This window comes from Nocardia miyunensis NBRC 108239, assembly GCF_001613065.1.
Taxonomy (GTDB): domain Bacteria; phylum Actinomycetota; class Actinomycetes; order Mycobacteriales; family Mycobacteriaceae; genus Nocardia; species Nocardia miyunensis.
The window spans coordinates 1-57,276 of record NZ_BDBQ01000097.1; the positions used below are offsets into that span (position 1 = coordinate 1).

Below are 57,276 nucleotides of genomic sequence, written 5' to 3' on the forward strand. Positions count from 1 at the left end.
CTAGCCCGCACCACGCCCCGCGGCCCCTCATCGACAACATCATCGATCACCATCCCCCACAAACCCGAGAGCACGAGCCCAACAGCAACATTCGCCGCGCACACCAAGGCATCGTGCCGTGACCGAGCATCAGCTACCACCGGAAGTGAGCCAGAGCGGTCTTCACGTGCCGTCGACAAACGCTCCGGTTCCGGCGATGGCGAGTTCGACAGCTGCCCGCGAACTGGTGACCGACGCTGACAATTCGCTGCCGCGGCCACATCTGATCAGGTGGAGAGGATGTCGAGAACCGCTGCGGTGACTTCAGCAGTGCTTGCTGTACCGCCGATGTCAGCGGTTCGGGAGCTACTGACAGCGGTGGCGGCCATCAGTGCTTCGGTGATGGCTTGTGCGGCCTCGGGTTGTCCGAGATGGTCCAGCATCATGCCGGCCGACCAGATAGCCCCGATCGGGTTGGCGATACCTTGGCCGACGATATCCGGCGCTGAACCATGGACCGGCTCGAACATCGACGGGAACGTGCCATCGGGGTTGAGGTTCGCCGACGGCGCGATACCGATGCTCCCGGCAAGGGCGGCGCCCAGGTCGCTGAGGATGTCACCGAAAAGGTTGGAGGCGACCACGACGTCTTGTGACCCTGGATCGAGGACGAACTTGGCAGCCAGCGCGTCGATATGCATTACGCGCCACGCCACGTCCGGATAGTTCTCCGCCACGTCAGACGCTATCTCGTCCCAAAATGGCATTGTATGTGTTATTCCATTCGACTTGGTGGCAACCGTGAGTGTTTTTCGCCGCTTGCGGGCCAGGTCGAACGCGTATCGGATGATGCGTTCGCAGCCGGCGCGCGTGAAGACGGACTCCTGTATGGCCAGGTCGTCGCGTATCCCTGAGCCGAAACGGCCACCGACCTGTGAGTATTCGCCCTCTGTGTTTTCTCGCACGATCACGAAGTCGAGACCGGAAGGTGGCACCTGCCGAAGCGGGCTGGAGATGCCAGGAAACAGCCGGATGGGTCGTAGGTTCACGTATTGGGAGAAGGCGCGCCTTATCGGGATGAGAAGTCCCCACAATGAAACATGATCGGCAACACCTGGATGCCCGACGGCGCCCAGAAAAATCGCATCTGCGGTAGAGAGCTGGGTCAGGCCGTCCTCGGGCATCATCGCTCCGCTGCTCTGGAAGAATTCACATCCCCATGGTTTATGGTCGAACATACATGAAAAATCATATTTGTCTGCGACGTGGTTGATAACCTGAAGAGCCGAAGCGGTCACCTCGGTTCCTATGCCGTCCCCGGGGATGACGGCGATCCGGTAGCATTTCTGTCCATTTTTTGGCTGGACCTGCTGATCGGTTGCATATGTCATGCGGTTGTTCTCCTCGTCTCACGACAGATAGGTGTTCGGTGCCGCAGTGGATGCGGGATCGATGTGGGAGCGTGCTGGTTCAGCTCTCTTGACTTTCGAGGTTCTTCAGCAACGCGGCGCGGGCGTGTTCGAGGTGCGTGGTGACGATTTCAGCAGCGCGCTCGGAGTTCCCCGCTACGATTTCGCCCGCGATCATGACGTGTTCGTCGTAGATGCTTCTCGGTGTTAGCAACCGCTTCGACTGCACCTGGGCCATGCACAGCCTCACCTCACCCATGAGGGAGGTGTAGAGCGATGTGAGCCGGGCGCTGCCGAGCCCGTCCGTGAGCGCCCGATGGAAGTTGATGTCCGCAGCGACGACGTCCAGTAACGGAGATTGACTATTGGCGGCGAGCAGATCGACGAGGGCCGCGTGCGCCTGAGGCGGGACCGTCCGCCGATCCGCCAGTGCCCGCGCCACCTCACGGTCGATGCATCCGCGGGCGAAGTAGAGGTCGTTGATATCGGCAGCAGTCAGCCGCGGCACGCGTGCGCTCGCGTGGGCGCTCCGCCGGAAAAGTCCCTCTTGAACCAGGCGGTCGATGGCCGCGCGCGCGGTCGGGCGCGCGATCCCGAACCTGCTCGCGACGAGGCTTTCGGTGACCTGGACGCCTGGCGGAATCGCTTCGGTGAGCACCTGCTCGCGCAGTCCGTCGGCGACAGCGTCGACGGCAGTGGGCGGCGTCGAGGGTCGAGCAGCGATCACGATTCCTTCTTTCCCGAACGGCCGAACCCGATGATGACAGGGCATGTCCAGTGCCGGCGTCCGCGGTCTGTCCTCGGGTTGCTGCACCCTTGACACCCTACAAGATTGTCATGCAATATACATGCACATGATTGATTGTCATACATCCTAGCTAGGCTCGGTGCCTGGTTCGATGGGATGAACGGTGGTCTGGCATGTAGGAAACACAAACAACTCTCGGGTCGCGGCCATGGTCGGAGCGGGATAGGTACCTCGTGGACACCATGTCTTCGTTGAAGAGACGTCCGGACAGGTCGAGTGCGGCCAGGTCTCCGGTGTCAGGTGCTGCCCAGTCGACGAACCACCAGCAGAGGTCTCGCTGCTTATCTCGCTCGACACGCTGACGCGCCCACATCAACCCGGCTTCGAAAAGGGCCGTAGAGGAAGAAAAGGGCGCAATGGGAGATCCCGTCGAAATCATCGGTGATTCGCAGAGCCGGACGCCTACCGCGCGGGCCACTGCCCGGCCGACGCGTGTACGGTGGAAGATTTTCGTGCTGCTACTGGGGGTCGTCGCGCTGAACTACGTCGACCGTGGGTCGATCTCGGTCGCCATGCCGTTGATCACGAAAGAGCTGCACATTTCCAAACAGGCCACCGGTATTGCGCTGTCCGCCTTCTTCTGGAGCTACGCGCTGATGCAGCTGCCCGGTGGCTGGCTGGTGGACAGGTTCAAGCCCCGGCTGATGGCCGCCGCGTCGTGCATCGGCTGGGGCTTTGCGCAGGCGCTCACGGCCGCCGCGTCCGGTCTTGGCGGCTTGGTGTTCTTCCGGCTGCTGCTCGGCGCAGTCGAGGCGCCGATCTACCCGGCAGGCGGCAAACTCAACGCCACTTGGATGACGCCGGCCGAGCGTGGGCGAGGCGCGACGTTTCTCGACGGTGGCGCACCCCTTGGCACCGCGATCGGTGGTGTGGGCATTTCGTGGCTGATCGCGTTCACTGGTGGCTGGAGGCAGGCGTTCATCGTCGCCGGCGTGGCCACCGTGCTGGTCGGCCTGTTCGCGGCCTGGTACATCCGCAACTCCCCGCGGGAGCACCCGGCGACCAACGCCGCGGAGGTCGCGTACGTCGAGGCCTCGCACATACTGGAGGATGCCGATGATCCTCAGCCGGCCGGCCGGGTCAGCCTGTTGCGATACGCCCGTTACCGCTCCTTCTGGGCCATGTGCCTGGGCTGGTGCGGGTTCAACGGTGTGTTCTACGGTCTGCTCACCTGGGGACCGCTGTATCTGTCGGAGACCAAGCATTTCGCGATTGGGGCCATCGGATACTCCACTCTGGTGATCTTCGGCGCCGGCTTCGTCGGTGAGCTCTTCGGTGGCTGGCTGGCCGACTGGTGGCGCGCCCGGGGCACGTCCCCCAACGTCGTGCTGCGTACCCTGCTGGGCGCTGCCGGGGTCTTCGTGGTGCTCGCTTTGCTCGGGGTCACCTTCGTGCCCAATGCGGCGGTCGCTGTCGCGTTCCTGTCCGCGGTGTTGTTCTTTCTCCGGTGGGCCGGGGTTTACTGGAGCGTTCCGTCGATCCTGGCCGGCCGGAACAACGCGGGGATCGTGGGCGGCGCCATGAACCTCGGCGGGAACGTCGCCGGCATCCTCAGCCCGATCATCGTCGGGTTCATCGTCGGTGCGACCGGCAGCTACACCGGTGCCCTGCTGTTCTTTGTCGGCTGCGGGGTGCTGTTCACCGTATGCAACGTGACCTTGAACTACGCCCGCCGGCTTCCGGTGTAAACCTACTGACCACTACTGCTGGAGCACAACGATGGAAAAGAACGGATCCGGACAACTCCGGATCGGCATGCTGACACCCTCGTCCAACACCTGCCTGGAACCGATGACGGCGGCGATACTGCTCGAAGCCGAGGGGCCCGCCGCCATGTACGCCAGCCGGGTACCGGTCACCAGGATCGCCCTGGATAGCCAGGCCACTGCGCAGTTCCAGGTCGAACCCATGCTGGCGGCGGCACGGTTGCTCGCCGACGCGCAGGTCGATGTGATCGTCTGGAACGGCACTGCCGGTTCTTGGCTCGGCGTGGACCACGATCTCGCGCTGGTCGCGGCCATCGAAAAGGAGACCGGCATCCGAGCGACCACCTCCACGCTCGCCCTGCTGGACGCGTGCCGCGCTTTCGGGGTGACCCGGCTCGGCCTCGCGGTGCCCTACACCACCGATGTGACGGACCGAATCGTGGCCCGCTACGCCGAGCACGGAGTGGACTGTGCACGCACAGCGTCGCTGGGGCTGACCGAGAACACCGACTTCGCCACCACGCCCGCCCAACGGGTTCGACAGCTCATCGAGCAGGCCGGGGCCGGTGATGTGCACGCGGTCGCGGTGGTCTGCACCAATGTGTACGGCGCGCCGCACGTCGTCGACATGGAAAACGAGTTGGGTGTGCCCGTATTCGACAGCGTGGCGGCGACCCTGTGGCAGGCTCTGCGCATAGGGGGTAGGTCAGACGCCATCACGGGCTGGGGTCAGCTGCTGGCCACCGGCACGCTGCGCATGCGGTTCCAGGATCTGCTGGAGGATCTGCTGTCCGGGACCGGCGCGGACCGTACCACGTTGCGCATCGATCTGTCCAAACTCGGCTTGCACGTCGACCTGACGGCTGGTGAGGCGGTCGCACCCGGTGTTCGGTCGATTCGGCGTGATAGTTCCCTGGACCAGCGGCAGCTCAACACCGTGCAGTGGCTGGAGCGGCATCGCCGTCCCCTCGTACAGCCGCACTTTCGCGCAGACCCGACGCCGCCGGACGCGTTGATCACGGTGTACGGCGTCAACGCGCAGATGCTCGCTCCCATCGAACGTGGCGGCGAGTTGGTCGCTTGGTTGTCCGTGCACAGCCTCAGCGAACGCGAGTGGGGCGAGGCCGACGAGAACGTGCTGGCCGAGGCGATGCGACGGGTGCACGAGGCACTCGACGGCATCTGACCGCGGGACCCGCCACCCGCCGGCCACATGTCCATCGCTGACGTATTCATCTTTATGTAAGGAGAACTCCTGATATGACCAAGGAGATCCAGATCTGTCTCGGTGTCGATGTCGACGCGGTAGCCGGTTGGCTCGGCTCCTATGGTGGCGAGGATTCGCCCAACGACATCCAGCGAGGCATGTTCGCCGGCGAGGTGGGCGTGCCACGCCTGCTGCGCCTGTTCGAGAAGTACGAGCTGCGCAGCAGCTGGTTCATCCCCGGCCATTCCATCGAGACCTTTCCCGACCAGATGCGCGCGGTCGCGGACGCGGGGCACGAGATCGGCGCGCACGGCTACTCACATGAGAACCCGATCGCGATGAGCCCGCAGCAGGAACGGGATGTGCTCGCCAAGAGCATCGAGCTGATCGAAACGCTCACCGGGCAGCGGCCACGGGGCTATGTCGCGCCGTGGTGGGAGCTGAGCGAGCAGACCGCATCGCTGCTGCTGGAGAATGGATTCAGCTACGACCATTCGCAGAACTACGACGACTTCACGCCTTTCTACGCCAGGGTTGGCGATTCGTGGACGAACATCGACTACAGCCAGGACGCGGCGGAGTGGATGCGGCCGCTGGTCCGTGGCCATGAGGTCGATTTGGTGGAGTTTTGCGGCAACTGGTATCTCGACGACCTACCGCCGATGATGTTCGTCAAGCAATCCCCGAACAGCCACGGATTCGTCAACCCGCGCGACATCGAAACGCTGTGGCGCGACCAGTTCGACTGGGTCTACCGCGAGATGGACTACGGGGTCCTCCCGATCACCCTGCATCCCGACGTGTCCGGCCGTCCCCAGGTGCTGCTCATGCTGGAGCGCCTGATCGAGTACTGGCGGGGCCACGAGGGCGTTCGGTTCCTCACCCTGGAGGAGGCCGCCCAGGATTTCCGGCGCCGGTTCCCGTTCGACAGGCGCTGAGCGTGCCGGATCATTCCGTTCGCCACATTGCCGGTGGGCCGGGTACGGCTATGGAGGGAATTCCCGTGTCAGCTTCTTCTGGTGTTGTGTCCCAGTCCAACCGGCGCCTCGCGGTGTTCGGCCTTGGCGGCACGATCTCGATGACGGCCAATGACAGCGGAGGCGTAGTTCCGGCGCTGTCGGCGGGACAGCTCGTCGCCGCCGTGCCCGGCCTGGCAGAAACCGGGATCTGCCTCGAGGTCGAGGACTTTCGTCGTGTTCCCGGGTCCTGTCTGGGCTTCGACGACCTCGCCGCGCTGTCGGACGCGATAGACCAGCGGCTCGACCAGGGTGTGGACGGGATCGTCATCACTCAGGGGACCGACACTATCGAGGAGACCGCCTACCTCCTTGATCTGGTCCATGACCGGCCCCAACCGGTGGTGGTCACCGGGGCGATGCGCAACCCCACCCTGGCGGGCGCCGATGGGCCGGCCAACCTGCTGGCCGCGGTGCGTACTGCCGCCAGTGCGCAGGCCCGTGACCTGGGTGTCGTCGTAGTGTTCGCTGACGAGATCCACGCCGCCAGCCGTGTCCGAAAGGCCCACTCCACCAGCGGATTCACCTTCCAATCAGCCAACGGTGGTCCGCTCGGATACGTTGTGGAAGGACGGCCGCGGCTGCTCAACCACCCTGTCGACCGAACCACTGTCCCGATAATCGGCACGCAGCGTCGTACCGTGGAGATTGGCCTGATGACGACGGTGTTCGGGGACACCGGATGGTGGCTGGACGGTGCCGCCGATCGGCTTGACGGGCTGGTCGTGGCCGGTTTCGGCGCCGGGCACGTACCCGACCGGGTGGCGGACGCTCTCGCCGCAGTGGCCTCCCGCATCCCCGTGGTGCTGTCCTCCCGCACCGGCGCTGGTTCGGTGCTGTCAAGCACCTACGCCTATGTCGGCTCCGAATCCGACCTACTGAGCCGTGGTCTGATTTCCGCCGGGTTCCTCGACCCGTTCAAGGCACGCATCCTGTTGCGTCACTTGCTTGCCGGTGGTCACGATCGCGCGGTTGTCGAAGCGGCATTCATGCGCGCGGGGGGCCATGTCGATCAATAAACCGGGTTCGACTGGTCGGGTTGTTTCCATCGCCGAGTCACCGGACCATCGCATCGAGCAGTTGACGCAGCCGGCTGTTACAACATGCCGATCATTATCCCGGGGCAGGAGCTGAGTACGACCGATCAGCAGGCCATCGAGAGCGCGCTGGCGCTCTCACGTCACGGGGGGCGGCTCGCACCACCGAGCCGCCCCCCGTGAGTATCGCTAGCGGGCAAGGTGATCCCCGAGTTTCGCAGTTCGTGGGCATCGACCTGCGGTAACTGCGGTTGCCGCACGATCCACACCTCGTCCGAGGACTGACCCGCGGTGAACACCGCCGTTGCCGTCGGCGCGGAATGCACCTCGAGCAGATCGGCCAGCGCGGCCAAATCCTCCGGGCGCAGCGGCGCCCTCTCGCCCCGCCCACGCACCGCGCGATCCAGGCAGTCTGCCGCACAATTGGGACGACCCCGTCGCCCGTCGAACGATTCGAGAAGGCGGGGGGACGGTTCGTGCATGGCTGGGGCCGCCTCAGCGCGCCGGGCGAGGCCACCGTGGAGACCGCCGACGGTTCGCGAATCATCCACGCCGCCGGCTCCGGGCCCGCACTGTCGTCGGGGATTCACACGGTGCGGTTTTCCCGAGCTGAGCATCCACGCCTGCTCCTCGAGCGCGTCGATGCCCGTAGGCGGCGGCGGTGTCGATCCAGTTGATGCCCGCTTCCAGCGCGTGCTGTTCGAGCGCATCATCAATGCCGTAGTCGAGGCGGCCCCGGGAATTCGATTCTGCTTCACCCGAGACCACCCTGGACGCGCTCCGGCGAGTATCCGCGTCCACCTGAACTCGCGATACGCACCGACGCTGAACCGATTGTCCGGCGGTCGCCAGGGCCGAGCCCTGGACACGCAGCCGATGCACCGCGCTTCACCGAATACACTGTAAGTAGCCGCATATCGAGCGGGTTGCGTTCGTTGCGGCGGCAGCAGGACATCGCAGGTGTCCAGCCGCCGACCAATTGGCACATGACGCGCTTCGATCGTCAACGATTCACCGAACCCGCAGGTCATGCCTTTGATATCACCTGCCGCGCGCCTACCGGCTTGATGCGCAGCCGGGGCCCTTCGGCGGTGGGATGGTTCGGATTGATCAGCGTCAGGCCCACAGATTGGCAAAGCCGCAGGTCAAACGCTTGCGGTTTTGTTGCGTTTGGGTAGTAATCCGAACCATTCCGTGCTGCAGCGCGCACAGCGGCGGCGTGTCGTGTATAAGCGTCCGGATGGCTCGTGGCTGTCGTTGCTCGCGGTCGATGACGGGAGTCGGCGTCGGCACAACCGGCGCAGAGGGATGCTGGCGCAACTGCGTCGTCGGGGGTCGGCGAGGTCGTACACGCTCACCCTCGCGCGCTGGCCATAACCGGAACGAGTGAGCTTTAAGTAGCCGATGAGCGGATACTGTCCCGCCGCGCGAGCAGCCAGGTCGGCAGCAGTGAGCGGTTGGTCCACATGTGCTCGAGCCCAGGCGAGCACAGGGGCCAGCGAGGCGTCTTTCGAGGTCGCGATCGGTCGTTCCACGAACTGGCGCCGTCGCGGTGGGCGGCGAAGACCAGGCGGCGGCTGACCGCGTTGCCGCTGCCCATTCCGCGATCGCGGTGAACGAGCGTGCGCCGGTCATGATCAATGGCTGTGCCGTGCCCGCCCAGCAACACCGAAACATCGGTGTTGCGCGACATATCTCAGCAGTTCACGGCACCGGAGAGCGACTTTGCCTCAGCCCTGCTTGACCCTCCCGTGGGGGGAGAGTGCAGGGTCGTAGTTGACAGCGGTTCAACGCCAACAACGATCCAGGAGGATGTAATGACCGCACAACTATCGCTGGATCCCGTGATCGCCTCGCATATCGCCGCGATCAACAGCTTCGACGTCGATGCCATCATGGACACCTTCGCCGATGATGCCCTCGTCAACGACTTTTCCCGGGAATTCTGGGGACCCGAGCACATCCGCGCTTTTGTGACCAAGGAGTTGGCGGGCGACCACGTCACGATGGCACCCGTCGAGGCGGTCGACAATGCTGGTATGTGGTGCGTGCGGTGCCGCTACGAGGGCGACTACGACAAAACGGGGCTACCTGACCCGCTGATCATGACCAACTACATCCGAGTCCGCGACGGCAAAATCGTCACCTTGTTCATCATCAAAAACACTGCACCCCAGTACTGACCCGTCATGACTACAACCGTCAGCGTTGGACGCTTCGCCATCATGACCCACCTGAGTGTCAAAACGCTGCGACACTACCACCAGGTCGGACTGTTGGAACCGGCCGAGGTCGACCCGCACACCGGCTATCGGTATTACGCACTGGAACAGCTCCCGACCGCGCAGCTGATTCGGCGGCTGCGCGATCTGCGCATGCCGGTCGCCGGTGTCCGCGCTGTCCTCGTCGCAGGCAGCCCGGCCGCGCGCGACACCTTGATCGCCGCCCACATCGATCACCTCGAGGCTGAACTAGCCAGCACGCAAGCCGCCGTGAACTCGCTGCGTGCCCTGCTCGAATGCGCGCCCGGACAACAGCATCCGGTGTATCGGCGAGCCGAATCAAGTTTCCCGGTGCTGGCCATCACCGAGGACATCCGCAACCCCGCGGATATCGAAAGCTGGTGGCGCGACGCATTACACGAACTGCGTACCGCGGCTGACGATCACGCCATGCAGGTCACCGGGCCCGCGGGTGGCCTTTACGACGAATGCCTCTTTCAGCACGAGCCTGGCGAAGCCATCGTCTACATACCTGCCACCACGCCACTCGAACTGGGCAGGATCAAACCGCTGGTTATACCCGCCGCCGAGGTCGCGGTAACCATGCACCGTGGATCGCACGCCGACATCGACCTGGCCTATGCGCAATTGGGTTCCTACATCACCGAGTACGAACTAGCCGTGGGCTGGCAACTACGCGAGTACTACCACCGAGACCACAGCCACACCACCGACTACACCCAATGGCGGACCGAAATCGCCTGGCCGATCATCGACACACCCTGACTTGAACACTCGGCACGCTGAGCATACGAGAATCCGGCAAGCATCGACCCCGGCTTGCCCCCTCGTCGAGGGGGAAGAACTCACAGATGGAGGACATCATGTCTGTTGCCACCACCATGCTGCAGATTGACCTCACGGGCAAACGAGCCCTAGTCACTGGGGGCACTCGAGGTATCGGCAAAGGCATCACCGATCGACTGCGTGCTGCTGGCGCGACCGTTGTCGTCGCCGCACGCAGCGTCCCCCGCACGCCATCGCCAGAGGTGATCACCGCCGACATCGCCACCGCCGACGGGTCGGCAACCATCGCCGAACACACCCTGGCCATACTCGGCGGCGTGGACATCGTCGTGCACAACGTCGGCGGTTCCCAGGTAAGCCGCGGAAGCGTCACAAACCTGACCGACGACGACTGGGATCAAGCCTTCCAGATCAACCTATTCGGAGCCGTACGACTCGATCGAGCGCTCATCCCCTCGATGATCACCGGCCAAAGCGGCGTCATCATCCACATCACCTCGGTGCAACGCCGCCTGCCGATGCCGGGTACCGCACCCTACGCCGCCGCCAAGGCCGCCCTGGCCAATTACAGCAAAGCGCTGTCAGATGAATTGGCGCCCAACGGTATCCGTGTCAACAGTGTCTCCCCCGGATTCATCGAGACCGAAGCTGCCGCAGCATTCGTAAGCCAGCACGCCGAGAAACTACAGATCAGCATGGATGCCGCACGCGCACAGGTCATCAAATCCATCGGTGGCATCCCCCTTGGCAGAGCCGGAGATCCCACGGATGTCGGAGACCTCGTCGCTTTCCTGGCATCCGACCACGCCCGCTACCTGACTGGAGCCGAATTCCTCATAGACGGCGGCAGCACCCGCACCGTCTAAACCATAACAACCGGCTGACCGGCACAAGGCCAGCACGTGTGGATGACGCCTGTCTCACCCGTCATACCTCCGCGCGCAAACGACGCAATCACCCGAAGGAGACACCACCGTGTACAAGCAGCTCGGAACCTACGGTGCATGGCTGAATCCCGCCCTCGGCAATGCCCCGCGGGTCGAATACGCGCCTGAACTAGAAGAACTCGGCTACGACACCATCTGGGTCGGCATCGGCGCCGACCCCGTCGGCGACATGAACCTACTGGAGCAGATGATTGAAGCCACCCGCACCGCGATCATCGCCAGCGCCATCATCAACATGTGGCAAGACGACGCTCACAGCATCGCCCACCACTACCACCGCATCGTCGACCACCACGGGCCACGCCTGCTGCTCGGCATCGGCCTGGGCCACCCCGAAAGCCGCGACAGCTACCAAAAGCCCTACGAGCGCATGGTCCACTACGTCGACACACTGCTCGAAGACCGCGTACCTGCCGAGGCCATCGTGATTGGGGCACTCGGGACCAAGACGCTGAAGCTCGCCGGCGAGCGAACCCGGGGAGCACACCCATACCTCACTGTGCCAGAACACACTCGGTACGCCCGTGAGCTCATGGCCCCAACGCATTTCTGGCACCCGAACACAAGGTGGTGCTCACCGAAGACGTCGAAGAGGCCCGCAGGATCGGCCGCCCTGCGGTGCAATAACCCCTACCTCGGCCTGCGCAACTACACCAGCAACCTGATCCGCCATGGATTCACCGAAGCCGACGTCGCCGGTTCCGGCAGCGATGCACTCATCGACGCTCTGGTCGCCCACGGATCCCCGGAAGCGATCTACCAACGCGTCAACGAACACTTGGCCGCCGGTGCCAACCACGTAGGAATCCAGACCTTCAGCAGCGAGCCCGGAGCGTCACCGATGGACGCTTTCCGCACCCTCGCCCAACACCGACCCGCCTAGCCGAAACGTCCGCTTCTGCGCCATAGCGAGTGTTTTCCGATGGTCACAACCGGGATATCTGTCGAGTGGGTGTTTCAGCGCCGCCGATCATGAAGGTGCGCGAGGAGCACCGATAACCCGCGAACCGCCAAAACCAAAGGTCACGCCTTCGATGTTGCCATCCGCGTGGCGACCGGCTTGATCCGGAGCGTCGGCCCTTCGGCCGTCGGGTGGTTCGGATTGATTAGCGTTAGGACCACCAGAACGGCAGGTCAGGACTGGTATTGTATCGGTCCTGACCTGTTGTATTTGGCCCAGCCCCACGGAATCCCCACGTTTTGGGTTCATGTTTCGTTTCGGCCGGGGAATCGACATCGACCGACGCAGCCTGTGGTGGCGGTGTCTTCCCGAACGGCCCCTGGCAGGCGCTGCTGGCGTTGCAGATCGTGGTGTTCGCCTATGTCGGCGGGGAATTGGTCGGTGTGACCGCGGGCGAGGCGCGCGAACCCCGCAAGACGCTGCGCAAGGCGATCAACACGCTGCCGCTGCGGATCGGTCTGTTCTACGTCGGCGCGCTGTGGCGCGCTGGTGATCATCATGTCGGTGCTGAGCTGGACCAACTTCCGTTCCGGCGCAAGCCCGTTCGTCGAGGTCTTCGAGAAGGTCGGCATCCCGGGCGCCGCCGACCTGATCAATTTCGTGTTGCTGACCGCGGCGCTGTCCTCGTGCAACTCGGGTATCTACTCCACCGGCCGCATGCTGCGCAGCCTCGCGCAACACGGTGAGGCGCCGCGCGGGCTGGGCGCACTGAGCAGCCGGCAGGTGCCGTACACGGGCATCATCGCCTCCGCGGCGGCGATGGTGATCGGCGTGATCGTCAACGTGATCTCGCCGAAGCAGGCGTTCGCCTACATCACCTCGGTCAGCACCATCGGCATCATCGTGGTGTGGGGCGTGATCCTGTTGTGCCACATGGTGTATCGCGCGCGCGTCCGGCGCGGGGAACTCCCGGCCTCGGACTACCGTCTGCCCGGTGCGCCGGTCAGCACCGTCCTGGCCCTGGCCTTCCTGGGCCTGGTCGTGGTGCTGCTGTTCTTCACCGACAGCGGTCGCACGGCGATCATCGTCGGCGTGGTGTGGACCGTGCTGGTCTGCGCCGGATATCCGGTGGTGAACACCCTGGTCCGGCGGCGGGAATCGCTGCACGCCTGAGTATTTCGGATCGGGGCCCGCGGCAACCGTTAAGCGCGCGACGGAAGGGGGCCGCAGGGTCGGGAAGTTTCCGCCGTCTATCCGAACCTTCGGTGAAACTACGCCGCCACTCGCGCCACACCGCCCCAGGCACATACGGCGGTTGGGGGCGTAGCAGCCAGGCCAGGCCCGGCTTCGGCTCCCCTGGCCTGCTTCGCCAAGCCAGAACGCCTGGCCCGCGCTGATCCCGTACATCCGCATGGCCTTGAGTTGGCGAGCGCAGCTGCAGCCCGGCGAAACCGTCCTCGTGCTCGGAGCCGGTGGCGCGGTGGGATCGGTCGCGGTGCAAGCGGCCAAGGTACAAGGCGCCGGCCGCGTCATCGCCGCCGACCGCGACCCCGACCGCCTGCAACGCCTGCGCGAGCGAGGCGCCGATGCCACAGTCGTCCTCGACGACAGCACCGATCTGCCCACAGCATTCCAGCACGCAGCCGGCGAGTCCGGGGTGAACGTGATCATCGACCCACTCTGGGGCGAACCCGCCCTCGCGGCCATGCGCGCCGCCGCACCCGATGCTCGGCACATCGAGATCGGGAACTCCGCAGCCGCCACCATCACCCTGCCGGCACCGCCGTAGACCGGTACTCGGCCTGCTCGCGGTGGGACAGCGAGGACTCTGCGCGGCCCCCGAAACACCTTGCGGGCTTGCGATCGGATTCCGCTCCGTTCCGCGCGGAGTTCCTCGCCCGCAAGCTACGGCCATAGATGTGTTTGTTCACCCGCCGATCGGCTGACGCGTGCAGAAAAGGGGCAACAGGTGGAGGCGGCAGTACTCGACGGGTCCGATGGGGCTGCGTGGCGGTTGCTGGAGCAGATCCTGGCCCGCTACGGATCACTGGAGGCGTTCTGTACCCGGCTGCGCCGTGACGCCGTGACCTCGACGACCCACGATCGAACTACCACCCCTGCCCGAGGTACGCCCGAATCCCCGACGATGGGCATGACCCGGTTACCGGAGATACGGCTCCGATCACCTGCGTCGCCGAAAAACCCGGCAGGCTGCACGTGTCGTGCTTTGCGCGTACCACAGCCCGCGAGACAGCAGCCCTCACCCAGGGCTACGACACCTGTCGTGACCGAACCGGAAATAACACCGATCGGCCCGTTCCGGGCGATCCGGGCGTTGCGCGAGTGGCTCCGGGCGTGTTTCATCACGATTTCCATATGATTGCCACAAGGTTGCTGATGTTCGGTGATTGTGGTGCGAGTATCAGTCGGTCACGCGAGTTCGTCCCAGTCGGAATCCAACGAATCCACTCTTTCGGAAGGGAGCTCAAAATGGCAGTGCAGCAGGATACGAGCACGGAGAGCCGGTCCAACTCGTCGCAGGGCCAGCGTGGGGATGTGGCCGATGTGCGCGGGGAGATCGAGATGCTGCGGATGCGCATGGACGAAGCCCGGCAGGAGGCCCAGAGCACACGCCAGTACGCGATGCAAGCCTCCGGGCTTGCCCGCCAGGCCCAGGCCCAGGCCAGGCAGGTACAGAATCAGGCCCAGACCGCGCAGCAGAACGCCAGCCAGGCCAATCAGCAGGCGCAGCAGGCTCGCCAGGCCGCGGTGCAGGCGTCGAATCAGGCCCAGCAGGCCCAAGCCGAAGCCGACCGTGCCGTGGCCCAGGCCCAGCAGGCCCAGAGCGAAGCCACCCAGTGCCAGCAACGCGCGTCCTCGGCGGCCGATCAGGCTGATCAGGCCACCCAGCTCGCCCAGCAGGCCGAGGACCAAGGCACCCGCGCCCAGGACCGGGCCGGGCAGTGGGAGATGGCCCTGCACCAGATCCGCCAGCAGGCCCGCCACCTGCAGGGAAACTGACCGCAGGGCCTGCGGGCACACACTGTCTGTATCTGTAAGGGAAGGTGCCGGCGCGGCGGGCGTACAGGGAAACCGGTACGGCCGCCGCCCCGCACGGCCTGTGCGGGACAACAGGGAAACGGAGGGTGCACGGTCGTGAGCGATGACCCGACCCCGCCCGGTCCGCACGACGGTGATATCGATGTCGAGGTGATCGTGCCGGACACCCTGAGTGCGGGGGTGTACGCCAACGGGTTCACCTGCTGGTACAACCGCACCGACTTCACCGTGGATTTCCTGGTCTACCTGCCCGCCGAACCCGCCGGAGCCGGACAACACGGACCGGTGATGCGGCAACCCGTGCTCCTCACCGCACGAGTGAAGTTCCCACCCTCGTTGATATTCCGGTTGATGCGCACTCTCGATCAAGCCATGAACAGCTACGAGCACCAGTTCGGGCACATCACCTCCCTGGGCGATTGAACCCACCCAGGCTACGGACCCACGAGGAGAAATCGTGATGACCACCGCTACCGGGCCGATCACCCTGATCACAAGCCCCCGCGACCTCACCATCGTGCCCGACCCGAAGGTGCACCGCCAACCGACGATCATCGGCGGCCGCCACTACCGGCCCACCCCCATCACCCGACACCCGCGACCCACCACCTGAAAAGCGGTCACGACACGCGGGTGTACCCCAAACCGACACCGGCCGAGGGGGGCTGCTGCACGATCGGGTGACTCTCGCATACGACGTCGACCAGGGTGCCGCGGATTTACTATGTAGCCGGTCCCTCACCGAAACCCGATCATGCGGAAGGCGAACAGCCCGCCGACGACGTCTGGATGATTTATGGCGAATAGATGGCAAATGGCCGCCGATCACCCGGCACGGTCCGAACTATGACCTGCGGCGCTTTTGCGTACTAGCGCGCTTCCGCATCTGTTACGGGTGCTTCGCGGCGGTGTCGCGGGCCGCCGTGGCCCAGTGCCCGCTGCAGTTCCTCGGCGGTTGGTAACTTGACTGCGTCGGCTGGAACCCATTGGCGTACAGTGACTTCCCTGTGCCCGTTCCGGGCGCGCAGCGTCAGTTCGATCACTGGTGGACGGTCGTTATTCGGGTGTTGCAGTATTCATTCCGATGTCGCCGGAGGCGAGGCTGGCGACGCGCGATCGGCACTGCCATGATTCGCGTGTGCAAGTACGAAGCAGACGACCGGATCGGATTACCGATCGATTAGTAGCGCCGGGCGGTTGCCGGAAGCGGGAACCGAGCGTTGCGGAGCGGTCGGCGTGACCGAACGGCGCTGCACCCACTGCGGCGGTACTGATCTCGCGCGGGGACTGTTCATGACCGGGGGCGGTATTGGTATCGACTGGGTCCCGACCCCGAACGCGGGCTCATTCGTCGCCAAGCTCAAAGCCGCGTTGGGGCCTCATTTCCGGGTTGATTCGTACCGCTGCCGAACCTGCTCGCACCTGGACCTGTTTGTTCCCGACGCCTGATAGCGCCCCTCCAGCGCGTATCCAGAACTGCTGCGCGCAATCGACCGCGTGAACCCGCCTAGGCCGCGGCAGCGGCACGCCAAAGTTGAAATACATTGCGTAAGAGGTGATTCTGCCTATTTCACTGGTGGACAATCGTTAGTCGGGTGCTGCAGTATTCGAGCGTGGGCGCAAACACCGCTGGGTGGTTGGGCTTGGGCCGCGCGGGTGGGCCTGGATACGCCGCAAAGGCGAGACGTGGGGCTTCTGGCGGAACGGGCAACCGGGGTATGAAGCTGCTCGACCCGCGGGTATGTCCGGTTGACACGCTTGCTACGGCGACGCTGCCCAGCCCGTCGTCCGCGTTACGCTTGCCGGTCGACAGTGCTGTATGGACCCGTGGTCGCGATATCCGCTCATAGAACAGGATCACGCTATGCGACGTCCGCTCTCCATCACTGCGGCCGGTACTGCGGCGACGTGTATGTCCGTTGACATATCGGCGGTGTCGTGAATTGCGATCAACCGAATGACCGCGCCCAGGGTGAACACGACCGCTGATGACACGGTGGCTTGCCCGGGATTGGACAACTCGTCAGGGTCGATGCCGAGGTCCGCGAAGTTCCTGCTAGCGGGAATGCGCGCAGGCGGCGCGCTCAGAGAAACTGAAGTCATGGTGCTGCAACTCGAGCTGTTGCGCTGCTTCATCGTTGATGACAGCGCCGCCTTTCGCGACGCTGCGCGCGACCTGCTCGAACGTGAGGGCATCACCGTTGTCGGCGTAGCCTCGACCAGCGCTGAGGCGCTCCAGGGTGTCGAGGATCTGCGGCCGGACGTGACGTTGGTCGACGTTGATCTCGGTGAGGAGAACGGGTTCGAACTCGCCGAGCACCTGCACCGGGATGGGTGGCCTGCGCCGTCACCGGTGATAATGACCTCTGCCCACGCCGCGCAAGACTTCGCCGACATGATTGCCGCGAGCCCGGCAGTGGGCTTCGTGTCCAAGTTCGCGCTGTCGTCGGGCGCGATCCGTGACCTCGCTGCCTCGGTGTGTGGGCCATCTCGACGCCCTGGTCCGCCGAGATTGATGTGAGCCTGCGTGGTGGCGCAAAGACAGTTACAGCTGCCCGACGCTTCTGGTGCGGAAGTAGGCTTGCGATCACTTCGCGCACGCTTGGTGTCGCTATTGCTGGGCCCCACGGCTCCGCCCCTCGCACCGGGAATCGCGGTCGCCGCCGGTTTCATCGTGGCCGAGACCCTGGTGGTGTACTTGCTCAACACAAGGGTCGCTCCCCACGTCCAGTTCGGACAGGTCTACCTGCTCGGCGTCGTGGTCGTGGCGGCCGGCTGGGGGCTTGGGTTAACGGTGATCACGTCGGTGGCCAGCTCCCTCGCCTTCATCTGTTTCCAGAACTGGCCCGCAGTGAGCTCCCTACCGATCCGGGTGTACGACTGGGTGGTGATCGCGATCTCTCTTGTGGTTGCGCTGTCGGCCCACACCCTCGCGGGGCTGGCCAGGACACGCGCCGCTGATGCAGATCGACGCCGTCGGGAGGCGGAGGAAAGCCGTGACCAGCTCAGGGTGCTCGCCGAGCAACAGGCCGCGTTGCGACGGGTTGCGACGCTGGTCGCGCGCGCGGCCACCTCCGGCGAGGTGTTCCCGGCGGTGGCCGAGGAATTGGCCCGTTGCCTGCGTGTGCACTACGCCGCCTTGTGGCGCTACCAGCCCGACGGCACAGCCATCGTCGTCGCGGCCCGCGACGAGCCCGGAGTGACGAAGATGCCGGTCGGCACCCGGTTCTCCCTCGAGGGTGAGAGCGTTCCGGCGATGGTGCTACGTACCGGACGCCCCGCCCGGGTCGACAGCTACGAGAACGCTGCCGGTTCGACTGCCGTGCGCATCCGTGAGCTCGGTCTCCGTGGGGCAGTCGGAGCGCCGATCGTGGTAAACGGCCGCGTGTGGGGTACGACCATCGTCGGCTCGTCACGACCCGAGCCCCTGCCAGCCGACACCGAGGCACGCGTCGCGGACTTCACCGATCTCGTCGCGACCGCGATCGCGAACGCCGAGGCCCACGCCGAACTCACCGCGTCCCGCGCCCGGATCGTCGCGGCCGCCGATGACGCCCGGCGCCGCATCGAACGCGATCTGCACGACGGAGCCCAACAGCGGCTGGTCTCACTCGGGCTGGAACTCCGCTCGGCGGAGGCTTCGGTGCCAACCGAACTCGACGCGCTCAGGGGGCAGATTTCTCACATCGTTTCGGGACTGACCGGAGTCTCCGAGGATCTACAAGAGATCTCCCGGGGCATCCATCCGGCGATCCTGTCGAAGGGCCTTGGGCCTGCGCTCAAGACGCTCGCCCGCCGCTCCACCGTCCCAGTCGAACTCGATCTTCATGTCGACCGGCGGTTGCCGGAGTCTGCCGAAGTAACCGCGTATTACGTTGCGGCAGAGGCACTCACGAATTCGGCCAAGCACGCACAAGCCTCACAGGTGAACGCACGCGTCGAAGCCGACCGTGCGACGCTTCGTCTCTCGATTCGAGACGATGGCATCGGAGGCGCCGACATCTGCAGAGGGTCGGGGATCATCGGCCTGATCGACCGCGTCGAGGCACTCGGCGGCCGGATGGAGATCGCGAGTCCTGCCGGCGACGGGACGTCATTGCTCGCGACGATCCCACTCGAGAAGCCCGAGGGCGTGGACTGAACCACAGCCAGTCCGTTGGCAGAGGCCGGCCGGTTCGTGCCCGGGCTACGGGAGACCATGCCGGGTACAGCTCACGTCGTGCCCAGCACTGTTCGGATATTCCAAAAGCCAGCCACAGGGACATTGGAGGCGCAACGCGTCGCCGACGTGCCGACGCGCCGCGGCGACGTTCCATCAGACGCGGTGCGCGCCGTAGGCGCTCTTGGGTCTATATATTGACCAGGAACTGAATGTTTGTGGGTGTGGTGGTGTTCGTGTAGGTATGCCGGGTGGGTGATGATCTCAGGGTGGATATGCGCAGGCTTTCGCCCGGTCAGCAGGAGGCGTTGCGGATGCGTGTGGTCGCGGCGTTGCGGGAGGGGATGGCCGACGCGGAGGCTGTGCGGGTGTTCGGGGTGTCGGCGAACTCGATCCGGAATTGGAAGGCCCGCTTCGCCTTTGGTGGTGTCGAGGGTTTGGAGTCGCGGCGGCCGGGCCGCAAGGCTGGTGAGCTGCGGAAACTGACGCGGTCGCAGGAGCGGGCGTTGATCGAGTTCGAGCCCGAGCAGTTGGATCTGGACGGGAAGTTGTGGACGCGCCGCAAGGCGACCGAGCTGGTTCGGCGACTGTTCGGGGTGTCCTACACCGAGCGTGGTATGGGGAAACTGTTGCGGCGCATGGGATTGTCGTTCCAGCGCCCTGATCGGCGGGCGATCGAGGCGAACCCCGAAGCAATGGCGGAGTGGGTGAATGTCACTTATCCGGCGCTGGTGAAACGCGCCGAATCCGAGGACGCGGTGATCCTGTTCGCCGACCAGGTCGGGGTGCGTCCGGATCATCTGTCGGGTTCGACGTGGGGCCGGGTCGGGCGGACTCCGACGGTGACCAGGACGGGAAAGCGGTTCTCACTCAACGCGATGTCGGCGATCTCCCCGCGTGGGGACATGCGGTTCACCGTGTTCACCGGACGATTCGACACCACCGAGTTCCTCGCCTTCTGCCAGCGTCTGATCAGCGGATACGACACCAAGATCCACCTCGTCCTCGATGGGCATCCCGTCCACCGCTCGAAGGCCACCAAGAAGTGGATGGCCGAGCACGCCGAACAGATCGAACTGCACTATCTGCCGGCCTACGCGCCGCACCTCAACCCCGACGAACTGGTCAACGCCGACCTGAAACGCACCCTGGCCGACAAGACCATCATCGGCCGCGACCGGATGGAGCTGGCAGTGCGGTCGTTTTCCGTCGCGTCCAGAAGCTGCCCGACCACGTCCGCGGCTACTTCCATGGCCCACACACCATTTACGCTTCAACCATTTAGTTCCTGGTCAATAGCTCAATTACTGTAACCTGCGCCATTCATGGCAATTGAGCCTTCGTCCGCCAGAAATGGCGAAAGGCGCCCTGACCTACGATACCGGGCTCACACTGCACATATTCGAACACACTGAAATGATCTCAGCGAGTTTCATGTGATTATTCCGTGTTCGAAATGGGTGAGGACGAGTGCGGCTTTGACGATGTCGCCGATCTTTTCGGGGCTGGTGGTGAAGTGGCGCAGGGCCCGCCAGCGTCCGGTGAGCACGGCGAAGCCGCGTTCGCCCAGGCAACGCAGCCCGCGCAGCAGCCGGTTGCGGGTGCGGGTGTCGGGATCGAGGTCGCGGCCGTCGGAGGGCTGCTTGACCGGCGTGTGCACGCCGGCACCGACGCCGTCGTAGCCGCCGTCGGCCAGGGTGGGCAGATCCAGCTGGGAGGCGGCCCAGTACAGGGCGCCGAGCACGTGGGCGCGGGCGGCAGTGATGTCGTGGACCGAGCCGGGTTCGGCGTCAGATACCCACAGCGGCAACCCATTCGGCGCCGACAGTGCCTGTAGGTTGGCACCGTGAGTGTGTTTCTTGCCCGAATACCAGCTCATGTTCGACGAGGTTGCGACAGATTCGTATCTCCGCGAGCGGGGCACCGTTATCGAAATCGACGGGGTGATGCAGGCTGCACCGGCACCACGGTTTTCCCGCACCCCCGCGAGAACCCCGCGGAGGCCTGAAGTCGTTGATCGGAAGAGTCTCCTTCGCGAGTGGTCGGACGACCGTCACCGCCACGCCGCCCACGACGGACACTACGACGACTGATCAACCGCGCCGCTCCCGGTGCGATCGGCTGGATCCACTGATCCTGAGCGACCACGGCACCGCCGACAACGAACTCGCGCTCGAATTGGCCGCCCTCCGCGCCGCCGAGCTCGGCCTCGATCAGGCACTGTCAGGTTGGTGAGCCGGGAAGGTGAGGTGGGGCAGGATCGACGATCGTGACCGCTGCAGGCTCGTCGTATAAGGGGTTCCGGTTTCCACCCGAGGTCATCAGCCATTGCGTCTGGCTGTACCACCGGTTCCCGTTGAGCTTGCGCGACGTGCAGGAGCTGATGCTCGAACGTGGTGTCGACGTGTCCAGATCAACGGCGCACAGCGGTACCTGTGGCGCGCGGTCGACCAGCACGGCAACGTGCTCGACATTCTGGTCCAGTCGCGCCGAAACGCGGTGGCCGCAAAGAAGTTCTTCCGCCGACTGCTCGAGGGCCTGCGGTACGTGCCCAGGGTGATCGTCACCGACAAGCTCGCCAGCTACCGGGTGGCGCACCGCGAGCTCATGCCCTCGGTGCAGCATCGCCGGTCGAAGTACCTGAACAACCGCGCCGCGAACTCTCACCAGCCGACCCGGCAACGCGAGCGGGCGATGAAACGCTTCAAGTCGATCCGGCACGCGCAACGGTTCCTGTCCGCGTTCAGCGGCATCTCGCCGCACTTTCGGCCCCGTCGGCACCTGCTGTCGGCGGCCGACTATCGACAGGTGATGGCCGACCACTTCGCGGTCTGGAACGAGATCACCGGGGCGATGCCCACGGCCGCCGCCTGATCGGCGACTGGGACAGGACATTTCGTCCAAGCCACGGCTCATCACCCCGAATCGTCCTTCCGGCCAATTAGGTTGACTCAAGCTGACAGTGCCCTGAATACGGTGGTCCGACTGGTGGATCGACGAGGTGCTCCACATTCCCGGCTATCCTGCCCAGGAGGATGCAGCATGGAATCCGTCAACCGGCCTGCTCTCGACCACATTCATGGGGGTCTGCCGCGGGAATATTCATTGCGGCTGTACCTACGGGTGTGCCGATCATCCTTTCTTCCTCCGAGTTGTTGTCGGATGCGCCTTCCGGGTCTGGCATGTTCTCGAGTTCCGTTCTCGTAGCATCGCGATCCACAGGTATTCCGTTTCCTGGCTGCGGAGGTGGATCCCACAGCTGCGCGCACGGCAAAGGGATCTGACCGGGATGTAGTTCGTCGTCCACCCGGACGGTGCACTGGCCGCCGGCCGCCAGATCGGCTGCGACCTCGAGGACCTGGTCCGCGGGTCCTTGATAGTCCAGATGCAGTGGCCCGGAGTCCACGTGCAGATGGCGCTGCGGCAGAGGATTCATGTGGCACCGCCGGGGTAGCGGTCAGGAAACGTGGTCTTGGCCTGATCTTGCTGTTGTCGTTCGAACCGGCGCGGTGCCGCGGCGACCGAATCGCGATCGTCGGAGTAACCGGTCGTGGAACACGCTGGCCTTGTGGACCGACGTGGTGGGTTCGCGCCAGACCGTACGCACGCCCGGATATCGGATGAGCAGGATCGAGCCGTCTGCGTTGTGGTGGAGCGGGTCGTGCTCGCGCAGCTAGGGGTATGCCAGGTAGCGCGCGGTGGCGGAGTCGCCTGCGGCTCCGCCGCTGGATGGGTGATCAGATCTCTCGGTTTTCCGAGCTGAGCATCCATGCCTGTATCTCGAGCGCGTCGATGAGTTGGTGCAGCAGATCGGCGGTCGAGGGGTCCTCGGCGTCGATATCGTCGTGGATCTCGCGTGCGGTTGCCGCCGCTCCGCGCAGCTGTGCGGTGAGTGCGTCGACGGTGTCGGTTGTGCTCTGTTCACCGGGAGGCAGCAGCGGCAGTGTGGTTGCTTGGGCCACGGTGGTCGGGCGGCCGTCGGGGACCGCGTCCAGGGCGCGCATGCGTTCGGCGATGGTGTCGCTGTATTCGCGTGTCAGGTCGACGATCTCGTCGAGTTGCAGATGCAGGTCCCGGAAGTTGTGGTCGACCACGTTCCAGTGCGCCTGTTTGCCGTTGAGGTGCAATGCGATCAGATCGGTCAGGACGCGCTGGAGATGCCCGGCGAGCTTTGTCGAGGCGCGAAAATAAGCGGGGGATTGCAGAGTTGTCATGATGCGCTCCTGATTCTAGTCGAAATTGTTGCTGGCCAAGATGTTTCGAGGCCCGATGCCGTCGAGGACGCTGTCGTCGCCCTTGTCGTCCCAGGCGGCTTGTTCGTGGGGAAGGGGTGATGGAGTGGGGAAAGGGGTGATGGATAGGTCTATGGCGCAAGTTTCGGTCGATGGCGGTCATCGCTGCTGCCGTTCGGGGTCGATCTCGGTGAGGTCGTCCTCGGTGAGTCGTAGATCCGCGGCGGCGATGATCGGATCGACCTGCTCGGGTCGCCGGTAGCCGGTGATCGCGGCGTCCACTGCGGGATTGCTCAGTGTCCACGCGACCGCGATGGCGCCGGGTGTGAGGCCGTAACGGTCGGCGACCGTGCGTAGCCGCTGTGTGGTCGACAGATGGTGCGACAGTTGCGGTTCGGTGAAGCGGGCGTCGTGCGCGCGCCAGTCGTTGCCGGGTAGCCGGGCCGCGCGTGCGCGGCTCATGGCGCCGGTCAGCAACCCTGATCCCATCGGTGAGTAGACGATTACTCCGATCCCGGTCTGCTCGGCGTAGGGCAGGACCTGGGTTTCGGCGGCCCGGTCGACCAGCGAGTAGGGCGGTTGCAGGGTTTCGACCGGTGTGATCGAGGCGATGCGGCGTAGCTGCTGGACGTCGAAGTTGGATACTCCGATGTGCCGGATGATGCCCTGTTCCTTCAATTCCGCCAGTGCGGCCCAGCCTTCCTCGATCTCCGAATCCGGGTCGGGCCAATGGATCTGATACAGGTCGATGGCATCCACACCGAGCCGCTCCAGGCTGGCCTCGGCCTCCCGGAGTACCGATTCCCGGCGCAGGCTGTGCTGCACGTGCCCGGTGCCGTCGTCGAGCAACGAGCACTTGGTGAACACGAACGGGCGCGCCCCGCTGTCCCGCAGGGCCGCGCCGACCACGCGCTCGGATCGGCCGAACCCGTAGGCGGCGGCGGTGTCGATCCAGTTGACGCCCGCCTCGAGCGCGTGCTGGATGGTCGCGATCGAGTCGGAATCGTGCTGTGGGCCCCACCCGAATTCCCATTCACCGCCGCCGATGGCCCACGCCCCGAAGCCGACGCGAGTGATCCGCATGCCGGTCGAGCCCAGTTCGGTGGTGGTCAAAGCCTTCGTTGCCATATGTCCTCCTAGCGGTGTTCGGTGAATTTGTGCAGTTCGGATCCCGGCCGCGTCGAGGGCCAGGGTTCGTGCCGGAGCTGCGGCCGGGTGATGGTGGTGTCGGTTCGGGGCCGGATGCCGTCCAGGACGATGTCGACGATGTCCTCGACGAAGGTGCGGTCCAGTGGTGCGTGGCCGTGCATCAGCCGGTGGTAGACCGGTCCGTAGAGCATGTCCAGGACGGTTTCGACGCGTGTGCGGGCGGGGATCTCGCCGCGGGCGATGGCCTCCTGCAGGATCAGCCTGCCGTGGTCGCGGCGCTGGTCCAGGAAGCGGGCGCGGTAGGTGAGCGCGAAATCCGGGTCGGTGACCACGTGCCCGAGCAGTCCGGCGATGACGCGCCCGTAGGGGCGGCGGGTGATCAGTTCTGTCCACGGCCACAACAGGTTTCGCAGATCATCACGTAGTGATCCGGTATCGGGGGTCGTGGGAGCCGATTCCCACGTCCGATACAGCGCGTCCATGGCGAGTGTTTCCTTGCTCGGCCACCAGCGATAGATGGTGGCCTTGCTGACCCCGGCCGCCGCGGCCACGACGTCCATGTTCATGGCGGCGACGCCGTGGGCGAGCAACGAGTCCATCGCCACGTCCAGGATCGCCTCGCGGGCTTGCTCGTTGCGCGGCCGGCCGCGGCGCACGGTCGCAGATGCCTCGGTCACCGCCGGCTCCGGACAGGGCCGTCGGTGGCGGGTATCCGGCCGTGCAGGGCGGCATACAGCCCGGCCAGGTCCCGGTCGGCATATCCGTGATCCACGGCCATGTCCACGGCCTCGGAGGCGACCGCGGCGGTGGCCATCTGCATGCCGAGACCGGCCGCGGTCTCGCGGGCGAGGCGCAGGTCCTTGCGCATGGCGCGCATATCGAACCACTCGCGGTGGGGTAGGTGCAGGGCCATCGGCGCGCGTGTCTGTAGCGCGGGTGATCCGATCGGGCTGTCGGTCATCACCGAGGCGGCCTGAGCGGGGTCGATCCCCGCCTTTTCCGCCAGCATCAGCGCTTCGCTGAACGCCAGGACCTGGTTGGCCAGAGCGACGTTCATCGCCAATTTCAATGTCAGGGCCTGGGTCCGGGTTCCGACGTAGGCGACCTGGCGGCCCAGGCGGTACAGCAGGGGTTTGATCGCGGTGACCGCCCCGAACGGCCCACCGGCGAGGATGACCAGGCTGCCCTCGGCGGCGGCGGGCACACTGCCGGACACCGGCGCGCTGACCATGTGCGCGCCCCGGGACTCGACCCGGTCGGCGAGTTCGGCCGCGGTGCTGGGGCCGACGGTGCTCATGTCGACCATGACGTGTCCGGGGCGCAGTCCGGCCAGGATGCCGTCGGGGCCTTCGTGGACCGCCCGCAGGGCCGTGTCGTCGGAGACCATGGTGAAAACGACGTCCACCGAGCCGGTGACCTGGCGTGGTGTATCCCGCCAGATCATGCCGCGTGCGACGAGACCGGCGGCTTTCGCCGGTGTGCGGTTGGTGCCGCACACGGTGTTCCCGTCCAGCAGACGACGCGCGAAGCGACTCCCCATAGCCCCCAGACCGACGAAACCAATTGTTGACATGCGTGTGTTCCCTTCCGTACTGGATGCCGATGCGATCCTGCGCCTACGCGGTGATCGCTGTGCTGGTGCCTCGGACCGGGTGATTGCGGTTGCCCGGGGTTGCCCCCGGGCTCCGGTGTTCCGGTTCGACACCTCCGCCAATTACGATACTGTGAGTTTTGTATATCACCAGGTGTGATACCCGAACGCAACCCTGTGGTAGCCGTTGTAACCGTGCTGCAACTGTAGACACAGGTTGCTCCGAGCATGGGCCAGCCCGGCCCGCCTACCGTCTCCTATACGAGCCTGTCGGTTTCGGAAAGGCGAAGACTCATGTCCGATACAACGAACCTCGACACCATCGGCGCCGAGGCCGATACACGGACCCGGCGTCCGAAGCCGCCCGTCGACTCGCCGTCGAGCCGATCGGCACGATCTTCGTGGATTTCACCGTCGGCACCACGGGGGTCCCGGACTGGCAGGGACCGGTATTCAGGTAGTCGGTATTCGGGCCGACCGGATCGATAGTCTTCAGCGGTCGTGATCGCCCGGTCCATAGCGGTTCCAGGTGTCGCCGGCCTGGTCGCGATGTCGGTGGGCGGTGGTGTAGTGGATGCCGAGGGCGTCGGCGACCACCGGTGCCGGTGCCTGCAGCACGACCTGGCGCAGCGCGGAAACGCGAAGGTCGCCGAGCTGGCTCGCAGGCTGTTCGGGGTGTCCTACACCGAACAGGGGATGGGAAAGGTATTGCGCCGTATGGGGTTCACCTTTCAGCGGCCGGATCGCCGCGCGATCGGGGCCGATTCCGAAGCGATGCGGGTTTGGGTGACCGACACCTACCCGGCGCTGGCCAAACGAGCGAAAGCCGAGAGCGCGATCATCTTGTTCGTCGACCGGGTCGGTGTCCGCTCCGATCACCTGTCCGGGCGCACCTGGGGACGGCGCGGGCAGACTCCGACGGTGGCCCGGACCGGTAAAAGGTTCTCCCTCAACGCCATTGTCCACGATCTCCCCGCGCGGGGACATGCACTTCACTCTGTTCAAAGGCCGGTTCGCCACCCCACAGTTCCTGGAGTTCCTTACCAGGCTGTTGCGCCAGCACACCGAGAAGATCCACCTCGTTCTCGACGGTCACCCCGTGCACCGGTCGCGAGCGGTCACCGACTGGGTCGCCGCGCGCACCGACCGGATCGAGCTGCTCTTCCTGCCCCCGTACGCCCCGCACCTCAACCCTGACGAGCTGGTCAACGCCGACCTCAAAAGCGCCCTCGCTGACCAGGTCATCACCAGCCGCGACCAGATGGAGTCCGCCGTCCGCTCCTTCTTCCACCGCGTCCAGAAACTGCCCGACCGAGTCCGCGGCTACTTCCAGGCGCCACACACCGCTTACGCTTCCACCATTTAGTTTCGGGTCAATATTTGGTGACCAATACTTACCTGGCTGAGCACGACGCAATCGTAGAACAACAGAGGTGGGAATCGAATTGACCGAATGGGCTCGGTTCGCCAGCGGGTTGGCCGAAGAACTGCGAGAAATTCCAGCGGGCGCGTTGCTCGTCATCTCCGAAGCTGGCGGTGGCATGGGCCGTTACGTTCAGTTCGCGCAAGGAAATCACGCGGTCGAGGCAGAGTTGGTCGGTGACGACTTTCTGACTGTCGAAGCAGACCGGGTGTTGCTGGGCGCCGAGCGATCGCTGGCGCCGGCTGGCAGCCGCCGAGCCCCAGGCACGACGGTAAGTGGTGGATTGAATTGCCATGGCCTATGATCACGGCAATGTACCGAGCGTTGGCTACCATGACACCATAACCGTTACTGGTTTGCGCGATGGGTTAGGTATCGCTGACCCAGACTTATTGATGTATCGCGCATGGAACAACCGAGAGGGAAACCGGAGTATAAATCTGCCGCGGTTGGGCCTGCGACAGGAAGAATCGTCATGAGCCTTCTCCGTCGGCAACTGTCCCTTGTCCTAAATGGTCGGCTTGATCGCGCTCAACATTTGCGGACTTGGTAGTGGTCGAGGCCGCATTGATCCTTGGCGGCTTGGAAGCATTCCTCGACCGCCCACCTGGAGCCGGCGACGGCCACGACCTGTTCCCGGTCGATGGTGGCGGGGTGAAAGCGCAGGTAGTAGGCGATATCGGTGGGGTCGTCGAGGGATCGGCGGGCCAGCATGGTTCGTGTGTATCCGGCGGGGAGGTCACCGAAGTTGGGGAGGGTGGCCCAGGCCCGGTCGTATTCACGTTCACCGCGCTCGCCCAGCCCGGCCGAGACCCGGTGCCACGCGTGTGCGGACGCCCGGGCGACGAGGGTGTCGACCCGGCGGCGGCCGTCGAGATCGGCCACTGTTTGCCGGTCCGGCACCTCGAGCACTTAGGACAGGCGGCGGGCCTCGCAGAATGTCCGGAACCGGCCGTCGCGGCCGTAGGCTGCATCCGCGGCCACCCACCCGGCGGCCACACCGGCATCCAGGGTCCGGGCGATCATCATCTCCGCAAGCCTTGGCTTCGTCAGAAGACCTGAGCTGCAACGGCTTTCAGGGATTCCTGCTTCAGTACAGCGGTCACGATCACCGATCCACGACTCGGGCAGGTCGAGCTCCCTATCGATCAGCGCCCGCCCTGAGCGCCCGGCATACGCCAGGAACACCCCGAGCTGAGAATTCTCCACACGACCCGCGGTTCCGGAGTACTGGCGTTGCACACCCGCGGACTTGGTGCCTTATGACGAGCCGACGGTAATGCCGAAGTGCGGCCGGGGATTGGGTGCGAGGTTGCTGTTTGAGGCTGGTTGAGCGGTATTTCGTGGTGGTGGGTCCGGTTGGTGGTGTCTCTGGTCGATGAGTTTCATCGACGAATAGGAGACGACCATGGACTCTCGAAGTGGAGCACGGCACTGGGGCCGATCATCGTGGATGGCCCGCTGGCGCCGTTCGCGGACGGGTTACCACGTGAACTGGCAGCTCAGGGGTATGCCCTGGATACGATCGTCGATCACGTGCATCTGTTGGCAGATCTGAGTGACTGGCTGTCCGGCCGCGGTCTGACCGGCGCGGGACTGACGAGCGAGGTGGCCGGGGAGTTCCTGCGGGACCGTCGCACTCGGGGCCTGCACATCGGCGTGACGGTTCGCGCGGTTATGCCGATATGGGGTATCTGCGCGAATTGCGGGTTGCTCCACCATATTCGGCGGCTGTCGCGGCCACTGCGTAGGATGTTCTGCTGAGCGAGTATCGCCGTTATCTAGAGTCCGAACGGGGTCGGCAGGGACGGTCACGCACTATCTGCGGTGCGCCCGGGTGTTTCTGGCGTGGCTTCCGGCGCAATGTGATTCGTTGCTGGGGTTGTCCTCGGGCCAGGTCACCGGCTATGTCATGCAGTGGGCGCGACGCCGGAAGGGTCGCCCGCCGGACATGGCGACGCTGCCGGCGTTACGGTCGTTGCTGCGTTTCCTGCACGTGGCTGGGTATGTCCCGGCCCTGTTGGTCGACGCTGTCCGGGCCGGTCGGGCTCATCCTGGTCGGTTGGGGGTGCCGCGGGCGGCGTCGGCCGAGGGGATCCGCGCGGTGCTCGCCTCGTGCGACCGTGACAGCGCGGTCGGCCGCCGCGATCACGCGATCGTGTTGTCGTTGACGCGGCTGGGGTTGCGCGGCGGCGAGGTGGTACGTCTGGAACTCGCCGACGTCGGTTGGCGATCCGGAGAGGTGACGATCTGCGGGAAGGATACTTCAACCGCCTGCGAGGCCAACTACCGAATTATCAGGTCGATTTCGCCTCGCTCGAATGCGCAGCATCCCAGATCCGTACACGCCCAGCCACAGGAGCGCACGGCTGTCACGCCCTATTCTCGGTTGCTGACGGTATGCTCGAGGTGGATAACCGGAGGTGGGTGGCATTGGGCGCTCGATTGCCGACCGAGCAAATTATGTCGACGACGACCGAATCGCCGCTGCCGCGGGAGTGGGCACCAATGGCGCAGGGCCTGCCCGTCACGAATCCGAGACAACCCGGATGGTGAACGTGACCCCGCCTGTGACTCGGTTGCGGGTAATTGTGGCCGAAGATGACGTCCTCCTGCGCGAAGGTGTCGCGAGCTTGCTCGCACGCAGCGGGTTCGACGTGGTGGGGCAGGCCGGAGACGCGGCGCAACTCTTGGCGCTGGTTCGGGATATAGCGCCGGATCTGGTGGTGGTCGACATCCGGATGCCGCCGACGGGCACCACCGAGGGGCTCGACGCGGCCCGGGTGATCCGGGGCGAGCTCCCGGAGACGGGCATCCTGGTTCTGTCGGCGTACGCCGATGTGGAGGACGCGATCGAGCTGCTGGCCGGAGGTCGACGGATCGGCTATCTCCTCAAGAGCCGGATCACCGATGTGGAGGAATTCGTCGAAACCCTTCGCCGGATCGCCAAGGGCGCGTCGGTCATCGACCCTGTTCTGGTGCAGGAGCTGGTGTCGGCCCGCCGACGCGATGACCCGCTGGCCGTGCTCAGCATGCGGGAGCGGGAAGTGCTGGCGCTGATGGCGGAGGGCCGCTCCAATGCCGGCATCGCCCGTCGGCTGTGGGTTACCGAGGGCACGGTCGAAAAGCATGTGCGCAGCATCTTGACCAAACTGGATCTGCCCGAGACCGGGGACGATCACCGCAGGGTTCTCGCGGTGGTCACCTTTCTCGAGGCTCGCTGAGCGGATCGCGCTGGTCCTCGGCTGCGAGCAGCAGCTCACGGATCGCGCCGGACGACAGCGCGGACTTGGGCAGGAAGCCCACCGCATGGCTCGCCGCGATCATCTCCGCGACGTCCTGTTCGGCGCGGGCAGAGGTCAGTATCACCGGCGGCGGCACGGTTCCTCCATGGCGGTGCAGGCGCTCGGCGAGTTCGATGCCGTTCTCCTCGCCGAGCTCGATATCGACAAGTGTTACGTCGGGCCCCAGCGCTGCGACACCTCGCAGCGCCGCGGTGCTGGTCGACGCCACGCCGACGACGGTGATCCCCCCACGCTCGAGCAGTTCGCGTCCGGCGTCGAGAAACTCGACGCTGTCATCGACGATGAAACAGCGCAAACGCTGAGCTGATGACTCCATGAGCCGAGTGTCCTGGAGCGCGATACGAGCGCGCATCCCCGCTAGCGGGAACCTCGCATCGGCGTTGCCGCGTAGCGCGGGCACGGCGGGTCGGTGATCGTCGAGTCTGCTGAGCTGTGCGGGTCTCGGCGTTCAGCATCCATCCGCGGAAATTGTGGCCGTCGATGTTCCGGTGCGCTTGCTCGCCCCACCAAATGCAATGTGCCGAGATCGGCGTGCTGCCGCGAGTCCAGAGCACTGCGTTCGATCGGAGGCGACCGCTCGGTTGTCCGATCGCGGCGCGGGAGGATACTGAGTTCATGCCGCCGAGGTGGTTGCGGCTTCCTGGTGGGAAGCGGATGCGCGATCGGTTGCCGGGTGACGTGTCCGATCGTGGCCGGAAGTCGGGGCCGGCCGCGATATGGCCGGTATTGCAGATGCCGCGCAGGGGCGCGACCGAGGATGACCCATCGGTACCAATAGGTCCATTGTCGGCGTTGCTGCGTCCGGCGACACCGCCGCTGTGGCTCGGAATCGTGGTTGTTGTGGTTGTCGTCGCGCTGGAGACGTTTGTCATCATCCTCCTGCAGGATCTGTCACCCGGCGAGACGTTCGAGCCGGTTTATCTGCTCGGCATTCTTGTGGTTTCCATGGTGTGGGGATTGGGCTTGGCGGTGGCAACCTCGTTGGTCAGTGCCATCGGCCTGGCCATTTTCGATGCCAGGTCCGGAGGCAAGGTCCCACCGTTCGATTCCGAGAACTACGTGCTCGTCGTCGTATTCCTCGCGGCGGCGTTGTGCACGAACTTCATCGCGGGGCTGGCACGCTTGCGGGCACACGAAGCCGATGAACGCCGCAGGGAAGCCGAGGAGGCCAAAGCCGGGCTGCAGGAGAGCCGCGACCGGATCGGTGTGCTGGCCGAGCAACAGGCTGCGCTGCGGCGAGTGGCGACCCTGGTGGCGCAGGGTGTGCCCGCCTTCGAGGTGTTCTCGGCTGTGGCCGAGCAGTTGGCCCGCGCGCTGGGCACAACCCACGCGTCGTTGTGGCGCTACGAGTCCGACGGTACAGCCACTCTCATGTCGGCTCATGACGACGCATTGCCGCCTACGGCGAGGCCCGTCGGTTCGAGGTGGTCGCTGGAGGACCGCCGCATCGTCGGACTGATTCTCGCCAGCGGCCGGCCGGCCCGGATCGACAGCAACGACTCGCCTGGGTGGACCACCGTGCGCATTCGTGAGGTCGGCCTGCACGGCGAGGTGGGGGCGCCGATAGTCGTCGAGGGCAGTGTGTGGGGCGCCGCGATCATCGGAACCGCCAAGCCCGGTCCGCTGCCACCGGATACCGAGGCGCGCGTCGCCGACTTCGCAGATCTCGTCGCAACGGCGATCGCCAACGCTGAATCGCGTGCGGAACTGACCGCGTCGCGCGCCCGGATTGTGGCGGTCGCCGACGAGGCACGGCGCCGTCTGGAACGTGATCTGCATGACGGAGCCCAGCAAAGGCTGGTGTCTCTCGAGCTCGAATTGCGCTCATTGCAGGACTCGGTGCCCGCTGAACTCGATGCTCTCAACGGGCAGATCGCTCGGGTCGCGACCGGTCTGGCCGGCGCGACGGAGAATCTCCAGGAACTCTCGCGCGGAATTCATCCAGCGATCCTGTCGAAAGGCGGGCTCGTCCCGGCCTTGAAGGCGCTGGCCCGCCGCTGCCCGGTACCGGTGGACCTCGACGCCGCGGTCGAGCGGCGGTTGCCGGATTCGGTGGAGATCGGAGCCTACTACGCGGTGGCCGAAGCGCTCACGAACGCCGCAAAACACGCCCGAGCCTCCGAAGTGTCCGTCTGGGCGGCGATGAAAGGCGACAGTCTCTGTTTGTCGATTCGCGACGACGGCGTCGGTGGAGCCGACGCCAGGAAAGGGTCGGGACTCATCGGTCTCAAAGACCGAATCGAGGTGCTGGGCGGCCACCTACTCGTCGACAGCCCCACAGGCATAGGTACGTCGCTGTACATCACGATCCCCGTAGACGCGTCGGACAGCACACCTGTCATGTGACCGCGCGGTGCTACCGCTCGGCGCGGTTCAGGGTGGATTCGTCCTGCCCGGGGGCCGGATCCAGCGGGCTCGATCAGGCCGAGTTGCAGCTAGCAGGTATCGGCACGGTCACGGTGGTGGGGCCGCCGAACTGCGGCCAGCGCCGACGACAACGGCCATGCGCGAGACGATCCTGGACTTCGTTAATCGGTCCCATCGTGTATTCCAGGAGTCTCGACATGGTCATCCAGCAACACGACATCATCACTCGAGCCGAAGTTCCCGCCCGCGCACGCGCCGGGGTGACCACCACGTCCGGCGCGATGTGGCGCGAGCGGGTGGCCCGACCCGCGATCTGGTCGGGTGGGGCGGATGGCGAACTGATCGCCGGACACATCGACGCGCTGTATGTTACGGACGCGACCATCGCGAACCCGCTATCCACCGAGTCCGCGACCAGGATTACCAACGGAGCCGGCAGGGGAGCGTGGCGGCTGAGTTGGCTTCCCGAAATGGCACTGACCCGAACACAGGTCCTCAGCGCAATGGTTCTCGAGCGAATCCTCATCGCGCATGATCTCGACAGCGCAACCATGATGCGAATCATGCGCGTCCTGGCCGACGATCTCCGGATGCCGCTGCACCTACTCCTCGGTCGTCTCTCGTCGCATCAGCAGAGAGCAGATGTGCTGCCGTACTCCGCCGGTGGCTCGGCGATGCGAGCCACAGCGTATCGCCGTGACTCGGCGATACGGACTGCCTGAACCTATCGACCTGCCGTGGTGCCGGGCAGCCAGTGCGTTCAGCTCCTGGGCCAGCACCGTCAGCCACTCGTCGACACCGATCTGCTTGCGGCTGATGACCACGCCGCGCACGACGTTGCGCACCTCGGCCTCGATGCCGCCGCGTCGGCCCTGGCGGAGTTCGAGTTCCCGGTCCGGGGTGTGCACTCGTACAGCGACGGCCTGGCCGGGTCTGCCGCTCATCCGATCGGCCATGGTGCGCCGGTGGTCGACCTCGACCATGCCCTCGGGCAGGGCGTCGCCCAGCACGCTCGTGAGCACTCGACCGTAGGATTCGACGTCGGCGCGGTCGGCTCGCAACGTCGTGATCATCATGTGCATGTCCCAGATGGGGCTGATCTCCTCGCCGGTCACGAGTCCACCAGCGGCAGCACGAGTTGTGGCTTGGCGATGTGGTGGTCCTCGCGCAACGGCCGGATGGCGGTGCCGATGGAGAAGAACTCGGTGGTGTGCCCGCCCCAGCGGTGCGGCAGCGACAGCAACTGCACCCCGACGATGCCCTCAGCCTGCAACTGCTCCGCTTCGGCCTGCATCCTGGACATGGCCAACTCGCGCGCGTCGTAGAGCGCCTCGGTGAATTGCGGGATCTCCACGTTCTGACCGACGTTGCTCATCGCCTGCCAGAACCGTTGATGCGCAATGTGATAGACGCACGAGCCCATCACCATGCCCAGTGGCGCATAACCGGACTGGATCAGCGTCCAGAAGTCCTGGCCGGAGAGATCGGAGGTGAAGGGCTTGTTCTGGTTGTTCCGCCAGGCTCCTCGCTCATCCGCCTGCACCGCGGTGCCGATCGCGATGAATTCGGCGAGGTCGTTGCCGAATTCCTTGAACTCGATCTCGAGCCGGACCCCGACGATCCCGTCCGCGCCCAGCATGTCGGCTTCCGCTTCCATTCGGGTCATGGCCAGCTCCCGCGCGTGGTACATCGCGCCCGAGAGTGTCTCGAGCTCCTGGTTCTTGCTCCAGCGGCCGAACTGGAAGCCGACATGGTAGATGCTCGAACCCAGCACCATGCCCAGCGGCCGGAAGCCGGCCTCGCGGACCAGCAGGAACTCGTTGACGCTCAGGTCCGAGGTGAACAACGTCGTGTCCCGGCCGGGTTTCATCTCGGCCAGGCGGCGCATCGCATCCTCGGGAATGCCTTGCGGCTCATCGGCATTCGTCACCCGTCACCTCCGCTTTCTCGTGTGCCGCCGCTGCGATGCCGGTGCGCTCATCGTAGGGGCATGATCGTCAAGGAGTCGCCGGGCGCCTGGCGGCCGCTGTGGAACCGGGATATCGCAGTGCCGAAAACCTTCGACTCCGCACCCAGCAGTGTGGCGTTGTCGTCCCCCTGCTCCCAGGTTCGCAATTGGATGTCCGACACAATGGCCGCGTCGGCCCGGGCGTCGCGGGCGTGACGTTGGAAGGTATCTCTGGCCAGGTGACGGACCCGGGTGATGAGCTCGGTCGGTCCCGATACCTCGGCATTGCCGGCCATCACGCTCATCTGGTTGCGGCTGCGCCAGTCCAGGTACTGCGCTTCCACCGCGATGCCGATGCCGATCCGCGCCGGTACCCAGCCGGCGTGCATCAACTTGGCCACGTCCTGGCCGGGCAGTACCGCGGTGAACAGGTCCCTGGGCCGGTGCCGGGATCGTGCTCGCACTGCGGTACCCAGGGCCACGAATTCCGTCGCATTGCCCTGGCCCAGATGGCTGCGGGTCAGCCGCACCCCGACCACACCGTCGGCGCCCATTGCGGTGGCCTCGGTGATCATGCGAGCGAGTGCGGTGTCGTACCCGTGATACAGCGCCGCCACGTAGGGCTGGAAGTTCACGGCGCCGAGGCCGTACGACACGCCCACCCCGTAACCGGTCCAGCCGATCTGCTGGACGATGCAACCCATAACCTCCCCGACCGGGGTGAGCCCCACCGATTCGATGCCGACCGCGCCCGGCACGGACAGTAGCGAGGTGCGCACCTGAGGACGAGAATCGAGCCACCCGCTCGCGCGCCGCCTCCGGCAGTCCTCGATGTCGGTGATCCGGCTCTTCAGCAGATAGCCGATTCCGTGCCCGCTGGCCAGTAACTCCATCGCGTGTTCGACGTCGGAGTGCGCCGATAGGACGAGAATGCCGATTTCGGGGAATTCCGCACGGATCACGCGGGCCGCGTCCAGTCCCTCGGTGGTGTGCGAGGGCGGCATGCGAATGTCGACCACCACGACATCGGGCGGTTCCTGCCGAACCAGCGACAGCAGTTGCGCGGCGTCGTCGGCCTGCCCACGACCTCGATCCCCGATCTGGCGAGCAGGCTCGCCACGCCCTCGCGCAGCAGGATGTCGTCCTCGGCGAGAAGCACCCGCAGCGGGGTCGTCACGTGAGCTCGACCTCCTCGGATGCTCGGGACGCGACCGATCGAATTCGAGCATAGTCCGGGCCGATTGCAGCTGGCAGGTAGACGAGAAGTGGGGTTGCCGGGCAGTGCGTATGGGCGTCAGCGCCGACGACATCGGCACGCGGGCGAGGAATTCTGAGAGTGTCCGCCAGACAGATTCGAGGAGTCGTGACATGGTCGCTTCCACAGAGTTCCGTTCAGCTGAGACGAACGCACCCGAAACAGATTTCGCGATCACCTCCGCCCGGCTCGTGTCGAAATATGCGGTGGAGTTGATCGGCACATTCTTTCTCGTATTCACGGTGGGGGCAGCCGTCCGCAGCGGAAGCCAGCTCGCCCCGTTGGCGATTGGCGCGGTTCTGATGGTGATGATCTATGCCGGGGGACACCTCTCCGGCGGGCACTACAACCCGGCGGTGACCCTGGCGGTGCTGGTGCGGCGCCGGATCAGGTTGCGCGAGGCCGTGCGGTACTGGGTCGCGCAACTCCTCGCCGGAATTCTCGCGGCACTGGTGGTGCGTTATGTGGTGGATCCGGCGCAGAGCCGGACCACGTCGACCCTGACACTGACCGGTCACACGCTGGGGGCCGCGTTCGCGGTGGAACTGTTGTTCACCTTCGCGCTGTGCTACGTGATGCTCAACGTCGCCACCAGCAAGAGTCACCCAGACAACTCCTTCTACGGCCTTGCGATCGGATTCACCGTCGTCGCGGGCGCATTCGCGGTCGGCGCGATCTCCGGCGGCGCGTTCAACCCCGCGGTCACCCTCGGTGCGGCCGTGATGGGCGTGTTCGCCTGGCCGACGCTCTGGGTGTATTTCGTGGCGCAGCTCATCGCCGCCGCGGCGGCGGGCGCGGTGTTCCTCGCACTGAACTCCGACGACAAATGACCTCAACCGATCGAGAGGCACGACAATGACGAAACCCACGCCGACGACGACCGATGGCGGCACTCCTGTCGAGAGCGACGATCATTCGCTGACCGTCGGCCCGGACGGACCGATTCTGCTGCACGACCATTACTTGATCGAGCAGATGGCGTAGTTCAATCGCGAACGCGTCCCCGAACGCCAGCCACATGCCAAAGAGGGCGGTGCCTTCGGCCGATTCGAGGTGACCCACGACGTAAGCGCCTACACCGAAGCGGCGTTGTTCCAACCGAATACGACCACCGATCTGGTGATCCGGTTCTCCATCGTGGCCGGTGAGCACGGCAGCCCCGATACCTGACGCGACCGAGTGGTTTCGCGATCAAGTTCTATACGGCCGACGGGAACTACGACATGGTCGGCAACAACACTCCGGTCTTCTTCATGCGAGACCCGATGAAATTCCAGCACTTCATCCGATCGCAGAAACGCCGCGCCGACAACAACCTTCGCGATCACGACATGCAATGGGACTTCTGGACTCTGTCACCGGAGTCGGCGCACCAGGTCACCATCCTGATGGGCGATCGCGGCATCCCGCGCACTTGGCGGCACATGAACGGGTACAGCTCACACACCTACATGTGGATCAACGCTGACGGCGAAAGGTTCTGGGTCAAATACCATTTCATCAGCGACCAGGGCATCGAATGCTTCACTCAGATCGAGGCCGACCGGATGGCGGCGGTGGACACCGACTACCACACCCGCGACCTGTGGCAGGCGATCGAGCGCGGCGACTACCCGAGCTGGACGCTGAAAATGCGGATCATGCCGTTCGAGGAGGCGAAGACCTACCGCCTCAACCCCTTCGACCTGACCAAGGTCTGGCCGCACGGCGACTACCCGCTCATAGAGGTCGGGCGAATGACGTTGGACCGCAACCCGGTCGACTACCACTCCCACATCGAGCAATTGGCCGTCAAGCCGAGCAATCTCGTGCCCGGCATCGGCCCAAGCCCGACAAGATGCTGCTGGGCCGGATGTTCGCCTACCCGGACGCCCATCGTGCCCGGATCGGCGCGAACTACAACCAGCTGCCAGTGAACGCACCGGTCGCGCTGGTGCACAGCTACAGCAAGGACGGCGCGATGCGCTACCGGATGGTCTCCGATCCGGCGTACGCGCCGAATTCGAAGGGCGGGCCCGCCGCCGGCACCGACACCACGGCCGGACCGCAGGCTGGCACAGCGACGGCGACATGGTCCGCACCGCCTACACATTGCGCGCCGACGACGACGATTGGACCCAAGCCGGAACCCTGGGCATGCGACGTACTCGACGATGCCGCACGAGACCGTCTGGTAGGCAATATCGTCGGCCATCTTCTCGGCGGGGTCAGCGAGCCGGTCCTGCAGCGCGCCTTCGAATGCTGGCGCAATCTCGACAACGACGTTCGGTTTCAACGCGATGTAGCGGATGAACCCGCTGTGATGTCCTGCGATGACGACCTCCCACTGATCTTGCGGCAGCTTACGACGCCGCACCCGCAACCGGCCGTCGTCGCCGAGGTAACGGTCCGTCTTCGTGTGGCCGTAGACGTAGGCGCCGGCATAGGCGGGATGGGTGAGCGTGGTGTGCACCGCGTGGTAGGTCGGCTCGACCCAGGTGATCTCCGGCAGCCGGTCACGTCGGTACCCGACCGGCTGCAACGGCCACCGCAGCCCATTGTCCTTGAGCCACAACCACGTTGAGCGCACTGACCCGCAGACGGCGAACCGGTAGAACACCACCCCAGACCAGGCCGACCGGCAGCCCAGTGCGCAACTCGCCGCGGGCGGCCTTGTTGCGGATCCCGCCGTCGAGGCGGGCGCGCAGCACATGCAGTTCGGCCTCGCTGAGCATGCCCTTCATGCCCAGCAACATACGATCGTTGAACAGCCCCGGATGGTAGACGCCGTCAGCGTCGGCGACCAGCGTGTCGCAGGTTCCCGCCAAATCCAGCAGCCGATACCAGGCGGCATTGTCGCGGGCCAGACGCGACACCTCCAACGCCAGCACAATCCCTACCTGCCCCAGCGCGATATCGGCCACCAACGACTCGAACCCATCACGCTGCCCGAGCGCCGACCCGGACACGCCCAGGTCGGCGTCGACCACCCGGACCTGCTCACGCGGCCAGCCCAGCCCGACCGCCCGTTCACGCAGGTCATACTGGCGGGCGGTGGACTCGCCGTTACGTTCCAACTGGGCCAGTGTCGACTGACGCACATACACGACCGCGGATCGGACACGATGTGACGCAGTGATTTTCGCGCTTTCACTCATCGCAGGTCACCCTCTGCGTCGCGGTCGCCGCTTTCACGATCAGCCGCGCCAGCAGCCGAACCGCCTCGGCCACACCGTCCTCTGGAAGCTCGGCAGCCACCTGCCGCGGCGACGTTGGTATCTCGGCCGCCAGCAGACTGAGCTGAACAGGCTGCATTCTGGTCCTCCTCCCACGTCGATTGCGAGGCAGCCTGCTCTCCGGCCCGTCAGCCAGTGCCGAAATCAGCACCGTCAACGCCGAAAAGTCCTCGACCCCACCCAAGGTCGCCACCATGCCGGTATCAGTGGTGTCCTCGCCGGCCCCGGCGTCGGTCCACACCTGCGGGATCAACCGCTTGCGCCCATCGCCCTTTGTTGGAGACCGTTGGATCTGGAGAGGATCAACGGTATGGGTGGTCAGAGGAAGTACCCGGCTGAGCTGCGAGTTCGCGCGGTCGAGATGGTTCGTGAGCTCGAGGGCGAGTTGGGGCAGGGGCGTGGGGCGATCGCACGGGTGGCCCGTGATCTGGGGATTCACAAGGAAGCTTTGCGTAACTGGGTGCGCTAAGAAGGTGTGTATGCCAGACCATTACCCGGCCCCCGATACGACGGGATCGACCGGGCCGGGTGCGCAGTGTAGGTGCCGTTGAACCAATCACGTGCGCGGTCGAACTCCTCGCGGGTGAGCAGCGGCCGGGAGCGCCCGGATCATGCAGGTCCGCGCGGGGGCGGGCCGGGGTTCGTACACCCGCGAGGCTCCCGCCACCACACTCCCACCCCTGTCGCTCGTGATCACGACAGCGCTGGCGGTGGGCGGCGGCGAGGACTGACCGCAGACGGTCCTCGCCCCCCGATCCGGGTCCGCCCCGCCCTTTCCCGGCAGTCGACGGGGCGGACCCGGTGCGCGGGGTATCGCTTCCGACTCGGGTTCTGCTGTACCGGGCGGCGCCGAGGCCGCCCGCACCGAATCGGTCGTCGCGGGGCGGGTTCGGCTACAGCGGCACGGGATCTGTCGCCGCGATCCGGTCGACCAGTGCGGCAAGGGATTTCGTGGTCCCGGCGGCGGCCGAGGCGACCTCGGTAAGACCGCTGGTGGTGAGGGCCTCGGACATGACCTTGCGTGTGAGCAGACCGCGACGAGTCGGGAACACCAGTACCCGTCGGCGGTCGGTATCGTCGACCTTGCGGTGCACGAGATTGTCCGCAATCATCGCATCGATCAGCCGGGTCAGCGTCGCGGAGTTCAGCAGCGTGGCATCGACCAGCTGGGACATCGACAACCCCTCGGCCGTGGTGACCGCATTGAGCACATGCCAGCGGCCTACCGCCGATTCACCCAGACAGGTGGCGATCGCCCGATCCAACTCCTGTGACGCACGCCGCACGAGTCGGGCAAGATCATCCAGGGCGGCCAGAGCGGTGCTATCGTCCACACCAGCACTGTACAGCGCCGTATGAATTATTTTCATCGACAAGCATTCGGGTGGTGGTTCCCGTGGCGAACCGGGACCTTCGCGGCCATCGCGACACGGTCGACATTGCCCTGGTGGTGCCGCTGAGCGGGCCTGCCGGAATGTTCGGACCGTCCACCGAAGCCTGCGCCGAGCTCGCGCTGGACGATATCAACGCGGCGGGCGGCATTCTGGACCGCCGGGTGCGGCTGCATCCGGTGGACGCCGGCGCGCCACTGCCGGTGCTGGCCGCGCGGATCGGCGAGATGGTGGATCGCGGCCTCGTCGACGGTGTGGTGGGCTGGCACCTGTCCAACGCACGCAAGGTGATCACGCCGCAGACGGCCGGGCGCGTGCCGTACGTCTACACCACCTTCTACGAGGGCGGCGAGAATTCCGACGGCGTCTACATGGTCGGGGAAACCCCTGATCAGCAACTGTTTCCGGTGCTGCGCTGGATGCGGGCCGAACTGGGCGTCCGGCGCTGGTGCGTGATCGGCAACGACTACGTCTGGCCTCATGAAACCACGCGGGCGACAATCGAATTCAGCGCGACAACCGATATCGATGTGGTCGGCTCGGACTTCGTCCCGCTGGGCGGGCGCGATTTCACCGCCGCGCTGAACCTGATCCGCAACTCCCCCGCGCAAGGTGTGCTGCTGTTCATGGTGGGCGCGGATTGCGCGGCCTTCAACCGCGCGTTCGCCGCGGCCGGACTCGACGAGCATCGCGTCCGGCTCGGCATGATGATCGGCGAGGATGTGCTGCTGGCCGGCGGCCCCGAAAGTACTCAAGGATTGTTCACCGCCTCAGGGTATTTCGAGAGTGTGGTCTCTCGAGAAAGCATGGATTTCGGCAGCCGGTACACCGCCCGCTTCGGCTCGGTCGCCCCGGCGCTGAACAATATCGGCGAATCCTGTTACGAGGGCCTGTTGCTGTTCGCGTCGCTGGCCCAGCAGGCCCGGAGCCTGAACCTGCGCGCCATCGAGAGCACCGCCGCGCACGTCACCTATCACGGCCCGCGCGGCGAGGTCCGGGTGCGCGGAACGCACACCACTCAGCCGGTATACGTCGCCGGAGCCGACCTGCTCCGCTTCGAGGTCCAGGCGGAACTGACGGCCTGAGTGGGCCCCATCGGCAGCGGACCTCGAATCGGCCCGCCGCCGATCGGTTCGGCGATCACTCCCGCGCGGGCGCCAGATCGAGATCCGCGGCCGCCACCGTGCTGGTGTAGGACGGCGACTGGCACTGCTCACCACAGTTCTTGGTGAGCGTGCAGGTCAGCGAGGACACCGGCCCGCCGTGAAATGGGCAGTCGTGCACCATGTCCGGCAGCTCATAGCGCTGGCCGTCGACGACGTCGAGCAGGGTCTGTCCCGCCCACAGCGGTTCCTTCTCGATCTCCTCACGCAGCGGATTCGGCCGCGCCAGATAGTATTTGCCGCCGGTGGCCAGCGCGATGATCGGCGTCAGCACCACCGCCACCGCCAGGGCCAGATACGGCGACCACGCCTCGAGGAACGCGCCGAACGCCCCGAAGTAGGCCGCGATCGACAGAGCCGAACCGGCCAGCATCGACACGAATCCGACCGGATTGATGGGGTAGAGATAGGCCCGCTTGAACTCGACATAGGGCGGGCTGATCTTCAGAATCCCTTTGTTGATCACCAGATCCGCCACGATCGCACCCACCCAGGCGATCGCCACGTTCGAGTAGAACCCGAGGATCGTGTTCAACACCGTGAACATGTTGCCGAGCATCAACGACAGCGCGATCGCAATATGCAGCGCCAGCCACACCACCCGGCCGGGATGGATGTGCAGCACCCGGCTGAAGAAGTTCGACCATGACAGTGAGCCCGAGTACGCATTGGTCACATTGATCTTGATCTGCGACAGCAGCACCATGACCATGACCGTGGCCACGGTCAGTGCCGCGGCGTGGCTGTGCAGGAGTGCGCCGTAGCCGCCGAGGAACTGCTCGATCGGCTCCGTGGCTCGGGCGAAGCCGACCTGCCCGGCCACGTAGAAGGCCAGGAACGCGCCGCACAGCTGCTTGGCCGCACCCAGGATCACCCAGCCCGGCCCGGCCGCCAGCACCGCCGACCACCAGCGCAGCGGCGACGTCTCCGACTTCTCCGGCATGAACCGTAGATAGTCGACCTGCTCGCCGATCTGAGCGATCAGGGACAGGGCCACACCGGCGCCGGCGCCGACCGCGACGGCGCTCACTCGATGGCTGCCGCCGTTGCCGGCCCACGCCAGGAAGCCGTGCGCGCCATGCGGATCGCCGATGGCGATCATCACCAGCGGCGCCGCGAACAGGATCAGCCACAGCGGCTGGGTCCACACCTGGAACTTCGCCAGCGCCGACATGCCGTACAGCACAAGGGGAATGATCAGCAGTGAACCGATCACGTAGCCGAGCGGCAGCGGGATATGGAAGGCGAGCTTCATGGCCTGCGCCATGATCGATCCCTCCAGTGCGAAGAAGATGAAGCAGAAACTGGCGTAGATCAGACTGGTCAGCGTCGAGCCGAAGTATCCGAAACCGGCTCCGCGGGTGAGCAGGTCCATGTCCAGGTTGTATTTGGCGGCGTAGTAGGCGATCGGGATGCCGGTGAGGAAGATCGTCACGGCCGCTACCAGGATCGCGATGACGGCACTGACGGATCCGTGGGTGACCGCGATGGATGCGCCGATGGAGTAATCGGCGAGGTAGGCGATACCGCCGAGCGCAGCGACCGCGCAGGCCATCGGGCTCCAGCGCCAGAAGGACTTCGGTGCGTAGCGCAGCGAGTAGTCCTCGATGTTGTCGCGTGCGGCCCACGCCTGGAACCGTCGCCATCGGGTGGTTGTGCTCATGATGCCGTTCTCCTAGCAGCCGGGGCCGGTACGGCCCGCAAGACCCAACGAGAACAGACCATAGAGTCAATCATTTCAAATGAATATACTTCATTTGAGTATTTATCTACCGGATACTCGGCCAGGATCTTGTAACTTGCACTTGATACAGCCGTTTCATGGGCGAGACCGCGAGTCATTGGATCGTATACAACTAAAATATACGCAGATGAAAATAAATCTGGCCGGATCCGGAACCCGGAGGTACCGCGTGCCCTACTACGAGTTCAACTGCCGCGCCTGTGGCAGCTTCGACCGCTTCCATCGCATGGCGGAGGTGCCCGGCACCGCGGCCTGCCCGGATTGCGCCGCCCCGGCGCGCAGACGCGTGACCGCCGGGGCGTTGCTGCACACCGGCTCGACCGCGACGCGCCTGCTCGATGCCACCGCCGGCACCGCCGACCGTCCCGCCGTGGTGAGCGCTCCGCCCGCCGGTGGGCACACCCGAATCACCCGAAACCCCTTACACGCCAAGCTCCCCCATCCCTGATGCCCCAGGAGGCACCGATGCCGGAACTGCTGTACCCGCTCGATTCGACCAAGAAGTTCACCGACCAGAAGCTCGTCGGCCACAACCGCTGGCATCCGGACATCCCGCCGGTCGCCACCATCGCCCCGGGTGCGGAGTTCCGCGTCCACGTCCGCGAATGGTTCGACGGCGAAATCCACAACGACGACTCCGCCGAGGATGTCCGCGCCGCGCCGCTGTCCACCGTGCACTGCCTGTCCGGTCCGTTCGCCGTCGAAGGCGCCGAGCCGGGCGACCTGCTCATCGTCGACATCCTCGAGATCGGTCCCATCCCGCAGGAGGATTCGGGTCCGCTGGCGGGCCAGGGCTGGGGTTACACCGGCATCTTCCCCACCGACAACGGTGGCGGCTTCCTCACCGAACACTTCCCCGACGCGTACAAGGCCATCTGGGATTTCAGCGGCCACACCACGAGTTCACGGCACATTTCGGGCGTTCGGTTCACCGGCATCATGCACCCCGGTCTCATGGGGACCGCGCCCTCGCACGAGTTGCTCACCACCTGGAATACGCGAGAGGCCGCACTGATCGCCACCGATCCGCAGCGGGTGCCGCCGCTGGCGCTGCCGCCCGAGCCGCGCGACGCCGTCCTCGGCGCACTGATCGGCGCCGACTACGATCGAGTCGCCGCGCAGGCGGCGCGCACCGCTCCGCCGCGCGAGAACGGCGGCAATCAGGACATCAAGAACCTTACCCGCGGCAGCCGCGTGTTCTATCCCGTCTTCGTGCCCGGCGCCAACCTGTCGGTCGGCGACCTGCACTTCTCCCAGGGTGATGGCGAGATAACCTTCTGCGGCGCAATCGAAATGGGCGGGTTCATCGATCTGCGCGTCGATGTGATCAAGAACGGCATGGCGCTGTACGGTGTCACCGAGAACGCCGTATTCCAGCCTGGCAACGAAGGTCCGGTCTACTCCGAATGGCTGGCCTTCTCCGGCACCTCGGTCACCCTCGACGGCGAACAGCGGTATCTGGACTCACAATTGGCGTTCGAACGCGCGTGCCTGCATGCCATCGACTACCTGAGCAAGTTCGGCTACAGCCGCGAGCAGGCGTACCTGTTGCTCGGCGCGGCACCGATCGAGGGCCGCTTCTCCGGTGTGGTCGACATCCCGAACTCCTGCGCGACCATCTACATCCCCACCGCGATCTTCGATTTCCCGATCACGCCCACAGCCGGCGGGCCGGTCCGGATCGACCCGGGTATGGGCGCGCCGCACGCCACCCGCTGAGCGGGACAGACACACGGCACGCGAAAGAACTCTTCAACGTAGAAGCACGGTCAGTCAGGAGAGCCGTTCATGCCCGCCCCCATCGATGCCGAGTATTTCGACCTCGGCGACCTCACTCTCCAGTGCGGCGCCACCCTGCGCGGAGTAACGCTGGCGTACAAGACATTCGGCACGCTCAATGCCGACCGGAGCAACGTCATCGTCTACCCCACGTGGTACTCCGGGTGGCACACCGACAACGAGTGGCTCATCGGCGCCGACAAGGCCCTGAACCCGGACGAGTGGTTCATCGTCATCCCGAACATGCTCGGCAACGGGCTGTCGAGTTCACCGTCGAACACCCCTGCCCCGTATGACCGCGCCCGCTTCCCGGCGGTAACGTTCTACGACCAGGTCGAGGCCCAGTACCGGCTCGTCACAGAGAAGTTCGGAATCTCGAATATCGCCCTGGTCACAGGGTGGTCGATGGGCGCGGGCCAGACTTACCAGTGGGCCGTCAGTCACCCCGAGATGGTCGAACGTGCTGCCCCATTCTGTGGGTCGAGCATCACCGCACCACACAACAAGGTGTTCCTCGAATCGCTCGAGGTCGCGCTGACCGCGGACGCCGCCTGGGCCTGCGGGGACTATGCCCCCGGTGCGTGGCCCGTGAAGGGTCTGCGGGCGTTCGCGCGGGTCTACTCCGGCTGGGGTTACTCGCAGGCGTTCTACTGGGAGGAGGAATGGCGCAAGCTCGGCTTCACCTCGTTCGACGACTTCCTGTACGGCTTCTGGGAGAGCTTTTTCCGCGACGATCGGGACCCGAACAACCTCATCGCCATGCTACGGACGTGGCACGGCGGCAACGTGGGCAACACCCCGGGGTTCGATGGTGACGCCGAGAAGGCGTTGCGTTCCATCAAGTGCCCGGTGCTCGCGATGCCGGCCGACAAGGATTTGTACTTCCCGCCGGAGGACGAGCACTGGTCGTCGCAGTTCATCGAACACGGGGAGGTCCGCGTAATCCCGGGCATCTGGGGACACTTCGCCGGTGGCGGATTGAATCCCACCGACACGGCGTTCATCGACACCGGGATCCGCGATCTTCTCGCGCGACCGGGTGCATCCGCACTCGCAACGCCTGTCACGTAGCGCAGGCGCAGGCACAGAAATATCCGCGATGGCCGCACGCGCCATCACCGTCACGAGGAGTTCCCATGCGACACGGCGATATCTCGTCCAGTCCCGATACGGTCGGTGTGGCCGTCGTCAACTACAAGATGCCGCGCCTGCACACCCGCGCCGAGGTGGTCGACAACGCGAAGGCCATCGCCGAGATGGTGGTCGGCATGAAGTCCGGGCTACCCGGGATGGATCTTGTGGTATTCCCGGAATACTCCACCCAGGGCATCATGTACGACGAGCAGGAGATGTTCGATACGGCCGCGACGATACCGGGCCAGGAGACCGCGATCTTCTCCGAGGCATGCCGCAAGGCACGGGTGTGGGGCGTCTTCTCGATCACCGGCGAGCGGCACGAGGATCATCCGGACAAGCCGCCGTACAACACGCTCGTCCTCATCGACGACAACGGCGACATCGTGCAGAAGTACCGCAAGATCCTGCCGTGGTGCCCGATCGAGGGCTGGTATCCGGGCGATACCACCCATGTCACGGTCGGGCCCAAGGGTATGAAGATCTCGCTGATCATCTGCGACGACGGGAACTATCCCGAGATCTGGCGCGACTGCGCGATGAAGGGCGCCGAGCTGATCGTGCGCTGTCAGGGGTATATGTACCCGGCCAAGGAACAGCAGGTTCTCATGGCCAAGGCGATGGCGTGGGCGAACAACTGCTACGTCGCGGTCGCCAACGCGGCCGGATTCGACGGTGTCTATTCGTATTTCGGCAATTCGGCGCTCATCGGATTCGACGGCCGCACGCTCGGCGAGACGGGCGAGGAGGAGTACGGCATCCAATACGCGCAGCTGTCGGTCTCCGCGATCCGGGACGCCCGGGCGCATGATCAATCGCAGAACCACCTGTTCAAACTGCTGCACCGGGGCTATACCGGCGTACACGCCGCCGGTGACGGCGCGCACGGCGTCGCGGAGTGCCCGTTCGACTTCTACCGGGAATGGGTGACCGACCCGGCCAAGGCACAGCACCGCGTCGAATCCTTCACCCGCGACACTGTCGGGGTGGCGAACTGTCCGGTCGGATCGCTGCCAACCCGATCCCAGGATTGAGTCCCGCGCCGAGGTGGGCGGCACCGAAAATCCGATGGACACGACCACGGCCGACGCAGGCCATTCGTGCACGAGTTTCGATGTTCGCGTACCGATCTGGATGCGATCAACAGCGCGACCAAGTACCCCTCGATCCCGACCTACCACCGGCTGAGGGATCGAGGCTGATATGTAGGGGGATTTGTCAAGAGGACACGCGGGAGCGACCCCGAAGTTGCGGTTCCGGGGCCGCTCCCTGTGTGGTCGATGCGATATCCGGCCGGCATTCGTTGTTTCGCGACCGTGGTCAGGCTGAAATGCGCGGGTTGGTTACCGCATGACGACTGTTCGGCAGGAACGGCGCTGCAGTCTAAAATCGAGCGTCACGACAGCACGAATGTTGTTGCTGCTCATAGCCTCGGTGCAGATCGTTCCTCACGCTGCCGTCCGGTGGGCACCGCATCGGCTGGCTTTCGGCGACCGCCGCTCAGCCGTCGTCGAGGGTCGCCAGTGACCAGCACCATCCGGCAAGTTCGCGGGCGACCGCGACGTTCGCGACCACCGTCGGTTTCTTACGGGCAGCGAACTGCTCCCACCTGTGGTGCAGGCGATTGTTGCCGGCATCGAGGCGAGCCCGTAATACTCTGTGGTCCAGGCGATTACCGCGTCGGTGGCCAAGGTCAGGCACCACGCTTGCTCGGTTTGATCCTCGAGTTGGCGGGCGCGGATCATGCCCTCGTGCGCGTACAGCAGGTCCCGGCGCAGAGCGTGGAGGGATTCGCCCTTGTTGAGCTGGCGGGAGATCTTGCGCCGGTAGTCCGGGTCCGACAGGTAGCGGGCCGTAGACGGTGCGGCGCAGGGCCCCGTACTCCTCGAGCGCGGTGGCGAGGGGTTCTGGCGTCGGCGATATCGACGACCTTGTCGCCCGCAGCGAGGGGGGTGCTCAGCGACCGGGCGGTCGGTCGGTGATCGTATCGGAGCTTGTCTGTATGACAACGCCCCGGCGGAGGTAGCGCCGGGGCGCGTTTGTCATGCTTCAGGAACTGCGGGCTTACCAGACGTGGCAGCGCCCATCGCGGTGGCCGCCGGCGTCGCGCTCGTTGTTGTGCCAATTGCCGTGGCGGTCGCAGTGCCAGTCGTCGCCGTGCTGGTTCCGCGCGCCCGGGGCCTGCGGGTGGTTGTACCCAGACCAGTCGGTGGGCTGTGCCGCGGCGATACCCACGCTGGGCACGGCGAGCGCGGCGCCAGCAATGGCCACAAAGGCAAACTTCGCCAGAACGTTTTTCACGGGGCCTCTCTCAGTGTGTGTCGGTACAGGTATTTGTGCATTCGATATATCTCCCGACCTGCGTCGATCGTTGCGTATCGGTGCGAACGAGCCAACTTCCCTTGCTTTCAAAGGATGTGACTCACAACACCGCCGGCCCGTCCGCTCGCACCGACATGGAAAGGGTGACGCCGTGACGCAGAGCGCAACCCGATATAGAAGTCTTCTCCCAAGCGAACGAAGTCCCTTTCTGGATCCGCTTTCATGATTTTTCCGCCAAGGACTTCGCAATAAAATTTGCGAATGCTGTCTCGGTCTTTGCTGCGACACTAGTGTCTCTTAATTAAATATGCTTCACTTGCGCTGATGCTTGTGAAAGAATCGTATGGTGGAACTTTCCGATGATGCGCGAGGCGAATTACGTTCGAAACTTTATTCCGATGCCTATGACCGTTCGGTGGCATGGCGTGCGCAGATCGTCCTGTGGGATCGCAAGTCGACGGGCCGGCCGCGATCGGTTCCGGCCGAGACGCGTGCCCGCATACTGGCGTTGACACGGACCACACCTCCGGGCAGCACAGGATTGACGCATTGGTTCAGCAGCGAGATGGCGAAATACCTGAAACAGCGGGAAGGCATCTCGGTGTCGCACAATTTCATCGCGACATTGTGGCGGGAACACGGTTTGCAGCCGTGGCGGCAGGGCACGTTCAAATTGTCGAGCGAGCCCGATTTCGCGGCGAAGGTCGTGGACGTGGTCGGCTTGTACCTGGATCCGCCCGAAGGTGCGGTCGTGCTGTCGATGGACGAGAAGACGCAGGTCCAGGCACTGGATCGGACGCAGCCGTTGCTGCCGATGGATTTCGGCAAGACGGAGAAGCGGACTCATGACTATGTTCGGCACGGCACCACCAATCTGTTCGCGGCGTTGAACACTTCGACGGGTGAGGTGACCGGTCACTGTTTCCCGAGGCGGCGAACGGCGGAATTCATCAAGTTCCTCGACCAGGTCAACTCACGTCACCCGGAGAAAGAGATCCGCGTCATCGTGGACAACCTGTCGACGCACAACGGGAAACAAATCGATGAATGTATAGGAAAACACCCGAATGTCAAATTACATTATTATATGTAGACGAGCACCTCCCGAAGCATGGTCGGCTGGTGGCATCAGCGGTGTGCCGGGACGACGCTTCGAAAATCGTTCTTCCGTATTGTGCAATGCACCCCTTTGACGATGTCGACCACCTGCGTGACGGAAAAGTCTCCGGCCGCGCTGAGGTAGAGGTACGCCTCGTTCTGCGTCATGCCAGTGAGCGAAGACAGGAATTCGACGGAGAGTCTGGCGCAGTGCCGCATCGCCTCGTCGAGACTTTCGTTCATGCCCAAGATGAGCCACTCGGTGTCCGTTTCGACGAATGGCCACGGCCCATGATGCCGTATGCCGGAGTCGACGACGGTGAGCCGGGCGGTGACGCGAAGCGATCCCTCCAGCGCGGTGAGCGCGATTTCGCCGTTACCTTGGGCGAAGTGCGGGTCGCCGAGGTAGAAGCCGGCTCCGCTGGTCTGCACTGGAAGGAACAGTGATGACCCGCAGTCCATTTCGCGGATATCCATATTTCCGCCGAAGGGCCCGGGCGGGATCGTACTGAGCGCCTCGGGTCCCGGCGGTGTGACACCGCACAGTCCCATGAACGGACGGAGATCGATCGACGCCCGGCCGCCTTCGAAGTCGAACAGGGCTTGGGATTCGGCGTCGTCGACGGCGCAAAACTTGCTGAAAACCGGGATTGCACTCCCATCGATCTCCCGGGGCAGCAGATCGGGCAGCGCGCCGCGCTGGTGACGGCTGGAAATTATCCCGTAGGGAACTCGCGGTGTCAGCTCGAGGAAATCCACACGAAGCCAGTCTCCCGGTTCGGCGCCCCTCACGTGTACCGGGCCCAGGACGATATGCGGTCCGGGCGGTCGATGAGTGCGCCGCAGGTCGGAAGCCGCCAACTCGACAGCGTCGGGCAGAACATGGTGCCGCTCGACACCGAACTGTCCGAAATATGTCACAGGGTCACGGCCCTGATCTTCCATCAATCCTTCTGGGGAGACGGTGTCGAAGGTGATGGTCTGGCCACTGTCGACCGTGAGTACCGGCCGTGTCGTTGGAGTGGGCAGCGTTCCCCAGCTGACTGTGTCCGGTGTGCACCAGAGGTAGTGGTCCGCGGTGCCGGGGTCGATTCCTGCTCGGAGGATATCCATCAGAGCCTGCTCGAGAGCGCGGCCAGATGTTCTGGCCAGCCTCCGGTTGCGGTGATCTCACGGGCGGAGTCTTCGCTGCCGGGCAGCCGGCGACAGACCATACTCAGCGATCCCCGTCCGTCTTCGAGTTCGATCACCGACAGTTCCAACTCGGCCGGTTCGCGCGGAAGGAGCTTCGCGCGCAGTTCGGTGTAGGAGACTTCGTAGATTTCGCCCGGGACGGACCAGCCGCCGTCACTGACGGGCGCGAGCCCGGGAAAGACGTCATCGTATGAGAAGAACTTGTACCCGGGGGCAGTGCGAACCGAGCCGAGGAATCGGGCGGACGACAAGGCGTCGTTCAGCGGTCCCCCGCGCATCGCTTGGCCGTTGACGAACATGATGACAGTGGTGGCGGACATGTGAAACTCCTTCGACGCAAACAGATTTGCGGGTTACCTCAGTCGAGGGTGGTGTTGCCGTGACCACGCAACGCGTGCACCCGTACCGCGGTAGTGGCGCGCTCGACGTCACCGCTGGCCAGGTCGTCGAGCAAAGTACGGTGCTGCGAGACGGGTTCGTGCCCCGATTGCTGGACGTAATCGTCTGTCGGGTAGAGAAATGCCTGCCGCGCGAGGAATGACGACGTGGTCGACGAAAACGCGGCGCGGTTGACAGCCATATGCAGTTCGAGGTGGGCCATGGAGTACTGCGGGCTGCCCACACCGTGATCGTGCAGAGCATTCCCCAGCGGCGTCAGCAAGGCGTAGAGCGAGTCCCAGTCGATCGACTGGGTTTTGGCGCTGATCATTCTGGCGGCGACCTGGTCGAAGGCGATTCGAAGCTCGTGCAGTTCTGCTCGGGTAGTGGCATCGACTTCGACCACGATCAACTGTCCGCGGCGCACTCGTTCGACGAGTCCTTCACTGGTCAATCGCTGGAGAGCCTCGCGGATAGGGGTCCGGCTGACGCCGAGTTGTTCGGCGATCTGTTCTTCGACCAAGCGGATGCCACCGGCGTACACACCGGTAGTGATCTGCTGACGCAGACATAGATACACGCGGTCACGGGCGCTGACAGGTTCGTCGGTGCGGGTCGAGCCGAGGGTTTCGAATGCGGTCACGAGATCCTCGCTGTCAACAGGGCGACTCGGCACGCGTTGGTGGCACGCTGCATGAACGTTCCCGACATGACGTTCATACCGGCTTGCAGCGCCGTGGTCTGCAGGGTGGAGATGCGATTGTTCAGATCGAAGTAGCTGTTTCCCGGGGCGAGCAGTTCCGGAAAGTCGAATACGAACGGCTCGGTTTCGGAGGCGTCGGTCTCACCCCAGGTCGTGGTGTTCACGATCAGCGAGGGCGCGGTTCCGTCGAACAACCCGCGGATATCGTCCGGGGCGGTTGCTTCTGCCTCGAACCGGCCCGCCCATGCCTCGAGTGCGGAGGTGTTACGGGCGCTGCCGATCAGCCGCGCCGTCGGCCACGCTCGGCGGCAACCGAGCGCAACCGAGTTCGACGATCCACCCGAGCCGAGGACCAGGATCGATGCGGGGGCTCGACCGCCCATAACGGTCTCCATGGCGGCTTGGGCCGCCCAGCTGTTGGTATTGACCCCGATCACACCATCGGCGTAGCGGACGATGGTGTCCACGACGCCGGTCCGCGTAGCCGAGACGGTCAGAGTGTCCAACTGTGTGGCTACCTCCTGCTTCCACGGACTCAGTACCAGGGCAAGCTCCCAGCGAGAGTCCGCGAACAGCGCGCTCGGATCCGGAAATGCAAGCGTATCAACGACTTCGATGCCCTGCCGCGCGAGCGGGTCGAGTAGCAATCGACCTCGCAGGGCGTGCGTGGCGGTGGTGCCGATTCCTGCGATGACCGCGGGGCTGGTGGTCGGCCGCGTATCCGGCGTGTCGCGCACTTCGCCGACGCAGTGCGCAACGGCGCTGTGCATTGTGGCCGCGCCGGCGCCGCCGTGGAGCAGGATAACCTGGCGGTCGGTCACAGCATTTCCTGTCGTGGTTCTGATGATCATGTGCGGAGCTCCCGGTGAATCAGTGCGTGGCGAGCGGTGTGCGGGCGGGGATCACCTGGCGGCCGGCCGGCGCTCCGATCACTTCCCCCTTCTCGAAGATCAGGTTTCCACGCAGGTAGGTCGCGACAACCGCACCGGTGAGCGGCCATTCGTTGTACGGAGTGACGTTGTGCTTGGAATGCAACGATGTCTGATCGAGGACGAACTCGGCCGTCGGATCGACCAGTACGAAGTCGGCGTCGAATCCCGCCGAGATCTGGCCCTTGGTGGACATAGACCAGCGCTGTGCCGGTGTGTACGAGCACAGACGCACGATGTCCTCGACGGTGAGCTTGCCTTGCGCCGCGGCGGTGAGCAGCAACGGAAGCATCGTCTCGACACCGATGAACCCGCCGTAAGCCTTCCACACGTCGTCCTCTTTCTGTTCGTCCGCGGTGTGGGGGGCATGATCGGTGGCAATGATGTCGACGTCCCCGCGGCCGATTCCCGCCCACAATGCCTCGACGTCGGCAGCCGGGCGGATCGGAGGGTTGAGCTTGATGAGGTTGCCGTAGGTGTCGTACGCGTCCTCGTCGAGGAACAGGTGCGAGACCAGGGCTTCGACGGTGACCCGATGTCCTCGAGCCCGCAGGTCCATCACTCGCTGCAATCCTGCGGCCGACGAGAGATGGTGGATGTGGAGCTCAGTTTTGGCTTCGGTGGCCATGGTGATGATGCGGGTGACCGCTTCGACCTCGACGAAGTCGGGGCGGCCGTCGAGGTGGGCACGTGGATCACGCCGCCCGCATGCCTGTAGGCGGTCGCCGAACATGCGCAGCAGGTGGTCATTTTCGGCGTGGACACCGACGACGAGGCCGGCGGCGGCAGCAGCTTCCAAGCCACGGAAGATCGCGGCGTCGTTGGGGCAGCGGTTGTCCCCGGTGGTCTGGCCCATGAAGAGTTTGAACCCCATGGCACCGAGTTCGGCCATGGCGGCGATCTCGTGATCGTTGTCATGGTCGAGCATGCCGTAGAGGCCGAAGTCGACGTACGCCTTGTTCTTCACCAGGTCGAGTTTCTGCCGGAAGCGCTCAGCAGTGGCGACGGGAGGTTTCGTGTTCGGCATGTCGACGACGGTGGTGACGCCGCCAGCGGCGGCGGCGCTGGTGCCGCTGGCGAAGTCCTCCTTTTCTGTCATACCGGGCTCGCGCAGGTGCACGTGCATATCCACGAGCCCGGGCAGGACCAGCAGTCCGGTTGCGTCCACTGTGGGCACACCGGCCGCGGCGAGGTCGTCACCGACAGCGACGATCCGGCCGTCGCGGATGGCGATGTCCTGGCGACGGCGTCCGTCGTGCGAGACCACTGTTCCGCCGGTGACGACGAGATCGGAGGTGGTGGGAGGTGTCATGACTGGGCCTTCCGGTGCGGATCAATCGTTGCGAGCGACGGAAGCGTGCTCAGGACAATGCGAGGTCGGGGTTCTCTTGGTATACCTCGCGGATAGGGCCGAGTTCGAATAGATCGTCGACCGACAGGTGCAGACCGCCTGCGGCGATGGCCTTGATGTTGGCAGCGGCGGTTTCGTCGGAGAATGTCAGGATCTGTTGTCCGGCTTGCCCGTTGCGTATCAGGTCGTTGCCGGCGATGCAGGACGCGAGTGTGGTCTTGGGGTCGAGGCTGAGGTTCTTGCCATACTCGTTGACAGTGATATCGGTGGCCAGCTGCGGGTTGGCGAGGACATCCTTCCAGCCGCGTATCTCTGCTTTGAGGAAGGCCTTGACCTTGTCGCGGTGGTTGGCGATGTTGTCCTGGGTGGTGATGTAGGTCTGGCCGACCAAGGGAAAGCCGACGTCGGCGAGGAGCATGGTGTGCACGTCGAAGCCCTTGTCGCGCAGCTCGATGGCTTGGTCATTGACGTAACCGAGGTAGCCGTCGATCTCGCCGGCGGTCATGCCGATCGGATTGCCTTGGACGGGAACGGTGTTGATGCGGGAATTGTCCAGGCCTAGAGCGGCGATGAAATTGCGCCACACCGGTTCAGAGGAGGAGGCGCAACCGATTGTCTTGCCGTACAGATCTGTCGGAGTTTCGATCGGCTTGGATGCCATCGACATCACACAGCCGGCGTAGCGCTGGTAGGCGGCGCCGATAATCTTCAGTGGTGCGCCCTGCGCTACCGCAGAGGCGACGATGGGAACCTGGGATACACCGGCAAAGGTGCGGGTGAGGACATCGGATTCGATCGGCGGTGCGGTCGGTCCGCCCGGAATGAGCTCGGATCCGCTGAATCCGGCCTGGGAGTAGTAGTCGTTCTTGTCGGCGAAGTAACTGCCGGCGAACTCGGTGTTCTTGATCCACGCCAGTCGCAGTGAGGCGACTCCGAAGCCGTTCCCGGTTGTCGTGCCGGATCCGCTGGAGACGCAGGCGGTGAGGATCGTGGGACCGGCGACTGCGATACCGCCGAGTGTCAGTCCTCTGGTGAGGAATTTGCGGCGGTCGAATTGTGAGGACATGGTGGCTCCGTGTTGATCGTTTGCAGGGCGTGGTGAGGTGGGTTCAGCGGGGTCCGCGCATGCGGGATCCGACGACCATTTCGACGACGGACACGAGCTGGTATAGGGCGACGCACACGACAGTCAGGACCACAACCGAGGACCACAGGCGAGCGAATTGGAATTCGTTGGCGGCCTTGAGCATCTGACCTCCGAGACCTTCGCCGGTGGCGAGCCATTCGGCGAGGAGCGCGCCGACCACCGAGGCCGTCACGGCGAGGCGGGCGGCGGTGAACCACGTGGGAATCGCATGTGGGAGGGCCACTTTGAGAAAGGCCGATAAGGTCGATCCGCCGAACGCGGTGACCATGTCGATTTCGGTACGAGGTGTGGATCGCACCCCCTGGAGCATGGTGAGCAGCGCGGGTACGACGACGATGGCCGCGCCGATGACGGCGGTGCCCAGTGCGTCGCGGCCGAAGATGAGCACCAGGATGGGGGTGATGGTGACCATCGGGATCGCGTGCAACGCTGTCAGACTCGGGATGAACATCGTTTCGACGGTTCGAGAGAAGTAGAAGAGCAGGGATATACCAGCCGCGAGCACCAGGCCGAGGATGTACCCGTATGACGCATCGGTGAGCGTACGTACCAGGTTGTGGGCGATATCGGAACGGTTGGCGGTGGCGTCCGGTGCGGTGACCAGATAGTTCCAGACATCGGCCGGTGACTTCGCCACGAACGGGCTCACATTCACCAGACGTAGGAATACGGTCCAGACGATCACGATGGCGACGACCGCACCGACGAGAGTCGCCAAACTGCGAGCAACGTCGCGGGCGAGGGTCCCACTCGGTTGTGGCAGCGCGGTGCGGACGGGTGCGGTATCGACGGTAGTGCTCATGCTGTGGCTCCGGAGGTGCTTGCCGCCCAAGGGGTGGCGATCTTCTCGACGGCGGCGACGAGGAGGAAGCCGATTCCGGCGAGCAGGCTCGAGACGAGGGTGATGCCCCAGGTGCGAACGACGTCGCTGTCCTGTTGTGCGACGACGAGGGCCGCTCCGAGTCCGCGTTCGCGACCCATGAACTCGCCGATGACCGTCCCGAGGATCGCCGCGGGGACGGCGATCTTCAGAGATGTCAGTATGTTCGGGAGCGCGGAGAGCAGTTGGACCTTGCGCAGCACTAGATATTTGCCGCCGCCATAGGCGCGGACGAGATCTTCACTTGCAGAATCGGCTTGTCGCAGGCCGTTGATGGTCCCGACGAGGGTGGCGAAGAAGACCGAGACAGCGGCCATGAT

At 64.8% G+C, this 57,276-nt stretch carries 55 protein-coding genes and 8 pseudogenes (1 of these 63 only partly in view); 32 read left to right on the forward strand and 31 right to left on the reverse strand.

Annotation, left to right across the window (positions count from 1 at the left end):
- Window positions 1-266: 266 nt before the first annotated feature.
- Both NM2_RS37505 and NM2_RS37510 read right to left on the reverse strand, forming a co-directional pair.
- Complete coding sequence (locus NM2_RS37505) at window positions 267-1,370, reverse strand: tartrate dehydrogenase (protein WP_067679557.1); 1,104 nt, start codon at window positions 1,368-1,370, stop codon at window positions 267-269.
- A 79-nt stretch (window positions 1,371-1,449) separates the two neighbouring features.
- Window positions 1,450-2,202, reverse strand: a complete 753-nt coding sequence (locus tag NM2_RS37510; RefSeq protein WP_157121607.1) for a GntR family transcriptional regulator — start codon at window positions 2,200-2,202, stop codon at window positions 1,450-1,452.
- Window positions 2,203-2,552: 350 nt separating this feature from the next.
- On the opposite strand from NM2_RS37510, the gene NM2_RS37515 reads away from it, so the two are divergent.
- The 4 genes from NM2_RS37515 to NM2_RS37530 all read left to right on the forward strand — a co-directional run bounded on the left by NM2_RS37515 (window position 2,553) and on the right by NM2_RS37530 (window position 7,144).
- Window positions 2,553-3,884, forward strand: a complete 1,332-nt coding sequence (locus NM2_RS37515) for an MFS transporter (protein ID WP_067679559.1) — start codon at window positions 2,553-2,555, stop codon at window positions 3,882-3,884.
- Window positions 3,885-3,915: 31 nt separating this feature from the next.
- A complete protein-coding gene (locus tag NM2_RS37520; protein WP_067679562.1) occupies window positions 3,916-5,088 on the forward strand; it encodes an aspartate racemase/maleate isomerase family protein in 1,173 nt (390 codons plus the stop codon).
- Between the two features lie 74 nt (window positions 5,089-5,162).
- Entirely contained in the window at window positions 5,163-6,047 is an 885-nt protein-coding gene (locus NM2_RS37525; RefSeq protein ID WP_067679565.1) for a polysaccharide deacetylase family protein, read from the forward strand.
- Window positions 6,048-6,133: 86 nt separating this feature from the next.
- Entirely contained in the window at window positions 6,134-7,144 is a 1,011-nt protein-coding gene (locus NM2_RS37530) for an asparaginase (protein WP_067679568.1), read from the forward strand.
- Between the two features lie 161 nt (window positions 7,145-7,305).
- Here NM2_RS37530 and NM2_RS49720 read toward each other — a convergent pair whose 3' ends face one another.
- Window positions 7,306-7,557, reverse strand: a complete 252-nt coding sequence (locus NM2_RS49720) for a hypothetical protein (protein WP_157121611.1) — start codon at window positions 7,555-7,557, stop codon at window positions 7,306-7,308.
- A 1,422-nt stretch (window positions 7,558-8,979) separates the two neighbouring features.
- Between NM2_RS49720 and NM2_RS37550 the strand changes: the two genes are divergently transcribed.
- The 13 genes and pseudogenes from NM2_RS37550 to NM2_RS37605 all read left to right on the forward strand — a co-directional run bounded on the left by NM2_RS37550 (window position 8,980) and on the right by NM2_RS37605 (window position 20,571).
- Window positions 8,980-9,345 carry a nuclear transport factor 2 family protein gene (locus NM2_RS37550; protein WP_067679580.1) on the forward strand — a complete coding sequence of 122 codons (366 nt, stop codon included), beginning with the start codon at window positions 8,980-8,982 and terminating at the stop codon, window positions 9,343-9,345.
- 6 nt (window positions 9,346-9,351) lie between these two features.
- Window positions 9,352-10,170: a MerR family transcriptional regulator gene (locus NM2_RS37555; protein WP_067679583.1), complete on the forward strand. Its 819-nt coding sequence runs from the start codon at window positions 9,352-9,354 to the stop codon at window positions 10,168-10,170.
- 86 nt (window positions 10,171-10,256) lie between these two features.
- A complete protein-coding gene (locus NM2_RS37560) occupies window positions 10,257-11,057 on the forward strand; it encodes an oxidoreductase (RefSeq protein WP_218026069.1) in 801 nt (266 codons plus the stop codon).
- 109 nt (window positions 11,058-11,166) lie between these two features.
- Window positions 11,167-12,021, forward strand: coding sequence for a TIGR03620 family F420-dependent LLM class oxidoreductase (locus NM2_RS37565; protein ID WP_169816313.1), 855 nt, complete (start codon window positions 11,167-11,169; stop codon window positions 12,019-12,021).
- Window positions 12,022-12,395: 374 nt separating this feature from the next.
- Window positions 12,396-13,212 (forward strand): annotated as a pseudogene (locus NM2_RS37570) (amino acid permease); the annotation flags it as partial.
- Between the two features lie 238 nt (window positions 13,213-13,450).
- Window positions 13,451-13,828: a zinc-binding dehydrogenase gene (locus tag NM2_RS37575; protein ID WP_067679586.1), complete on the forward strand. Its 378-nt coding sequence runs from the start codon at window positions 13,451-13,453 to the stop codon at window positions 13,826-13,828.
- Between the two features lie 701 nt (window positions 13,829-14,529).
- The gene (locus tag NM2_RS37580) at window positions 14,530-15,060 is read left to right on the forward strand and encodes a hypothetical protein (protein ID WP_157121613.1); all 531 of its coding nucleotides are present in this window, start codon (window positions 14,530-14,532) and stop codon (window positions 15,058-15,060) included.
- A 135-nt stretch (window positions 15,061-15,195) separates the two neighbouring features.
- Window positions 15,196-15,522, forward strand: a complete 327-nt coding sequence (locus NM2_RS37585) for a DUF3467 domain-containing protein (RefSeq protein WP_067679591.1) — start codon at window positions 15,196-15,198, stop codon at window positions 15,520-15,522.
- 37 nt (window positions 15,523-15,559) lie between these two features.
- Window positions 15,560-15,712: a hypothetical protein gene (locus NM2_RS49725; RefSeq protein ID WP_157121615.1), complete on the forward strand. Its 153-nt coding sequence runs from the start codon at window positions 15,560-15,562 to the stop codon at window positions 15,710-15,712.
- Window positions 15,713-16,335: 623 nt separating this feature from the next.
- Window positions 16,336-16,548: a hypothetical protein gene (locus tag NM2_RS37590; protein ID WP_157121617.1), complete on the forward strand. Its 213-nt coding sequence runs from the start codon at window positions 16,336-16,338 to the stop codon at window positions 16,546-16,548.
- Window positions 16,549-17,200: 652 nt separating this feature from the next.
- Window positions 17,201-17,620 (forward strand): response regulator, encoded by a 420-nt coding sequence (locus NM2_RS37595; RefSeq protein ID WP_084531974.1) that lies wholly within the window; start codon window positions 17,201-17,203, stop codon window positions 17,618-17,620.
- A gap of 60 nt (window positions 17,621-17,680) precedes the next feature.
- Window positions 17,681-19,240: a GAF domain-containing protein gene (locus NM2_RS37600; RefSeq protein ID WP_084531975.1), complete on the forward strand. Its 1,560-nt coding sequence runs from the start codon at window positions 17,681-17,683 to the stop codon at window positions 19,238-19,240.
- A gap of 269 nt (window positions 19,241-19,509) precedes the next feature.
- Window positions 19,510-20,571 (forward strand): IS630 family transposase, encoded by a 1,062-nt coding sequence (locus NM2_RS37605; RefSeq protein WP_218026070.1) that lies wholly within the window; start codon window positions 19,510-19,512, stop codon window positions 20,569-20,571.
- Between the two features lie 119 nt (window positions 20,572-20,690).
- On the opposite strand, the gene NM2_RS37610 is transcribed toward NM2_RS37605, so the two are convergent.
- Window positions 20,691-21,137: a transposase family protein gene (locus NM2_RS37610; RefSeq protein WP_218026071.1), complete on the reverse strand. Its 447-nt coding sequence runs from the start codon at window positions 21,135-21,137 to the stop codon at window positions 20,691-20,693.
- Between the two features lie 390 nt (window positions 21,138-21,527).
- Here NM2_RS37610 and NM2_RS37620 point away from each other — a divergent pair.
- Window positions 21,528-22,132 (forward strand): annotated as a pseudogene (locus NM2_RS37620) (IS6 family transposase).
- An 863-nt stretch (window positions 22,133-22,995) separates the two neighbouring features.
- Here the strand turns inward: NM2_RS37620 and NM2_RS37625 are convergent.
- The 4 genes from NM2_RS37625 to NM2_RS37640 all read right to left on the reverse strand — a co-directional run bounded on the left by NM2_RS37625 (window position 22,996) and on the right by NM2_RS37640 (window position 26,212).
- A complete protein-coding gene (locus NM2_RS37625; RefSeq protein WP_067679599.1) occupies window positions 22,996-23,472 on the reverse strand; it encodes a Dps family protein in 477 nt (158 codons plus the stop codon).
- A gap of 177 nt (window positions 23,473-23,649) precedes the next feature.
- Window positions 23,650-24,618 (reverse strand): aldo/keto reductase, encoded by a 969-nt coding sequence (locus NM2_RS37630; RefSeq protein WP_067679602.1) that lies wholly within the window; start codon window positions 24,616-24,618, stop codon window positions 23,650-23,652.
- 8 nt (window positions 24,619-24,626) lie between these two features.
- The gene (locus tag NM2_RS37635) at window positions 24,627-25,316 is read right to left on the reverse strand and encodes a TetR/AcrR family transcriptional regulator (protein WP_067679605.1); all 690 of its coding nucleotides are present in this window, start codon (window positions 25,314-25,316) and stop codon (window positions 24,627-24,629) included.
- A complete protein-coding gene (locus NM2_RS37640) occupies window positions 25,313-26,212 on the reverse strand; it encodes an NAD(P)-dependent oxidoreductase (protein WP_084531976.1) in 900 nt (299 codons plus the stop codon). Before NM2_RS37640 ends, NM2_RS37635 begins: the two co-directional genes overlap by 4 nt.
- 976 nt (window positions 26,213-27,188) lie before the next feature.
- On the opposite strand from NM2_RS37640, the gene NM2_RS49735 reads away from it, so the two are divergent.
- A complete protein-coding gene (locus tag NM2_RS49735; protein WP_157121619.1) occupies window positions 27,189-27,596 on the forward strand; it encodes a transposase in 408 nt (135 codons plus the stop codon).
- A 67-nt stretch (window positions 27,597-27,663) separates the two neighbouring features.
- A complete protein-coding gene (locus NM2_RS51080; RefSeq protein WP_218026072.1) occupies window positions 27,664-27,957 on the forward strand; it encodes a TY-Chap domain-containing protein in 294 nt (97 codons plus the stop codon).
- Window positions 27,958-28,184: 227 nt separating this feature from the next.
- Here the strand turns inward: NM2_RS51080 and NM2_RS37655 are convergent, their stop codons facing one another.
- Window positions 28,185-28,556 (reverse strand): hypothetical protein, encoded by a 372-nt coding sequence (locus tag NM2_RS37655; protein ID WP_169816314.1) that lies wholly within the window; start codon window positions 28,554-28,556, stop codon window positions 28,185-28,187.
- A 9-nt stretch (window positions 28,557-28,565) separates the two neighbouring features.
- Window positions 28,566-28,901, reverse strand: a pseudogene (locus tag NM2_RS48240) (transposase); the annotation flags it as partial.
- Between the two features lie 111 nt (window positions 28,902-29,012).
- Here NM2_RS48240 and NM2_RS37660 point away from each other — a divergent pair.
- Both NM2_RS37660 and NM2_RS37665 read left to right on the forward strand, forming a co-directional pair.
- Entirely contained in the window at window positions 29,013-29,417 is a 405-nt protein-coding gene (locus tag NM2_RS37660) for a hypothetical protein (RefSeq protein WP_067679611.1), read from the forward strand.
- Between the two features lie 785 nt (window positions 29,418-30,202).
- Complete coding sequence (locus NM2_RS37665) at window positions 30,203-30,877, forward strand: response regulator (protein ID WP_084531978.1); 675 nt, start codon at window positions 30,203-30,205, stop codon at window positions 30,875-30,877.
- Here NM2_RS37665 and NM2_RS37670 read toward each other — a convergent pair.
- Window positions 30,855-31,274, reverse strand: coding sequence for a response regulator (locus NM2_RS37670; protein ID WP_067679613.1), 420 nt, complete (start codon window positions 31,272-31,274; stop codon window positions 30,855-30,857). The genes NM2_RS37665 and NM2_RS37670 overlap by 23 nt on opposite strands.
- A 515-nt stretch (window positions 31,275-31,789) precedes the next feature.
- Between NM2_RS37670 and NM2_RS37675 the strand changes: the two genes are divergently transcribed.
- Complete coding sequence (locus NM2_RS37675) at window positions 31,790-33,304, forward strand: GAF domain-containing sensor histidine kinase (protein ID WP_245718404.1); 1,515 nt, start codon at window positions 31,790-31,792, stop codon at window positions 33,302-33,304.
- A 623-nt stretch (window positions 33,305-33,927) separates the two neighbouring features.
- Here the strand turns inward: NM2_RS37675 and NM2_RS51085 are convergent.
- The 4 genes and pseudogenes from NM2_RS51085 to NM2_RS51090 form a co-directional block, all read right to left on the reverse strand.
- Complete coding sequence (locus tag NM2_RS51085) at window positions 33,928-34,440, reverse strand: hypothetical protein (RefSeq protein WP_067679615.1); 513 nt, start codon at window positions 34,438-34,440, stop codon at window positions 33,928-33,930.
- Window positions 34,437-35,213 carry a heavy metal-binding domain-containing protein gene (locus NM2_RS37685; RefSeq protein ID WP_067679697.1) on the reverse strand — a complete coding sequence of 259 codons (777 nt, stop codon included), beginning with the start codon at window positions 35,211-35,213 and terminating at the stop codon, window positions 34,437-34,439. The genes NM2_RS51085 and NM2_RS37685 overlap by 4 nt, the downstream gene beginning before the upstream one ends.
- A gap of 89 nt (window positions 35,214-35,302) precedes the next feature.
- Window positions 35,303-35,977, reverse strand: coding sequence for a heavy metal-binding domain-containing protein (locus tag NM2_RS52145; RefSeq protein WP_281182719.1), 675 nt, complete (start codon window positions 35,975-35,977; stop codon window positions 35,303-35,305).
- A 54-nt stretch (window positions 35,978-36,031) separates the two neighbouring features.
- Window positions 36,032-36,450, reverse strand: a pseudogene (locus tag NM2_RS51090) (response regulator); the annotation flags it as partial.
- A gap of 191 nt (window positions 36,451-36,641) precedes the next feature.
- On the opposite strand from NM2_RS51090, the gene NM2_RS37700 reads away from it, so the two are divergent.
- Complete coding sequence (locus NM2_RS37700; RefSeq protein WP_218026073.1) at window positions 36,642-37,358, forward strand: MIP/aquaporin family protein; 717 nt, start codon at window positions 36,642-36,644, stop codon at window positions 37,356-37,358.
- A 25-nt stretch (window positions 37,359-37,383) separates the two neighbouring features.
- Window positions 37,384-38,794: pseudogene (locus NM2_RS37705) on the forward strand (catalase); the annotation flags it as partial.
- An 81-nt stretch (window positions 38,795-38,875) separates the two neighbouring features.
- Here NM2_RS37705 and NM2_RS53155 read toward each other — a convergent pair.
- The 3 genes and pseudogenes from NM2_RS53155 to NM2_RS37715 all read right to left on the reverse strand — a co-directional run.
- Window positions 38,876-39,130, reverse strand: a pseudogene (locus tag NM2_RS53155) (recombinase family protein); the annotation flags it as partial.
- Complete coding sequence (locus NM2_RS37710) at window positions 39,024-39,608, reverse strand: recombinase family protein (protein WP_218026074.1); 585 nt, start codon at window positions 39,606-39,608, stop codon at window positions 39,024-39,026. The pseudogene NM2_RS53155 and the gene NM2_RS37710, both read right to left, overlap by 107 nt.
- 49 nt (window positions 39,609-39,657) lie before the next feature.
- Window positions 39,658-39,984: a hypothetical protein gene (locus NM2_RS37715; protein WP_157121623.1), complete on the reverse strand. Its 327-nt coding sequence runs from the start codon at window positions 39,982-39,984 to the stop codon at window positions 39,658-39,660.
- Between the two features lie 69 nt (window positions 39,985-40,053).
- Here NM2_RS37715 and NM2_RS37720 point away from each other — a divergent pair, with 69 nt between their 5' ends.
- Entirely contained in the window at window positions 40,054-40,212 is a 159-nt protein-coding gene (locus NM2_RS37720) for a transposase (RefSeq protein ID WP_157121625.1), read from the forward strand.
- A gap of 424 nt (window positions 40,213-40,636) precedes the next feature.
- Here the strand turns inward: NM2_RS37720 and NM2_RS37725 are convergent, their stop codons facing one another.
- Window positions 40,637-41,077 carry a MarR family winged helix-turn-helix transcriptional regulator gene (locus tag NM2_RS37725; protein ID WP_067679628.1) on the reverse strand — a complete coding sequence of 147 codons (441 nt, stop codon included), beginning with the start codon at window positions 41,075-41,077 and terminating at the stop codon, window positions 40,637-40,639.
- Window positions 41,078-41,139: 62 nt separating this feature from the next.
- On the opposite strand from NM2_RS37725, the gene NM2_RS37730 reads away from it, so the two are divergent.
- Window positions 41,140-42,219 carry a substrate-binding domain-containing protein gene (locus NM2_RS37730; RefSeq protein ID WP_174575732.1) on the forward strand — a complete coding sequence of 360 codons (1,080 nt, stop codon included), beginning with the start codon at window positions 41,140-41,142 and terminating at the stop codon, window positions 42,217-42,219.
- A gap of 55 nt (window positions 42,220-42,274) precedes the next feature.
- On the opposite strand, the gene NM2_RS37735 is transcribed toward NM2_RS37730, so the two are convergent.
- Complete coding sequence (locus tag NM2_RS37735) at window positions 42,275-43,960, reverse strand: purine-cytosine permease family protein (RefSeq protein ID WP_067679632.1); 1,686 nt, start codon at window positions 43,958-43,960, stop codon at window positions 42,275-42,277.
- A gap of 208 nt (window positions 43,961-44,168) precedes the next feature.
- Here NM2_RS37735 and NM2_RS37740 point away from each other — a divergent pair, with 208 nt between their 5' ends.
- From NM2_RS37740 to NM2_RS37755, 4 genes are all read left to right on the forward strand, one after another.
- Complete coding sequence (locus NM2_RS37740) at window positions 44,169-44,489, forward strand: FmdB family zinc ribbon protein (RefSeq protein ID WP_067679634.1); 321 nt, start codon at window positions 44,169-44,171, stop codon at window positions 44,487-44,489.
- A 17-nt stretch (window positions 44,490-44,506) separates the two neighbouring features.
- Window positions 44,507-45,760 (forward strand): formamidase, encoded by a 1,254-nt coding sequence (gene fmdA / locus NM2_RS37745; protein ID WP_067679703.1) that lies wholly within the window; start codon window positions 44,507-44,509, stop codon window positions 45,758-45,760.
- 69 nt (window positions 45,761-45,829) lie between these two features.
- Window positions 45,830-46,891, forward strand: a complete 1,062-nt coding sequence (locus tag NM2_RS37750; RefSeq protein WP_067679637.1) for an alpha/beta fold hydrolase — start codon at window positions 45,830-45,832, stop codon at window positions 46,889-46,891.
- 65 nt (window positions 46,892-46,956) lie between these two features.
- Window positions 46,957-47,988, forward strand: a complete 1,032-nt coding sequence (locus tag NM2_RS37755; RefSeq protein ID WP_067679638.1) for an aliphatic amidase — start codon at window positions 46,957-46,959, stop codon at window positions 47,986-47,988.
- Between the two features lie 466 nt (window positions 47,989-48,454).
- Here NM2_RS37755 and NM2_RS52150 read toward each other — a convergent pair.
- The 3 genes and pseudogenes from NM2_RS52150 to NM2_RS37760 all read right to left on the reverse strand — a co-directional run.
- Window positions 48,455-48,604 (reverse strand): annotated as a pseudogene (locus NM2_RS52150) (IS110 family RNA-guided transposase); the annotation flags it as partial.
- Window positions 48,595-48,856 (reverse strand): annotated as a pseudogene (locus NM2_RS53160) (Tn3 family transposase); the annotation flags it as partial. The pseudogenes NM2_RS53160 and NM2_RS52150, both read right to left, overlap by 10 nt.
- Window positions 48,857-49,018: 162 nt before the next feature.
- Entirely contained in the window at window positions 49,019-49,255 is a 237-nt protein-coding gene (locus NM2_RS37760; protein WP_067679641.1) for a hypothetical protein, read from the reverse strand.
- Between the two features lie 367 nt (window positions 49,256-49,622).
- Between NM2_RS37760 and NM2_RS37765 the strand changes: the two genes are divergently transcribed.
- On the forward strand, window positions 49,623-50,369 hold the full coding sequence (locus NM2_RS37765; RefSeq protein WP_169816316.1) for an IS630 family transposase: 747 nt from the start codon (window positions 49,623-49,625) through the stop codon (window positions 50,367-50,369).
- A 35-nt stretch (window positions 50,370-50,404) separates the two neighbouring features.
- On the opposite strand, the gene NM2_RS37770 is transcribed toward NM2_RS37765, so the two are convergent.
- The 8 genes from NM2_RS37770 to NM2_RS37805 form a co-directional block, all read right to left on the reverse strand.
- On the reverse strand, window positions 50,405-51,133 hold the full coding sequence (locus NM2_RS37770; protein WP_369690356.1) for an acetamidase/formamidase family protein: 729 nt from the start codon (window positions 51,131-51,133) through the stop codon (window positions 50,405-50,407).
- A 353-nt stretch (window positions 51,134-51,486) separates the two neighbouring features.
- Entirely contained in the window at window positions 51,487-51,888 is a 402-nt protein-coding gene (locus NM2_RS37775; protein ID WP_067679648.1) for an allophanate hydrolase-related protein, read from the reverse strand.
- Between the two features lie 38 nt (window positions 51,889-51,926).
- Window positions 51,927-52,589, reverse strand: a complete 663-nt coding sequence (locus NM2_RS37780; protein WP_067679651.1) for a GntR family transcriptional regulator — start codon at window positions 52,587-52,589, stop codon at window positions 51,927-51,929.
- Window positions 52,586-53,470, reverse strand: coding sequence for a hypothetical protein (locus NM2_RS37785; protein WP_157121627.1), 885 nt, complete (start codon window positions 53,468-53,470; stop codon window positions 52,586-52,588). Before NM2_RS37785 ends, NM2_RS37780 begins: the two co-directional genes overlap by 4 nt.
- A gap of 49 nt (window positions 53,471-53,519) precedes the next feature.
- Complete coding sequence (gene allB, locus NM2_RS37790; protein WP_067679657.1) at window positions 53,520-54,890, reverse strand: allantoinase AllB; 1,371 nt, start codon at window positions 54,888-54,890, stop codon at window positions 53,520-53,522.
- A gap of 49 nt (window positions 54,891-54,939) precedes the next feature.
- A complete protein-coding gene (locus tag NM2_RS37795) occupies window positions 54,940-55,995 on the reverse strand; it encodes an ABC transporter substrate-binding protein (protein WP_067679659.1) in 1,056 nt (351 codons plus the stop codon).
- A gap of 43 nt (window positions 55,996-56,038) precedes the next feature.
- Window positions 56,039-56,878: an ABC transporter permease gene (locus NM2_RS37800; RefSeq protein ID WP_084531980.1), complete on the reverse strand. Its 840-nt coding sequence runs from the start codon at window positions 56,876-56,878 to the stop codon at window positions 56,039-56,041.
- Window positions 56,875-57,276, reverse strand: partial view of an ABC transporter permease gene (locus NM2_RS37805; protein ID WP_169816317.1) — the 3' portion only. 234 nt of this gene lie beyond the right edge of the window; only the last 402 of its 636 coding nucleotides appear in the window; the start codon falls outside the window, past its right edge; its stop codon occupies window positions 56,875-56,877. Before NM2_RS37805 ends, NM2_RS37800 begins: the two co-directional genes overlap by 4 nt.

Bases quoted from the DNA above. Each gene is read 5' to 3' on its own strand.
- NM2_RS37505 (WP_067679557.1), bottom strand. From the start codon at position 1,370: ATGACATATGCAACCGATCAGCAGGTCCAGCCAAAAAATGGACAGAAA.
- NM2_RS37515 (WP_067679559.1), top strand. From the start codon at position 2,553: ATGGGAGATCCCGTCGAAATCATCGGTGATTCGCAGAGCCGGACGCCT.
- NM2_RS37520 (WP_067679562.1), top strand. From the start codon at position 3,916: ATGGAAAAGAACGGATCCGGACAACTCCGGATCGGCATGCTGACACCC.
- NM2_RS37525 (WP_067679565.1), top strand. From the start codon at position 5,163: ATGACCAAGGAGATCCAGATCTGTCTCGGTGTCGATGTCGACGCGGTA.
- NM2_RS37550 (WP_067679580.1), top strand. From the start codon at position 8,980: ATGACCGCACAACTATCGCTGGATCCCGTGATCGCCTCGCATATCGCC.
- NM2_RS37555 (WP_067679583.1), top strand. From the start codon at position 9,352: ATGACTACAACCGTCAGCGTTGGACGCTTCGCCATCATGACCCACCTG.
- NM2_RS37560 (WP_218026069.1), top strand. From the start codon at position 10,257: ATGGAGGACATCATGTCTGTTGCCACCACCATGCTGCAGATTGACCTC.
- NM2_RS37575 (WP_067679586.1), top strand. From the start codon at position 13,451: ATGGCCTTGAGTTGGCGAGCGCAGCTGCAGCCCGGCGAAACCGTCCTC.
- NM2_RS37580 (WP_157121613.1), top strand. From the start codon at position 14,530: ATGGCAGTGCAGCAGGATACGAGCACGGAGAGCCGGTCCAACTCGTCG.
- NM2_RS49725 (WP_157121615.1), top strand. From the start codon at position 15,560: ATGACCACCGCTACCGGGCCGATCACCCTGATCACAAGCCCCCGCGAC.
- NM2_RS37595 (WP_084531974.1), top strand. From the start codon at position 17,201: ATGGTGCTGCAACTCGAGCTGTTGCGCTGCTTCATCGTTGATGACAGC.
- NM2_RS37610 (WP_218026071.1), bottom strand. From the start codon at position 21,137: ATGAGCTGGTATTCGGGCAAGAAACACACTCACGGTGCCAACCTACAG.
- NM2_RS37625 (WP_067679599.1), bottom strand. From the start codon at position 23,472: ATGACAACTCTGCAATCCCCCGCTTATTTTCGCGCCTCGACAAAGCTC.
- NM2_RS37630 (WP_067679602.1), bottom strand. From the start codon at position 24,618: ATGGCAACGAAGGCTTTGACCACCACCGAACTGGGCTCGACCGGCATG.
- NM2_RS37640 (WP_084531976.1), bottom strand. From the start codon at position 26,212: ATGTCAACAATTGGTTTCGTCGGTCTGGGGGCTATGGGGAGTCGCTTC.
- NM2_RS37665 (WP_084531978.1), top strand. From the start codon at position 30,203: ATGGTGAACGTGACCCCGCCTGTGACTCGGTTGCGGGTAATTGTGGCC.
- NM2_RS37670 (WP_067679613.1), bottom strand. From the start codon at position 31,274: ATGGAGTCATCAGCTCAGCGTTTGCGCTGTTTCATCGTCGATGACAGC.
- NM2_RS37685 (WP_067679697.1), bottom strand. From the start codon at position 35,213: ATGCGCCGCCTGGCCGAGATGAAACCCGGCCGGGACACGACGTTGTTC.
- NM2_RS52145 (WP_281182719.1), bottom strand. From the start codon at position 35,977: ATGGGTTGCATCGTCCAGCAGATCGGCTGGACCGGTTACGGGGTGGGC.
- NM2_RS37700 (WP_218026073.1), top strand. From the start codon at position 36,642: ATGGTCGCTTCCACAGAGTTCCGTTCAGCTGAGACGAACGCACCCGAA.
- NM2_RS37720 (WP_157121625.1), top strand. From the start codon at position 40,054: ATGGGTGGTCAGAGGAAGTACCCGGCTGAGCTGCGAGTTCGCGCGGTC.
- NM2_RS37735 (WP_067679632.1), bottom strand. From the start codon at position 43,960: ATGAGCACAACCACCCGATGGCGACGGTTCCAGGCGTGGGCCGCACGC.
- NM2_RS37740 (WP_067679634.1), top strand. From the start codon at position 44,169: ATGAAAATAAATCTGGCCGGATCCGGAACCCGGAGGTACCGCGTGCCC.
- fmdA (WP_067679703.1), top strand. From the start codon at position 44,507: ATGCCGGAACTGCTGTACCCGCTCGATTCGACCAAGAAGTTCACCGAC.
- NM2_RS37750 (WP_067679637.1), top strand. From the start codon at position 45,830: ATGCCCGCCCCCATCGATGCCGAGTATTTCGACCTCGGCGACCTCACT.
- NM2_RS37755 (WP_067679638.1), top strand. From the start codon at position 46,957: ATGCGACACGGCGATATCTCGTCCAGTCCCGATACGGTCGGTGTGGCC.
- NM2_RS37775 (WP_067679648.1), bottom strand. From the start codon at position 51,888: ATGTCCGCCACCACTGTCATCATGTTCGTCAACGGCCAAGCGATGCGC.
- allB (WP_067679657.1), bottom strand. From the start codon at position 54,890: ATGACACCTCCCACCACCTCCGATCTCGTCGTCACCGGCGGAACAGTG.
- NM2_RS37795 (WP_067679659.1), bottom strand. From the start codon at position 55,995: ATGTCCTCACAATTCGACCGCCGCAAATTCCTCACCAGAGGACTGACA.
- NM2_RS37800 (WP_084531980.1), bottom strand. From the start codon at position 56,878: ATGAGCACTACCGTCGATACCGCACCCGTCCGCACCGCGCTGCCACAA.